We start from the raw sequence: 52382 nt of genomic DNA, 5'->3' as shown, positions 1-52382 counted from the left end.
TAATTATATGCTAATATTAACATAACATTTAATCTCAAGAAAGCTTACATCTTTGCAGTGCAAAATGATGACGAGTCATAAAAAAGCGTTGGTAAGTTAGTTAGATTTGAAAGTCGGTATTTTAGTTAGGTACCGACTTTTCATTTTTTAATTGTGAAGCGTTAGAAAGTACTTGTAAGCTTTCTGTAATCTACTTCCATACCAAGAAAACATTTCGCCATCTACTATTGCTGTTGTATTTTGAGGAAAATAAGATTTCAACTCTAAAACTTGTTTTTCCTTAAATGGATATGGCTCGCTAGATAAAAAAATGCAATCCGTTTCATCTAGCTTTAAATTTTCTAAATCAACTTCTGGATAACGCGTTTCAAACTCAAAAACATTTTTAAAACCTGCTTCTTTTAGCATAAAATCAATAAAAGTGTTTGAAGCTGCAACCATCCATGGATTCTTCCATATAAAATAAGCTACTTTTCTTTTTTCTTTAGCTTTAATTTTATGTTGAAATTGCTCTCGCTCTTTTTGAATGTTATCAATTATCTCTGAAGCTTTAGACATTACATTAAACAATTTACCATACATATTTATAAGCTGATAACAATCCTTAAGATTATTAATATCGCTAATATGTATTGGCGCAACAGGCTCTAATTCTTTTATAATGTCTTTGGTATTCTCTTCTTTATTACAAAGAATAATATCTGGTTGAAGATCTTTTATTTTTTGAAGCTGTATGTCTTTAGTACCTCCTACAATGGTTTTATCCTTTCGTATTTGTTTTGGGTGAACACAAAATTTAGTAACACCTACTACAGTACTTTCTAAACCTAAATCTATTAATAGCTCGGTTTGAGAAGGCACTAACGACACTATACGTTTTGGTGTAACTTTTAATTGCAGTTTACGATTGAGTTGGTCTAAATGTATCATTGCAAGAGGATGTATTTTCCGAGGTAACCTCAAATTTAAGAGATTTCCACGTCATTATCATTCCTCAGAATGACGATTTAATTCTTCTTGCATCTGCTTTTGTAATTCTTCAGCTTTTTTTGCAGCAGCTTGAGCAAAATCCTCTTCTTGTGAAGCATAAATAATTCCTCTAGATGAATTGATTAACAAACCAACCGTATCATTCATTCCATATTTACATACCTCTTGAAGATTACCTCCTTGCGCTCCTACTCCAGGCACCAACAAAAAACTATCTGGAATAATAGTTCTTATATCTGCTAAATATTCGGCTTTGGTAGCACCTACCACATACATTAGATTTTCAGAATTTTGCCAAGATTTTGAAGTTTTCAGTACCTCTTTATAAAGCTCAATTCCATCTACAGTTTTCGTCTGAAAATCGAAAGCTCCTTGATTAGAGGTTAACGCTAAAAGTATGGTATGCTTATCCTGAAAAGCTAAAAAAGGTTCTACGGAATCTTTTCCCATATAAGGTGCTACAGTAACACTATCAAAACCTAAATCCTCAAAAAAGGCTTTAGCATACATGGTACTTGTATTACCAATATCACCACGTTTAGCATCAGCAATAGTGTATATCTCCGGATAGTTTTCATTGAGATAATTTATTGTCTTTTCTAATGCTTGCCATCCTTTAATTCCATAGGCTTCGTAAAATGCTGTATTGGGTTTGTAAGCCACACAAAGATGATGTGTTGCATCTATAATAGCTTTATTAAAAGCAAAAATAGGATCCTCCTCTTTTAATAAATGCTTAGGAATTTTATTTAAATCTACATCCAATCCTATACAAAGAAAGGATTGTTTTTTTTGGATTTCAGAAACTAGTTGCGTTGTTGTCATATTTGTCATTCCTGCGAAGGCAGGAATCTCATATTTTAAACAAATTTTACTCTATTTTAGGTTCCTGCCTTCGCAGGAAATCTAAATCACATCATCGTTAGCTTTTAGCAATTCTGTATTTTCGGCTAACATTAATTCGTCAATTATTTTTTGAATATCGCCATTTATGATGTTCTGTAAATCATACAATGTTAATCCTATTCTATGATCTGTAACACGTCCTTGTGGATAGTTGTAAGTTCTAATCTTTGCACTTCTATCACCAGAACTCACCATACTTTTTCGCTTCTCAGAATCTGCAGCTTGCTTTTTAGCCAATTCTAATTCGTATAAACGTGAACGTAATACTTTAAGTGCTTTTTCTAAATTTTTGTGAGATGATTTTTGATCTTGGCAACTCACAATCATTCCAGTAGGCTCGTGGTGTAATTTAATTGCAGAATAGGTGGTATTTACAGATTGCCCACCAGGACCAGTTGACGTAGTACGTTCTATACGTACTTCTGTCATATCTAACTCTACATCAAACTCTTCCGCTTCTGGTAAAACGATAACAGTTGCTGCACTAGTATGTACACGTCCTTGGGTTTCGGTTTGTGGCACACGTTGTACACGATGTACGCCAGCTTCAAACTTCATTGTACCATAAACATCTTCACCAGAAACTTCAAAAATAACTTCTTTAAAACCACCTGAAGTTCCTTCATTCATACTCACAACACTTGTACTCCAACCTTTGTCACTACAATATTTAGAATACATTCTATACAAATCACCTGCAAAGATACTAGCTTCATCACCACCTGTTCCTGCACGTACCTCAACGACTACATTCTTAGCATCATCTGGATCTTTTGGAATAAGTAAGAATCTAATCTCTTCTTCAATACCAGGTAATTGTTCTTTAGCCTCATCGAGCTGCATTTTAGCCATCTCAACCATTTCGGCATCAGAACCGTCTGAAATTATTTCTTCAGCTTCAGAAATATTATCTAACAGCTCTTTGTAAACTTCTCCTTTGTCTACAATTTGTTTTAGATCTTTATATTCTTTATTAAGTTGTATGTAACGCTTTTGGTCTGATATAATATCTGGTTGAATAATAAGGTCATTTACCTCATCGAATCGTTGCTTTACAATCTGTATTTTCTCTAACATCGTTCTTCAAAAAATTGATTTTCAAAAATACGATAATTTATGAATTCTAAAGCGGGAGTTTATAGGACATATTAACAATTAGAATATATCCTATATAGTCTTTTAGAGTAATAATTGTTGAATATTATTTTTTTATAGTAAAGTAAAAGGTAGTTCCTATGCCTTCTTCACTTTCTAACCAAATTTCTCCTTCGTACAGTTTAACTATCTTTTTAACAATAGCCAATCCTACACCAGATGAAGCACTTGTACTCTCTAGTTTAGTAAATGTCTTAAATATTTTATCGAAGTAGGCAGAGTTAATTCCAATTCCGTTATCACTTACTGAGAACTGATAAAAATCGTCCTTTGTCTCACATTTAACCTTAATAATGCCTTTTTCTTTATCATTAAATTTAATGGCATTTTGGATTAAATTTTGGAATAACTGCTGAAATTTTAATTTATTACCTTTAAGATTTGGCAAGTTTTCTTGAACAATAACAGATACATTATTAGGTATTGCCATTATTCTTTTTAAATCTGCAAAAATCGCGTTTAAATCCACACAATTATCTAATGTATCTTCTTGTGATGCAACAGAATAATCAAGAACACCTTTTATTAATAAATCCATTTTTTCAGCATTAAACAAAACGCTCTTTAAAGGCTGCATTCTTTCTTCACTAATTACATCTTTATTATCCATGATAAACCACTCTACCAAATTATTCATATTGATTAATGGTGATTTTAAATCATGAGATACAATTTGAGCGTAATCGTTTAATTTTTCATTTTGAGAATAAAGACTCTTTAGCAACAATTCTCTCTTTTTTTCTTGTGCTTTTATGATATCATACTGTTCTTTTCTTTGCTGTAGGTTAGCCAACATATTTGCAAAAACAAACAAAATATCCTTTTCACTATCAGAATAATGATAAATGTCTCTCACAGAATCAAACCCTAAAAAACCAATTAACTCGTTGTTTCTAATTTGCGGGATTGCAATTAAACTTTTAATTCCTTGAGGCTCTAAAATATTCCTCAAGCAATATTCATTATCAGATATAGGCAGTAATGAAACGTCAGACACACAAAATGCTTCGCCTTTTTCGTGCGCATGTACCCAATCTTTTATAAAATCTATTGGTACATTCTGTAAATTACTTTTCTCTGGTTTAATACCAATATTACACCACTCATGTGTGTTTGATGTAACTCTATTAACGAAGTCATATGTAAAAACATAACTTCTATCAGCATTTACAAACTGACCTATTTGACGTAAAGAAGTCTCTATTAAATTATCTATATCTGATAAGTCGTGATTGATAAATTTTGTAGAAATATTAATTAATAAATCTTGAAATTGAATTCGGTTATCTACAAAATTTCCATCTATAATATCAATAACTTTTGCATTTTTCATGAGGTTAGGGGCTTAAAAGTTGAGGCTAATATATGTCATTTTATCGAAACTTACGTGCATTTCATCGAAAATAATGTTAAAAAAACACAAGAGACCTATAAAAAAGAAAGTAAAAAAAACTCATAGAAAAGAATATAACAATGACTCTAAAGCTTTAAAATTGAAAATAATTCAAGAAATAAAATCAATTAATAATGCGTTATAAATATATGATGCATAGATTCCTAGCTATACTTGCATTTTACAAACCGTTTGTAGTTTGGTCTACCATAGTAACCGCTTTTATCGGGTTTTTTAATCCGCATTTAGTTCCGGCTATAGTTACCAAATTATTTTTAACGGTTTTTGCATGGTATTATATTAGAGAAACACCTAACAAACGAAAATTAACTCTTTATAAAAATCTAGGCATTTCTCCATTAAAGCTTTTTTCTTCAATGTTTATTGTAGATTGCATTTTAACAATTAGCTTCCTTATTGTATTTAAGGAATTTACATAAATAATAATGATTTTTGAATTAGATAATGTAGAACTATACTTTAAAAACAAACGTATTTTACATGGCATTTACCTAAAAGGAGAAACTGGAAAAGTAACTTCTATATTAGGACATAATGGCTGTGGCAAAAGCAGTTTAATGAATATTGCCTTTGGCAATTTAAACCCTAAATACAAGCTAGTTAGAATTGATGGTAAGCCTATCTTAAAGCCTCTTTATAAAACCAGATTTGTTAAATTCTTACCTCAACACAACTTTATACCCAAAGACATGAAGTTGCTATATGCTTTTAAATTGTTTGAATTAGACTGGAACTACTTCATTAATGATTTTGAAGCGTTTGAAATCTACAAAAACTCTAGATTTAAAAATCTATCTGGTGGTGAAAGGCGTATTGTGGAAACCTATATTATTTTAAAATGTGAAAGTAAAATTGTATTTCTCGATGAACCTTTTTCTCATGTTTCTCCATTATATATTGAAAAAATAAAGACTTTAATAACTAAAGAAAAGAAGAATAAAGCAATAATTCTTTCTGATCACATGTATAGACACATCATTGATTGCTCTGACAACATTTACCTTTTAAAAAATGGTGCGACAAAAAAAATTGAAAAACTCAAAGAGCTTGAAGATTATAAATATTTAAATACAGGGCACCTCAATTAACATCAAGGTTGCGAGCTACTAACCAATACACTCTCTAAATCTACCACAACACCAACTCCAAGTATTTGTTTCCACTGTATTTTAGGACCTTCTATAACTATTTCTTCATTGGTAATTTCGTTTTTTTCTACTTCGGCTTTTATATCATCGTCATATCTTAAATGCGAGCCTAAGGTAGCTTGCACATATTTGTTAACCTTCATATTTACATGAACCTCCCAATCTACATCAACATTTCCAAAGTTTATTAAATAATCTGTATAAAGTCTTAAGCGAGAGTTTAATTTAATATTTTCAAAAACTTCATCTTCAAATTGACTCGTAAATAACATTCCAAATTCACGACGTGTCAACTCCCCTTTTCTTACAAGATTTCCTTCCGTATCATAAATAGCTGGTTTTACACCAAATGCACCTTGATTTGCTAATGCTTCATTTAAAACAAAAGTTGTTTTTAATGTTATAGGAGATGCGTATAAAGAAAATCTATCTATATGCCTACCATATTCCATACCAGCACCTAGAAACATATAGCCTGGTGCCATAAATTTTGAAATGGGATTATCGTCGTCTGGATTGCTATAACCGTTTGCAAATTGCGTATTAAAGCTAAATCTGGCTGAATAAAACCAATTACTTTCTGGACTTTTCTCTAAACCCAAATTTGACTCCAACTCTATAACATCGTCTGTTTTAAACAATGCTCTACCTTCTTGTTTATTTAATCCATAACGTAAGTTAAGCGAAGAATTCCAAAAGTATACTTGAGTTTTATATTTAGCAGAAGCTTTACCACTAAGAATTGCTGAAATAGAGTTTGTACCTCCGGAGTTCCAATTGGTGAATGACACCTGATTTAAAGTAAGACCAACTTCATTCTTAGTTTTCCAACCTAACTCTTTTTTTATAACTGGTTTTGCAAAAAACAAAGAATCTGGTTGCGATACAGCAACTATAGAAACAAATAAGCTGCAAGTAAAGAGTAAAGATTTAATGGGCAGCATATTTAATTAATAAGTAAATGTACCATATTCACTTTTAATAGTAAGCTTTTTTATTTGACTCTGATTTCCGTCAGAATTAAAAGCTTCTACTCTACCAATTATTTTAGCTTCTACATTAAAAGATTTAGAAATAGCAATAATATCCTCAGCGACTTCTGGTTTTACATACAATTCCATTCTATGACCACAATTAAAGACTTGATACATTTCTTTCCAGTCGGTTTTAGATTGTTCTTGTATTAGTTTAAATAATGGAGGAATCTCAAACATATTATCTTTTACAATATGTAAGTTATCTACAAAATGTAAAATTTTAGTTTGTGCTCCACCACTACAGTGTACCATACCATGAATAACATCGCTATTATACTTATTTAATATAGATTTTATTATTGGCGCATACGTTCTGGTTGGCGACAACACTAATTTACCAGCATCTATTGGTGCGTTTTCTACACTATCTGTTAGTTTAGTATTCCCAGAATAGACTAATTCTTCTGGTACAGCAGCATCAAAACTTTCAGGATATTTTTCTGCCAAATACTTATGAAACACATCGTGGCGCGCAGAAGTTAAACCATTACTTCCCATACCACCATTGTACTCAGTTTCATATGTCGCTTGTCCAAAAGACTCTAGACCAACAATAACATCACCTTCAGCAATGTTTGCATTATCAACAACATCTGAACGTTTCATACGTGCAGTTACCGTAGAATCTACAATGATCGTTCTTACTAAATCACCTACATCTGCTGTCTCACCACCAGTTGAATGAATGGTTACACCAAAGTTTTTCAAATCTTCTATTAACTCTTCGGTACCATTAATTATTGCTGAAATAACTTCTCCCGGAATTAAGCCTTTATTTCTCCCAATGGTAGAGGATAACATAATATTATCTGTAGCACCTACACATAGAAGATCGTCTATATTCATAATTAAAGCATCTTGTGCAATGCCTTTCCATACAGAAAGATCTCCTGTTTCTTTCCAATACATATATGCTAACGATGATTTTGTACCAGCTCCATCAGCATGCATAATAAGACAATATGCATCATCATTGGTTAAATAATCTGGAACTATTTTACAAAAAGCCTTAGGAAATAAGCCTTTATCTATATTCTTTATGGCGTTATGTACATCCTCTTTTGAAGCAGAAACACCTCTTTGCGCATATCTTTTGCTAACCGAATTACTCATTGAAACTAATTATGATATTGGTTTTGCAAAATTAAGAATAGAATTTGATTATTCGATTAAATTAGAATTTATTACAGTATCAATAGAATTTAAAATACTTTCTTTTCTTTTTTCACCACCAAAATAAATATTAACACCTAAGCCAACTCTTAATATTGATTCATCTTCTCCTGGAACAACAAGTCCTTCTAATTCATCCGAAAACACTTGATTGTACTCTCCATAAAGTTTCACTCCTAAACCATCAAAAACAATATATTCTACTCCTAAACCTGCTTGAACTTTTGTTTGTGAGTTTTCAAAATCATTAGAAGTATTATAACCAAAACCCCCGTATACAAAAGGCGAAAAATTATGATAAGGAATTACTAAATACTCTAGATTAAAATCAAACGACATATAACCCTCATTAAATGTTTCGCTAAGATTTAAATTATACTTATTATAAGACAAATTAACACCTATATTACTTGTTATATGATGTTTAAAACCTATTCTTAGTAAAAAATCATTTTTTGAATCTGGATAATCACCAAAAACAAAAGAAGTCCCTACTGCTAGATCAATTGCATTACTACCTCGTAAATCATAAAAATCTAATTGACGATATAAATCTTTATTATTCTTTTGGTTGTTTTTTTCTTGAGAATTTATAAAACTTAGATTAAAAATAATTAATGTAACTGTTAAGAACGGATATTTGGCAATGGCAATCATATAACTCTAATTAGGAAGTAAGTTTCTAACATTTAAGATTTTGGCGCATCACAATTATGAAAAATATTCTTCAAAGAATTATAAAAATCAGGACTAAATGCAATAAAAAAGGATAAAACCAACTCAATGGTATTATCCTTAATTTTTTAACGGCTTAAAGCCTTGTTTTTAATGTCTTGGTTTTAAGATTCTGCTTGTAGCTCTGTCTGAATATTTACAACTTCATCCTTAATGTTATCAGAATTGTCTTGAGAAAGAATTAAAGTCGCTCCCACTAGAATAGCTACACTTAATAGTAACTTCTTCATTTTACAAATTATTGATTAATAGCACTTCAAAAATACTAAATAAACCAATTGTAAAAACCGCTATTACTAGTTTTTTTACAACAAACAACAGGGTTTTCGACAATTCGACAATAGTCATCGACAAACGGCACAAAAAACAATTAAATAATTAATGCTTCTTGTATAATTACGCACACATATTTATTGAAATAACAATGTTTTCAGCATATACAACAGCTATTTTGTAAACAAAAGCTCTCTATATTTAGTAAGTGGCCAAAGCTCATCATCTATCATTAACTCCAACTTATCGCAATGATATCTTATATCTTCAAAAAATGGCTTCACTTTTTTACAGTAACCTTTTGCTTTCTTTTCTAAATCTATTTGTTTGTTTAATTTTTTACGCTCTTCAATCATTTTTGTAACTAAAGAATTAATGGCTTCAATATGCTGAGAAATCTGCTCAATCAATGTTAACTGCTCCTTAGCAAAGCCTTTAAAGTTATCTCCATATATAGTTTTTAAACCCGTTACATTATCTATAAGCATATTTTGATATCTTACAGCAGTTGGCACTACATGATTACGTGCAATATCACCCAAAACTCTACTCTCTATCTGTATATAAAGAATATACTCCTCCATTTCAATCTCATAACGTGCCTGGCACTCAATCTTGTTCATAACACCCATACTTTCAAAAAGCTCTATAGACGACTTGTCTACTTTTATTTTTAAAGCTTCTGGTGTTGTTTTGTTGTTACTAAGCCCTCGTTTTTTAGCTTCTTTTTCCCATTCTTCACTATAACCATTACCTTCAAAAAGAATGGTTTTTGAAGTTTTAATGTACTCTCGTAATACATTAAAAATAGCATCATCTTTTTTCATTGATTTTTCATCAATAAAAATATCAACTTCAGCTTTAAAGTCGATAAGCTGTTTAGCAACAATAGTATTTAAAACTGTCATAGGATTTGCACAATTTGCTTTAGAACCAACAGCTCTAAATTCAAATTTATTTCCTGTAAAAGCGAAAGGAGATGTTCTGTTTCTATCTGTATTGTCTAAAAGTATTTCTGGAATTTTACCAACCACATTTAGTTTAAGGTCTGTTTTTTCTTGTGGTGACAACTTTCCTTTTGTTACCGACTCTAACTCCTCTAATACTTTTGTTAACTGCGCGCCAATAAAAACAGAAATAATTGCTGGTGGCGCTTCATTAGCTCCTAAACGATGGTCGTTACTTGCTGAGGCTATTGCTGCTCTAAGCAATTCTTCATAAGTCTGCACAGCTTTTATAGTATTAATAAAAAAGGTAAGAAATTGCAGATTACTCATTGGTGTTTTACCTGGAGACAGCAAATTAATACCAGTATCTGTACTTAAACTCCAGTTATTATGCTTACCAGAACCATTAACACCTGTAAAAGGTTTTTCGTGCATTAACACTTTAAAATCGTGACGTGTAGCAACTTTTTGCATAACATCCATTAAGAGAGCGTTATGATCTACAGCTAAATTTGCTTCTTCATATATAGGAGCTAACTCAAACTGATTAGGTGCCACTTCATTATGCCTTGTCTTAACAGGAATACCCAACAACATGCATTCGTTCTCTAAATCTCTCATGTAAGACATGGCTCTAGATGGAATTGTACCAAAATAATGGTCGTCTAATTGCTGTCCTTTAGCTGGCGAATGACCAAGAAGCGTTCTTCCTGTAAGTACAATATCTGGCCTAGAAGTAGCCAACGCATTATCTATTAAGAAATACTCTTGCTCCCAACCCAAGGAGGCACTTACCTTCTTAACATTTTTATCAAAATATTTACAAACTGCCACAGCCGCTTTATCAACCGAATGCAATGCTCTTAGTAATGGTGTTTTATAATCTAAAGCCTCACCTGTATAAGATACAAATACAGTAGGTATACACAGTGTAGTACCATATATAAATGCTGGAGAAGTAGGATCCCAAGCTGTGTAACCTCTGGCTTCAAATGTATTTCTAATACCACCATGCGGAAAACTAGAAGCGTCTGGCTCTTGTTGAACAAGCTGACTTCCTTCAAATTTTTCAATGGCCATACCATCTCCAATAGTTTCAAAAAAAGCATCATGTTTTTCTGCTGTAGCACCAGTTAAAGGTTGAAACCAATGTGTATAATGTGTTGCTCCTTTAGATATTGCCCATTCTTTCATTGCAGTAGAAATATGATCTGCTAAGATTCTATCAATTTTTGAACCTTTATCAACAGCTTCCATAATACTTGCTAAAGCATCTTTAGTTAAGTATTGTCGCATTGCTGTCTCATTAAAGACATTTAAGCCAAAAACTTCAGAGCGCCTTTTAACCTCTTCAATTTTTATCGGTTTTCTTTTTAACGATTCTTTTACGGCATGGAATCTTAATGTTGACATACTATCCTTTTTTAGGTTACAAAACACAAATTTATTAAAATATTAATTTTCACCCCTAAAAAATTAGGGTTATCAACATATATTAACAACATTTCACCTAAAATACCCCATATTTTTTGACTAATTAAAAAAAATAACAATCTTTGCATGGTCGAATTGTAAATAATATAACGATGAGTAAATCTAAATTAGAGTACATATGGTTAGATGGACATCAACCAACTCAAAACATGAGAAGTAAGACAAAAGTTGAAGAAAATTTCAGCGGAAAACTTGAAGACTGTCCTATTTGGTCTTTTGATGGTAGCTCTACTGAGCAAGCCGAAGGAGGTGCTTCAGATTGTTTATTAAAACCAGTTGCTATCTACCCAGACCCAACAAGAAAGAATGGATTTTTGGTGATGAACGAAGTTTTAAATGCAGATGGCACACCTCATGAGTCTAACGCAAGAGCCACTATTGATGATAATGACAATGATTTTTGGTTTGGCTTTGAGCAAGAATACTTTTTAATGGATACAAAAACAGATTTACCACTTGGATTTCCTAGAGGAGGATTCCCTGGACCGCAAGGTAAATATTATTGTTCTGTAGGCGGACGCTACACTTGGGGAAGAGATTTTGTTGAAGAACATGCAGACTTATGTATTGATGCAGGCTTAAATTTTGAAGGCATTAACCAAGAAGTAGCACCTGGACAATGGGAATTTCAATTATTTGCAAAAGGCGCTAAAAAAGCTGGAGATGAAATTTGGGTTGCACGTTATTTATTAGACCGTTTAACAGAAAAATATGGCTACTATATTGAGTATCATCCAAAACCAGTAAAAGGGGATTGGAATGGCTCTGGTATGCACGCCAATTTCTCTAACACCACATTAAGAACTTGCGGAAGCAAAGAAACTTACGAGAAAATCTGTGAAGCATTTAGACCTGTAACCGAAGAACATATAGATGTTTATGGTGAATTTAATGACGAACGTTTAACTGGACTACACGAAACAGCTCACGTTTCTGATTTTTCATACGGTGTTTCAGATAGAGGAGCTTCAATTCGTATTCCAATTATTACTGTTGAAAAAGGTTGGAAAGGATGGTTAGAAGATCGTCGTCCGGCTTCTAATGCTGATCCTTATAAAGTTGCTGGTAGAATTATTAAAACCGTAAAAGGTGCTGAATAACAACACCAAAGCTTAAATTTTTAAAATACACTAAAGCTCTGATTATTTCAGAGCTTTTTTTATTTAAGTGCTAAAAATATAAATACAATATATGCACCAAATAGCAACATACCTTTAAGTCTTCCTATTTGAAATCTCTTTGGCAAAAGCATTAAAGGCACCAATACAGCAGCAAAAGCAATCATCCAAAAGATATTAGTAGATAAAATCTCTGGAGTTTCTGGATTAACACTTATTGGTTTTACAATTGCCGTTAATCCTAAAACCGATGAGATATTAAATATATTTGAACCTATAAGGTTACCCAACGAAATTGCCTTTTCTCGCTTTAAAGCCGCAATAACAGAAGCCGCTAATTCTGGCACACTAGTACCTATTGCAATAACTGTAACCGAAATTGCATAATCACTTACACCAACAGCTTTGGCCAATTGCTTTGCTCCATTCACTAACCATTCAGAACCAAAATACAAACCTGCAGCACCAATTAAAAGCCATGCAACTATTTTAAAATTAGAAACTTCGGCCAAAGCATCATCTACTTCCTCTAAATTTGCTTTTATAGATTTTCTAGAACTTCTTATTAAGATAAATAAAAACAAGAGCAAAGCAGCAAAAAGAATTAAACCTTCTAAAGCCGAAAGCACCTCATCATTCTTTAAAAAATAAAATAACGCAAAAGAAGCCAGCATCATCATTGGCCAATTAAGTCGGTAAAAATCTCTATCAACAGCTAGTGGAGAAATGAATGCCGTAATTCCTAAAACCAGACCAATATTTGCAATATTAGAACCTATAACATTACCAAGTGCTATATCTGTTATGCCATCAAAAGCAGCTTGCAAACTAACCAAAAGCTCTGGTGCAGAAGTTGCAAATGACACTACCGTCATACCAATAACCAGCTTAGATATTTTAAGTTTAAAAGACAATCCTACAGATGCTCTTACTAAAAAATCACCACCTACAACCAACAATGCTAAACCAGCAATAACAAGAAATACACTCATCTAAGATTCAAATATTTAATCTCTTTTTTGAATAAAGCGCGAAGATAACATTTCATTTTCAAAGCAACTAAAAACTAAAATTTTCGTTAAATAACTATTTTTACAGTTATATAACTATAAAAATAGTTATATTTGAGTTCAAAAAATAAATCTTAGTATATATCAATGCAAAAACTCACTAATAAAGAAGAAGAAATAATGCATATTTTATGGAAGTTAGAAAAGGCTTTTGTAAAAGATGTATTAGCTGAAATAAAAACAGACAAACCACATTATAATACTTTATCTACTATAATTAGAAATCTCGAAGAGAAAGGCTACGTAAGTTATAATGCGTATGGCAAAACACATCAGTACTTCCCTATTGTTTCTAAAGAAGATTACAAAAAACGTTTTATGACCACTGCTATAGAAAACTACTTTAACAGCTCGTATAAAAATGTAGTCTCCTTTTTTGCGAAAGAAGAAAAGATAAGTGTTGATGAACTAAAGGAAATTATTGAATTAATTGAAAACAAAAAGTAATCATGGAATATCTTTTAAAAGCATCAGCAGTAATTTGCATATTCTATTTATGTTTTCTTCTGCTATTAAAACGCGAAACCTTTTTTAATCACAATCGTTGGTTTTTAATTACAGGATTAGTTATTGCTTTGGTGTTTCCATTTATTGTTATACCAATATACGTACCTATAGAACCAATTAGCACATCTCAACTTGCCTTTACTGTAAATGAAGGTTCTATAAATAACATGACTACTGTCCAAACCCAACAAAATTTTGAATGGATATCCCTTTTACCAATTATATATGGCATAGGCTTTAGTTTGTTATTTATTCAATTTCTTTTTCAGTTTGGATCATTGATTTGGTTGTTACTGAAGAACCCTAAAAACAAACATGGTATTTACACTTATGTTATTGTTAAGAATAAAATTTCGCCATTTTCATTTTTTAAGTGGATTGTTTTTAACCCAGAGGAATACAACAATGATGAATTACAACTGATTTTAATGCACGAGAAAGTACATGTTAATCAATTACATTCTTTAGATATTTTATTCACACAATTGTCTTGTGTTATTTTTTGGTTTAATCCTTTAATGTGGCTTTACAAAAAGGAAGTGAGTCAAAATTTAGAATACATAGCAGATAGCAAAACACAATCTATTTCTAAAAATGAAAAGACATACCAACGCTTATTATTAAAAACTAGCGCAGCCAATCACAATATGGCTTTATCAAACAATTTATATAATTCACAAATCAAAAAACGAATAATTATGTTACACAAATCGAGATCTAACTCTAAAAAACAATGGAGATACTTATTAATACTACCACTTTTAGCAGGATTATTAATGAGCATGAATACTGAAACAATTTATGTAGATAACAGCACAAAAAACTTGTCATCTAAAGAAACCATTGAATTTATAGTGACTAAAAACACCACAGATATTGAGTTAAAAGAAATGTCCGAAGCTTTAAAAAATAAAGGCGGAGCATTAGTTTTTAAAGATATAAAGAGAAATAGTGCTGATGAAATCACAAACATATTCGTAAAACTCAATAATCATAGTTACGGAGGAGGTGATTCTAAATCTGGTATAGAAGAATTTATTATTTATAAAGAATTCTTTGGGGATAAAGGTGGTTACGTTGGCAGACCTCAAGCAGCAACTATGCATTTTGATAATAATAAAAAGCATGAAGAAAAGCTTTATAAAGAATTAGAAAAAAGAGCCACAGTAAAAATGCAACAGCTAGGACTAAAAAACATGAATAATGTTTATATTGTAGAGAAACCTAACAAAGAACATGTTAAAGTAAAACACACATCTACAAACAACCCTAACAAACCTAAAATCATTGGAGATATTTCAATGACAATTATTAATAAAAACACCTCTGACGCTGAATTAGATAAAATAAAAGAAACTTTAAAAAAAGAAGGTGTTACAGTGAAATTCAAAGGCATAAAGCGCAATAAAAAAGGTGAAATTAGAGCTATAAAAATCGAAGCAAAATCAAAAAAATCTAGCACTAGCTATCAAGTTAATTCAGATGACGAAACCATAGATCCCATTAAGATAGTATTTGATAAAGAAAATAATACTATTCTTATTAGAAACAGCCACACCACAAATGACAATAACGCTTACATTTTTGAAACTCATAACGGAGGAAAACACAAAATACACAAATCTGGAAAAGGCAATAATGTATTTGTAATATCAGAAGAGCATGAATATGATGAAGAACACGAGCATGATGGTGAACATGAGCACGAATCCCATATAATCATCAAAGAAAAAGGAGCTAAAGGCAAATTAAAAACTATTAAAAAAACTAAGAATATTGAAGTAATCTCTGAAGGAGATGAAGTTATAGAAGTTATTGTTGAAAGTGATGGCAACAATGAAGACGAAGTGATTATTGTTAATGGTAAAAATCTAAAAACCATAGACAAAGATGTAGAGGTTATTATTGAAGAAAAAAACAATAAAAAAGTTTGGGTTAACAAAGAAGGTAACAATGAGGATATAATTGCCATACAAAACGACAATAACAATAATAACATCTATATCTCAACTGATAGCGAAAAAGATCCTTTATTTATAGTAGACGGCAAAGAAATTTCAAAAGAAAAATTTAAAGATCTAAACGTAAAAAATATTGAATCTGTAAATGTACTTAAAGACAAAAGTGCTATTGAAAAATATGGTGATAAAGGAAAAAACGGAGTTATTATAATAACAACAAAAAAGAACTAAACAAAAAATTTCATCAATCAATTAAAACAAAAAAGCCAAACTCAACTAAGGAGTTTGGCTTTTTTATTAGAGATGTAACGCTATTTTAGGACGTCACAAGATTATCTTTTATTCTATAATTATTTTTCTAACAACAGCACCATTACTGTTTTTCAATCTTACTAAATAAAGCCCAGAGACTAAATCAATATCAATATAACGCTCAACATTTTTATATTGTCTAAGCAACTTACCTTCTATGGAATAAATTTCAACATCATTGATTTCACTTCCAGTTATATTTAATCTTCCGTTGGTAGGATTAGGATATACAGAAATCTTATCTAAGTCTAAATGCTCTATACCTAAGGTTTCATCCCAAACATCACCTACATTATTTCCCCAAATATATTCTACCAAATCTGGCTGATCTATAAATGGATTTCTATTAAACTGCCAGTTATAAACCACGTTATTTCTATTCATTTCAAAGTCATCTGGCGGATCATTTCTATGCCAATCTAATAATGTAGCCAAATCCCCTAATTGACCTGTAGTACTTGGAAAGCCATTTACTACTTCAAGTCCATTATATCTTATCTCCATATAAAGCACACTTCTTGCCACATCACCTCTAAAACTTCCTAAGGTGCCACTTGGACCAACATATTGACCGTAATGTTGATTTCCTCTCGAGCTATTTTCTGAAGCATCAGCAGCTCGTAAAGCATGTGCATCTGAATTTCCATGACGTAAAGAATCTGCTTTAGTAGTCCAGAATACATCAATACCATCAGCAATTTCATCTTCTTCAATATCATTAAATCCACCTCTAGATCTAGGATATGTATGCTCTCTATTCCATTTACCTGCATTACTACTACCAGATTGCAAATCGAGCTTTGAACGTCCTTGTTCGGTATACACCAACCATACTTGATTACTGTTTTCAGGATTTTGATCTGCTTCTTTTAAAATATCTATAACATCTGCATAAGTTTGTGCTCTTACTACATTTGGATCTGCAATAATATCTTGCAACGCTTGCCTTAATGCAGTATCTGCCAAACCATTTAAACTATCGTAATATCCATCGGGTTGTGTACTCTGCACAACTCCTGTAGTAGGATTTATTGGTGTTCCCCAAGCTGCTACTGTAAAATCATTATCCACTACTCTAACTTGCACATAATTATTAGCCGCTACAATAGGCTCAACCAAATCTAAAAACTTAATTTCTATTACTTCATCACCTTCATCAGCTGTATCATCTACTAAACTAATAGTCGTTGTTGCTGAATTAGTTCCACTTAAAATAGTTAGGTTAGTATTTCCAGAATAGTCAGAAGTATTAAACCCATAATTGTTTAAACCTATTGTGAAATTTAAATCTGAAGTTACGTTAGTTTCTGTAGTAAATGTAATATCAAATGTAGATCCTTCATCATATTGACTTTGCGTAACAGAAATTGAAATAGGATTTATAGCATTACCAGAACCATCATTCTCGCTTCTTGGTGTTGGTGTAGCTGTACTGTAAGATTCATTATCCATGGCATCAACAAAACGTTGAATTGACCTAGGATTTGCATTAGTACCATTATCATTATATTGAATTGTTTCACCAAGCAATCCTAACAGTGCCGTATCATCTGTATCGTTTGTTCCATAAACCATAGCATCGATAAGATTAATTTGTGTAGCTAAAGTACCTTCAGGAAAATCATTTACAGATGTTTGATAAATTCCAACAGCATCTGCTCCATTTTGTATTACATTTTGAGATATTAGAAATTGAGGAAATGGTGACACTCCCTCACTACCAATCACTAATAATCCGTTATTGTCTGTTTGGCGGCCATTTAAATCTATAACCATATAACTAGAATCCGCTCCATTTGTTGAGCCATTAAAAAACACTAGTATATACCCATTTGTAGAAAAATTTGGAGTCTGAGATTTTAATTCAATAAACTCTGCTGTATCTGTACTTGGTGAATCTGGATCAAATTCATTAATCACTAAAACTTGAGACCATGAAAAACTTGACACTAGAAATAATAGGCCGAACAACAATTTATTCATCTTTTATTTTTTCATCAAAGATAATAGTAAAAATGACTATTAATGTTAACTAAAAATTATATACTAAAAGTATCTAAAACAAACAATGATATTTATCAGTAAAATAAAAAACTAAAAGATGAAAAGGGCAAAAATTGATCTTTTAAAGACAAAACACCTCTACGTTTTAAAAAAAATCTCAAAAAAACCCCTAGAAACATATCAAATTAAAACTATATAACATATTTAACACTTCATTTTAAAACTAATTTCAAGGAAAGTCACAAATTATAGTAATTATTATTGCTTTTTTACTTATAAATATAAATGCAAATTTGTCGATTTTTACAAAAACGTTTGGAAGAATATTTGTTGTCGATATATATTGAAAACTCAATCAAGAAAAAACAAATTATTAACCTCTAAACCAAAAAAAATTATGATGACATTAGCAAAACTGATTATCGACATCGTGTTTTCGATATTCTAAACCAATCAATCAAAAAAAGTAAAACTTAGTCTAGAATAAGTTTTACTATTTTTGTTACCAATTAATAACCACCAAAAGACATTACCCTCTTTTGCTACCTCAAAAAATGAAGAAAACCATCTTTAAGATTATTGCAAAAATCAATAAAGTAATTCTTCCTAGTTATTCTAAAAGGCAATTAGATTTAAGCAAAGCTAGCAAGTTACAACTTGCTATTATTGGCTGGCGTGCCTATGTTACTAAAAATGCCCTTAATTAAAAAAAAGACTGCCAAAAGGCAGCCTTTAAAAAACTCAATTTAATCTATCGCTAGAAGCGGCAAATTCTCTTTTTCAATTTAGTTTCTCGTTACAGATCCCATTATGGTTTCTACTGGACCATCTCCCATGTCTATTACTGTATGATCCATAGCATTTGTTGGCACCATATGTGCTAATGGTTTTAATGTAAATGGCGCAGAGCTATTATCTGGAAATGGTTCTACAGAAATCACCACTGTTCTTCCTTTTAAATCTGTAGGAAACGTTAAACCAGTAGGTGCATTCTGTAAGTAATCCTCACCTGGATAACCTGGTCCATTACCTGCATCTCCCTTAAATATTGATGTTGCTGCATTATCATCTGCGCCAGCTGCACTTGTAAAAGTACCTGTACTAATAGGTGTGCCATCAAACACCACCCAACCTTCATACTTCCATCCTTCAGATAAAGTAGGCAAACTTAATCCAGCCACTAAATTTGGTGCATTTGTATTATCTAAAAACCAAACACCACTAGATTCGTTGGTATTATCCATATCTGTTGGTGTTGCTAAAATATATTTCCCTGTTGCATCAGCTAAAGAACTTACAGAACTACCAGAGGCTACAACAATATTGTTAGAATTTACATTAGCCATACTACCTGTAAAATCTCCAGCCAAAATTTTTGTAGCTGCTGGAGCAGGATCTGGATCTACAGCTGGCTCTATTGACAACACAAATGTGGTTGCATTGGCTAGTTGAGTAGCATCTACAGAAAAGGTCTGTGGAAAAGTTACACTACTAAATGCACCTGTACTAACTGGTTGTCCATTTACAATAATCCAACCTTCGTAAACGTAATCATTTCCTAAAGCCTCTAGGCCTTGAAGATTTAAAGTTAAATCTGATGTCGTTGACGTATTATTATCGTCATCACTACTACAGGATACAGCAAAAAAACTTAATGCCAGTAATCCTAAAAATGTTTTTTTAATCATCGCTCGTTATTTAATTAATTATTATGTGGTAAAATTAAACTGAGACCATGAGTTAAAATGTTAGGTAACTAACAAATAGGCAATTTTCTCAATTAAGCTGATTTATATCATTAAAAAATAACACTTGAGTTAGTATTTTAACGCAATAAAATATTTTATTTATGATTAAAAGTATAGATTACAAAACATGCTCTGAGATATTTAACAATAATTATGTAGGCTACCTATCCTACATAAGCAACAATAAACCTTACGTTATTCCTATTACTTATTTCTATAACGAAAAGGATAAATATATAGTCTGTTATTCTGGTAATGGTCATAAAATTAATGCTATGCGCAAACACAATTCTGTTTCACTTAACGTTTCAGACATTTACAACAACAATAAATGGCAATCTGCGTCAGCTCATGGGCAATACAAAGAGATAGACAAAAGTAACGCTAAACTTTATCTGCATGAATTCTCGCTTGGTATTAAAAACATAGTTCTTAGAAAAGAACGTAAGGATTTAGACTTTATAAGTGAGTTTTCTAGTAAGATTTTCGATATGGAAATTCCTGTAGTCTTTCTCATTAAAATCGATAACATGACCGGAAAAATGAAGTCTTAAATAAAATATGTTTAAAACGAGATATCTCTAACAGAATTTCAAAAGCAAATTTTGCTCTCTTTTTTTAAAATATTTTAAACAAAAAAACGCTCAAATTACTTGAGCGTTTTTCTTTTCTAAACATTTATTTTGTGACCACGGCAGGATTCAAACCTGCAACCTCTTGAGCCGTAATCAAGTGCGCTATTCAGTTGCGCCACGTGGCCGTTTTTAAGTGGGTGCAAATATATAACATTTATTAAAAAACAACCAAACTATTTAATTCAAAATTCTAATTGATTATTTTTGAATCATGATTTCAAAAGAGATATTAGAACCATTTTCATATTTATTTGACGAAATAGTACTCAACAACATATCTAAAGTTGCTGATATTAAATCGTTTAAAAAAAATGATATCATTATTGATATTGGTCAAGAGCTTAAATATGTACCTTTATTAATACAAGGCAACATAAAAGTATTAAGAGAAGATAACGAAGGTAGCGAGCTATTACTTTATGTTTTAGAGTCTGGCGATACCTGCGCAATGTCATTAACATGCTGTATGGCAAAATCTGTAAGCAAAATTAGAGCTATAGCAGATGAAAACACTACCGTTGTTATGATACCAATTGACCATATGAGAAATTGGTTTGACACCAATGACAGCTGGAGAAACTTTATTCTTCAGAGCTATCAAGTAAGATTTGACGAAATGCTAGAAACTATAGATACATTGGCATTTATGAAAATGGACGAACGCTTATTTAAATATTTAACAGACAAAGTAAAACTCTCAGCATCTACTAACTTAGAAATAACCCATCAAGAAATAGCAGAAGATTTACACACCTCTAGAGTAGTCGTTTCAAGATTATTAAAACAGCTCGAAAAAGAAGGACGAATTACCTTAGGAAGAAATAAAATTCATGTTATAGACTTTTAATTAAGTTTTACACTAATCTAACTTAGACTCAATTTTTAAAATTAAATGGAATTTATTAAAGAACCTTGGCCTTGGTATGTATCTGGCCCTTGCATTGCAATAGTTATGTTTCTACTACTGTACTTTGGTAGAACTTTTGGCATGTCCTCTAACCTTAGAACATTATGCGCCATAGGTGGAGCTGGCAAACATACTGAGTTCTTTAAATTTGACTGGAAAAGTCAACGTTGGAATTTAGTTGTAGTACTCGGCGCATTTATTGGAGGATTTATTGCTCACCATTTCCTTTCTAATCCTGTAGATATTAATTTAAGTGAAAGTACCATTAAAGATTTAAACGAACTAGGATTTAAAAATGCAGGACAAAGCCTTTTACCGCCAGAATTATTTGATTGGAACAATATACTTAGCCTTAAAGGTTTATCTATACTTATAGTCGGTGGTTTTTTTGTAGGATTCGGAACGCGTTATGCAGGTGGTTGCACTTCTGGCCACGCTATTACCGGACTTAGCAGTTTACAATTACCATCATTAATTGCTGTAATTGGCTTTTTTATGGGAGGACTATTAATGATTCATTTAATTTATCCAATTATTTTTTAAAATGGGAAAATATATAAAATTCTTACTGGTTGGAATGTTCTTTGGAATTGTGTTGGTTAAGTCTGAAGCCGTCTCTTGGTATCGCATTTTTGAAATGTTTAAGTTTCAATCCTTTCATATGTATGGTATTATTGGTACAGCTATAACTACTGGAGTTATCCTTTTATTCATCTCAAAAAAAATGCATTTAAAAAACACACAAGGCTCATATTTAAGAGTACCTTTAAAAGAAAAAGGTCTTGTAAGGTATCTTGTTGGAGGAAGTATTTTTGGTTTAGGATGGGCACTTTGTGGTGCTTGTCCAGGACCTATGTATATATTAGTAGGTACAGGAGTACTTTCAATGCTTATTGTCATAATCGCAGCCATTGCTGGCACATATTTTTATGGCATCATTAAAAGTAAGCTACCACACTAATTTTACGACCAATGTAACAAATAATACATTGATGTTTTTTTTGCTTTTATAATTTAGCTTAAATTTAAAATTATGATCATAGAACAATTATATACAGGATGTTTAGCTCAAGGCGCTTATTATATAGAATCTAATGGCGAAGTAGCAATTATTGATCCTTTACGCGAAACACAGCAGTATGTAAATAAAGCCAATAAGAGTAATGCTAAAATAAAATACATTTTAGAAACTCATTTTCATGCAGATTTTGTGTCTGGTCATGTTGACTTAGCTGAGAAAACAGGTGCCAAAATTGTATACGGACCTGGTGCTAATACTAATTATGATATACATTGTGCAACAGATGGAGAAGAACTAAAACTTGGAGAAATAACTATTAAGGTTTTGCATACACCTGGACACACTTTAGAATCTGTCACATACTTATTGAAAGATGAAAACGGAAAAGATCATGCAATTTTTTCGGGAGATACACTATTCCTCGGAGATGTAGGGCGTCCAGATCTTGCCATAAAATCTGATCTTACTAAAGAAGATTTAGCAGAAATGCTTTACGATTCTTTACGAGAAAAAATAATGCCATTATCAGATGATGTTATTGTTTATCCCGCACACGGAGCTGGTTCTGCTTGTGGCAAAAATCTAAGCAAAGAAACTGTAGGTGTTTTAGGCGAACAAAAACAAACTAATTATGCGCTACGTGCAGATATGACTAAAGAAGAATTTGTAAAAGAAGTTCTTGATGGTATAGCACCTCCTCCACAATATTTTGCCAAAAATGCAATCATGAATAAAATGGGCTATAATGCTTTTGATGAAATACTCAAAACCGGAAACACCTCTTTAAGTCCTGAAGAATTTGAAGCTATAGCAAATAGTGAATCTGCATTAGTTTTAGATGTAAGACCTCAAGCTGAATTTATTAAAGGTCATATCCCTAATTCTATTTTTATTGGATTAAATGGACAGTTTGCACCTTGGGTTGGTGCTTTAATTACAGATATTAAACAACCTATTTTGCTGGTTGTTCCTGAAGGGAAATCTGAAGAAGCCGTAACAAGATTATCGCGTGTTGGATACGATAACACACTAGGATACCTTAAAGGAGGAATTGATGCTTGGGTAGCTTCCAAAAAAGACATTGACACTTTAGAATCTATATCTGCTGAAGAATTTTCCGATATAGCTAAGAAAGCTAACATTAACATTCTAGATGTACGTAAAGACGGTGAATACAAAAGTATGCATATAGAAAACGCTCAGCACTTTGCTTTAGATTATATTAACGAGCAAATAAACGAAGTAGATAGTAAGAGAACTTATTATGTTCATTGTGCTGGTGGTTACCGTTCTGTTATAGCTATATCTATACTAAAATCTAGAGGATTTCATAACCTTGTTGATATTGCTGGAGGCTTTGGTGCAATTAAGAAAACAGATTTAAAAACTACGGACTATGTTTGTCCGTCAACTTTATAAAAAGACCTATTATGAAAGCAACAATACAAATACAAAACCTAAAGTGTGGTGGTTGCGCTAATACTATTGTTACACAATTATCAAAATTAGACGGAATTACAACTGTTACAGTAAATAACAACACTGATGAAGTAAGCTTTAATTACAATACTGAAACGGAATTAGAGGCAGCACAAACAAAACTTTCAGATTTAGGATACCCAATGGTTGGAGAAAACAACTCTTTACCCAAAAAAGCAAAATCTTTTGTCAGTTGTGCTGTTGGCCGAATGACGAAATAAAAAAATCCCTCAAAGTTGAGGGATTTTTATTTTTATACTATTTCTGCACTAAGACCAGCTTCTAGTAATTTAGAACATCTAGGTTTTAAGTCGTCGTACGAGCCAGTTTTTACTGTGCACTTACCTTTATAATGTACAATTATTGAACACTGTTCAGCCTGTTCTGGTGTATGATCACAAGCATAAATAAGTGTATCTATAACATGGTCAAAGGTATTAACATCATCATTAAACAAAACTATTTCATTCTGCTTTAAAACTTCTTCTTCAAGAAGTAATTCTTCTAATAATTTTTCTTTAGTCATAATTTAATTCTATCGAATTTGAGGAATTATCACTGTTTTAACACATCGTTTCCCTAATACTAATTTAGGAATTTTAACGACACCCACTTACCTCTTTGTATAATTTCATCTAATTTTAACATGTATTTGTTACATTCTGCTTCAATTAAAGGAATGTCTTCTTCATAAAAACCACTTAAAAACAAAGATCCACCTTCATTTAAGCATTCGGTATATTTTGAAATATCTGCTAATAGTATGTTTCTGTTAATGTTAGCTATAATTGTATCATAATGTTTTCCTTCTAAAAGCTTTACATCTCCTTCATACACTGAAATGTGCTTACAATTATTACGCTCAACATTTTCTAAGCTATTTAAATAGCACCAGTTATCTATATCTATAGCTTCGAGTTGCGTTGCCCCTACTTTTTCTGCAAGAATAGCTAAAACGCCAGTTCCGCAACCCATATCTAAAACCGATTTACTCTTGAAATCATTTTTTAAAATATGCTGAATCATCATGTGGGTAGTTTCATGATGTCCTGTACCAAAACTCATTTTTGGTTCTATAATTAAATCGTATTTCGTATCTGGTTCATCATGAAATGGCGCACGAACCGTTACCAAACCATCAACTACAATAGGCTTAAAGTTCTTTTCCCATTCCGCATTCCAATTGGTTTGTTCAATTTCATTAAAATCGTAAGTGATTTTAAATTCATCTGAATTAAGAATATGAATATCTTCTAAAATAAAAGCATTCCAATCCTCCTTTTGAATGTAAGCGGTTACTCCTTCAGCACTTTCTACAAAACTTTCAAAGCCAGCATAACCTAACTCTGCAATTAATATTTCTGTTGCTGGTTGCAAAGGTTCAACCTTAAAATCGTAACCTATATAAACTGTATTAGACATAATCTTAATTTAAAATGCAAAGTTACATCAATAATACTTGGATAATAAAAAAAGCATTCATCAATTATAACTGACAAATGCTCTACTCTAGATCCCTACATCTAAAGATTTAATATTTTTAAAGCAACTGTTTTTCTAGGGCTATTTTAATAATGCCAACACTATTTTTTGCACCTAGTTTGCTCATTATATTCATGCGATGTGTTTCAACTGTTTTTGGGCTAATAAATAATTTCTCTGATATTTCTTGTGTTGTTAATTCTTCAGAAATACCAACTAACACATCATGTTCTCTTCTTGTCAACTTTATATTTAAACCATTATTTATTGGCTTAGAAGACATTTGATTTAGCAGTTTATCATTAATGCTTTTTTGAACATATAAATTACCTGACAATACTGTTTTTAAAGCTTCAATCAATTCAATTTTGTCCGTATTCTTCAACAAGTAACCATGTACTCCATTTTTAAGCATACGTTTTACAAAAGAGATGTCTTCAAAATTAGTAAGCGCAATTATCTTTAAATCTGGATGCTGTTTAAGCAATTGTTTGCTTAAATCAATTCCGTTAAGATCTGGCAAATTGATATCTAACAAAAGAACATCTGAATTAACTTTTTTTAGTCCATCAAGAGTTTCTTGAGCATTACAATAGGTTGCAACAACATCTATCTCTTTAGTGTTTGCTAGTAAAGATTCTATGCCTTTAAGCACCATAACATGGTCATCTGTTATCGCTATTTTAGTTATCATTTAATGTATTTAAATCTATATCAATTGCACAAGATGTGCCTTTATCATTAGACAACATATCTATTTCTGCGTTTAAATATTCTACTCTAGACTGTATATTGCTTAAACCTATACCTTTACTTTCTATGGTATTTTTATCAAACCCTTTCCCATTGTCTTCTACAGTAATTTGAAGTAGTTGATCTCTATTACTTATCTGCACATTAATTTCGTTAGCTTCAGCATGCTTTAATGCATTAGTCACTAATTCTTGAATAATTCTAAAAACATTCACCTCAGCTTTTTTAGACATTTGCACTGCTTCTCCTATATATTGAAAAGTAATAGACTCCTTATTTACAGCATTTAAATTATCACAATAATTTTCAGTGGCTTCAACTAAGTTAAAATTTTCTAATGAAGGTGGTACTAAATTGTGCGAAATAGCTCTTACTTGCTCACAAGAATCATCTATCATGGTTATTGCTTCATTAATGACTTTGTTATTCATCTCTAATAAAGACGACAACTTATGCTTTATGGCAGACAAATCACCATTAACACCATCGTGCAATTCTTTTGCTATTCTAAAGCGTTCTTTTTCTTCGCCTTCAATTAAAGATTCTAAGGCCTTTATTTGATATTCACGCTTTAGCGTTAATATTTCTTGGTTTTTGCGTTTTTGTTTTTGCTGAAACACCAAATACACTAAAATTGTTGCTACAAGAAGAAAAATTGCAATTCCTGTCATGTAAATTATTTGAGAGCTTTTCTTTAGAATTTCACCTTCTTTTTTGTTTAATTCTAATTGTTGCTCTGCAATTTCTTTGTTTTTCTTTGTGGTTTCGTACTTTAATTGAAGGTCATTTATATTTTTAATACGATCTTCTTCAAATACACTATCCTTATAAATCGTATAATCTTCGTAATGATTTAATGCCAATCCATATCTCCCCATCTTCTTATATAGTTTAGATAAGTTAGAATGGATCTCCATGGTAACTTTTTTAGAATCTGTTTTATTTTCTAATGCCGATTGTAAATACGATTTACTTTTATTTAAATCACCTAATAAAAAATATGCGTTTCCTAAATTGGCATATACTCTTGAAAGGTCTGCTGTTAGTTTATTCTTTTCAAAAATGCTTCGTGCTTGCTCAAAAAAACTAATTGCTTCGCCATACTTGCCTTGCTCTTGCAGTACCAAACCTATATTTTCACTATTTATGGCTAGTCCCCAATTATTGTTTGTAGCTATATCTATATCGCGCGCTTTACTATAATACTCTAATGCTAAATCGTGTTTTTTTTGATTAGAGTATGTAAGCGCTAAATTGCCATAAACATTAGGTAGATTAACAGAGTCATTACTTGCTTCATGAATTTCTATAGCTTTCTTATAATTGCGTATCGCATCCTCATGCTTACCCAAATCACCATAAGTTATACCAATACTATTTAAGGTTAAGCCAATACCCTTCTTAAAGTCCATTGCTTCATAAACCGACAATATCTTCATATACACTTCTAGCCCCTTATCGTAATCACCTTTAAGAGAATATATAACTGCTTTTTGAAAAAGATTATTAGCTATACTTAGCGAGTCATTAGAGTGTTGTGCAAATTTTAAAGATTCTTCAATATGCGTAAGTCCTTTATCATATGCTCCTTGAAGTCTATATAAAACCGCAAAACGATAATTAGACCTGGCAATTCCTTTTTCATTTTGAATCTGAGAGTATAAGGCTAATGAAGTATCTAGATGTTTTTCAGCTAACTGTAAATCACTCATTAAGTTTAACCATGCATATTTTCCATGAGCGCTAGCTTTGTCTTCTACATTCGTTGTTGTTTTAATGACATTCAACAAACTATCTTGTTGTACAGTATTCTGCGAAAAAGAAATAAGTACACATAGAAAACTGAGATATAAAATAAATTGCTTTTTCAAAATAAAATGATTTGCCTCTAAGTTAATAATCTTATTGTTTCTTTAAAAGTGCTTTGATGTCTTCTATTTCTTTTCTCAAAGCAATAAGTTCTTCTTGTTGTGCTTCAATAATAGTTTGTTGCTCTTGCATTGCTTTTACTATAGGCACTACAAACTCTGCATATCTTAAGGCATACGTTCCATTAGCATCATAAGGTTTTACAATACCGTGAAAATCAAAACCAACTTCTATAGCAGCAGCTTCTACTTCTTGTGCTATGAATCCTGTTTGTATTTCTTGTGCTTTTAAACGTTCTGCATCTCTAAGTCGTAAACTATCTGGTGTTTTTTCAAAACGTGCAATAGCATCCATATCGTAATTATAACTTACAGGTCGTAACTTTTTGATAAACTCTAAACCAACAACATTTTCTTGGATATTTGTTTTTAATCGTCTATCTGAAAAATTTGACCAATTAGAATAACCTCCAATAACCGAAACACTTGCATTTCCTAAGCGCACTTGATTAGGTGAATTTGGTGCTGCTCCATTTCCTAAGGCAGTAGTATTATAAAAAGTTGCTCCTGCAGCACCAGCTCCTGAACCTATAGCTGTATTAGAATAACCTGTTGTTATACTGCTTAATGTATTATATCCAATAGCAACATTATTATTTGCTGTAGTGTTGTTCTGTAAAGCATGATATCCTACAGCAACATTATGGTCTCCAGACGTATTATCTAACATTGAACGATATCCTATTGAGGTATTTGAATCTCCTGTATTAGTAGTAGACATGGCCTGATTTCCAATAGCTGTATTACCATACCCAGAAGTATTACTATCTAATGCTATATAACCAACAGCAGTGTTATAATTTCCTGTATTAATTTCTAATGCCTCAAACCCTACAGCAGTATTTTGATTACCAACAGTTGAAACACGTAAACTTCTATTACCAATGGCTACATTATAATCTCCAGAGGTATTACTTGACAAACTTAAATGACCTAAAGCCGAATTATTATCTCCAGTAGTATTATCGTTCATTGCATAATACCCTATTGCCACATTTCTATTATCTGTGCTATTATCATTTGCACCTGCGTTAACTCCTAAAAAAATAGAGGACCCATTATTACTTCCGTCGTTATCCGATTTACCATCAATCAAATCATCTATACGCTCAACACCACTTATTTTCTGCCATAAAGTTGCTGAATTATTCCAATAATAGAATGAATTATCTAAGGTTAAAAAGACCAACATTCCATTTTGGTTAACTCCAGGATTTGTAGTTGGAAATGTATCTATTCGTGGAATTAAAATACCATCTGTATTATTTGGTGTGGCTTGGTTTATAGCTTCAATATCTAATCTTGCATCTGGTGAGGTATCATTCATACCAACTTTACCGTCTTTAAGCCATGTCATTCTTTGTCCTTCATTGCCAGCAAAGGTTCTAGACCATAAATTCAACCTATCATCAAAACCTGTATATAGAAATTCAAATCCATAATCTGCACCTTCAAGTAATGATAAAGAAGACGAATTACCATCATTAGTTTTTACTTTTAATGTTGAATTTGTAGTTTTTACTACCTCTAAATCTCCATTAGTTCTTACTAAATCATTATCAAATTCTCCATAAATTAATGGACTAGAACTAGAAGAATTTTCAATATACAATCGGTTACTATTGCTTTCGACATATCCAGCAGCATTACCAATAAACACACTTCCACTTTTAGTATCACTACCACTTGCTCCTGTATTATTACCTATAAATACATTACTATTTCCATTTGTATTTCTTCCTGCATAGTAACCTATAGCTACATTATTATTACCAGTAACATTATTCATTAAAGCATTATTACCTAGTACAGAATTTTGAGCTCCAGTTTCATTAAAATACAAACCATATAAACCAAAAGCACTGTTAAAATTTCCCGTAGTATTTTGTCTTAACGCCTGAAGACCAAAAGCTGAATTGTAGGATCCTGAACTATTTAAATGCAATGCACTAGAACCAAAAGCACTATTTGAAACACCTGTAGTATTAAGAGCTAAAGAAAAGTGTCCAACTGCTGAATTGCCAGATCCGGTGGAATTATGATACATTGATTGATAGCCAATTGAAGTATTTCTAAAGCCAGTTGTAGTTGATATTAAAGTTTCAAAGCCAATGCCTATGCTTTGGTTATCTGTACCATCATCATTAGCACCAGCATTAATTCCTAAAAAAATAGAAGACCCATCATTTGTACCATCGTTATCAGATTTACCGTCTACTAAGTCATCAATTCTTTCAATTGATGCACCTGTAAAAGGCACCCATGAGGTTGTGGTATTATTCCAATAATAAAACCCTTTTGTAACGCTTCCATTTCCTGTGGCATAAACTAGCATTCCATCTTGTGCTGCTGTTGGATTGGTTGCTGGATATTCGTCAATTTTTGGAATTAATATTCCATCGATATTGGAAGGTGTTGCTTGATTGGAAGAACGAATATCTAATGACGCTTCAGGATCAGTAGTATTAATCCCAACTTGAGAAAAACAAAATAGAGGCAAACAAAAAACTATTAGAAAAACTCGCATCACTTCTTAATTAATTTACCTGATTTTAATATTTCAGTATCATTGCTAATAGTATATAAATACATACCTTTAGATAACGAAGAAACATCTATGTTAGTTACTGTATTCAAATTTACATCACTAAAAGCTACTCTACCTGTTACATCCATAATAGACAATTTTAAATCTCGATGATTATTTATTAATTGCTCATCAAATTCAAATGTTACAATATCTATTACTGGGTTTGGGAATATCGAAACATTTAATTTTTCTTTATAACTATCATTAGATAATGTTACATCCATAGCTATATCAACTCCTGAAAAACCAGCAGTTGCGGAACTAATCAGGTTGTTTTGATTGGTTCCATTAGTGTTAGCTACTGATATTCCACTTGCACCAGATGAATTATTAAAAGTCCAATATATTTTACCATTAATAACATCTAAGCTAATAGCTCCAATAGTTCCAGAAGCATTGACTATTACTGTTCTATTTCCTCCATCTAAATCAACTCGTTCAACAGTGTCTCCTGTTCTATTACTAAAATATAAGAACTCATTTGTAGCATCAACTACGACATCAAATAACGCATCAGTAGTAGTTAACAATGTTTCGATATTTGTACCATCTAAATTTGCTCTTTTTAAAAGTCCTGTATCAAATTCTGTCCAGTATAACTTATTCAACGTATTATTAATAGTTATTCCTTGAATATAGCCAACACCAGAAACCACAGTTTGTGGATTTAAACCATTTAAGTCGCATTTTTTTATGATTCCATCACTACCTTCAACGAAATAAATAGCATTATTAATCTTATCGATAGAAACTACATTAATACCAGATGTTGTAGTTATTACATCTTCAACATTTGATCCATTAAGGTTGGATTTTTTAATCTTTGATTCAGAAGGTAATGCCCAATAGACTTTGTTTTCTGTTTCGTTAACCCTTACTCGCCTTATTAAAGTCTGTTGATTAATTACCTCGGTTTCATTTGAACCATCTAAATTAGAATAGTTTAAAGATTGTGTTGTTTGATTTCCCCAAAACAAATATCCCAAAGCATTTGTATCATCAACACATTTTCCTTCTGAGCCTGCATTATAGATGCTTTGGATTTCACTTTCTGTCAGCGCTCTATTATAGATTGAAACCTCATCCATTTCGCCACCAAAAAAGTTAACATAATTACTATTTTGGCTATTATATTGTGCTCCCATTGTTAAAGGTAGTCCAGAACTACTTGCCGGTAGATTGGTAAACGATTCTATACCAAAGCCAAAACCGTCTGCATAAATTTGATGTTGATTACCTTGACGAACATATGCATAATGATGCCATTGAAAATCTTCAAATGCTGGACCTCCCAAAATTATGTCTGTTCCTAAATTGTCTTTAAAAACACATTCAAATATCTGCCCTGAAAAGCGTATAGAATATGCATTATTTCCATCTTCGGCACCTTTGCATAACACCATATTTTCTGGATTAAAAACAGTTTGTTTCACCCAAAGCCCTATAGTTATATCTCCTGTAAGGTCTAAATTATTGCTATGTGGTACTTCAATAAAGTCATTGACTCCATCAAACGAAAAGGCTTCGTCTACTATTCCTGTTGTATAACCAAGACCATTTTGAGGTGTACCATCGTTGGTTCCAATAATATCTAGCGTATTATTATCTCCTGTCCACCAACTTACCATATCTGCTGGTGGAATAACGCACTGTCCAAAAACATTAATATTTAAACCTATAAGTACTATTATAAATAAGTATTGTTGTAACGTTTTCATCTTTTATATTCTTAAATGAGATATTATTTTCCAAAACGATAAACAACACCTAATTGAATATTGTTTATTTTTATATAGTTATCACTATCACCATCTTCTAAAAGATTAGTAAGTCCCCAATCGTATCTCGCATCTAATGCGATTTTATCAGAAACATCATAGGAAAGTCCAAAATCTAAAGCAAAATTGAATGATTTTACTCCATCACCTGTATCTAATAAGAATGCTAAATTTGGTCCTGCTAAGGCATGAAATTCTTCAGTAATATTATAACTTAACAACACTGGCACTTGTATTTGATTAAAATCCTTGACAGCTACAAATCTTACTTCTGGTTGTAATTCAAAATTATTAAACAATGAAATGTCGCTTAGCGCTAATCCTAAATAAAACCCAGTTTCGTTAGTTGTACCATTTTTTGAGACAAACGATGCTTGATTGTTAGAAGTTTTCCCATTAATAATAGATGCTCTAGCTGGTAAATCTGCGGGGTCATCATTTGGATCGTCATTAGGATCACCATCGTTTGATGATTCTAATGCTGTATCTATACTCATTAAATTAACACCTCCTGTAACTTTTAATGTCTGGCTATTTGCTATATCTGTGACTAAACATAATATTAAAATAACGCTTAAAATTTGGCTTAAATTTTTCATGATTGTAGAATTTAAATTAACTGATTAATAACTAATTGCAAGTTAAACCCACATGTTAGAAAAAAATTAAGGGTATTCTCTGAATATTAAAATTCAGGAAATACCCTTATAAAGTTGAATTCGAAACCGAAGTCGAAATCTGAATTCTATAATGAGATGCTAAAACAATCCCGATAATTATCGGGACAGCATGAAAAATTATTATTAATATCTAAAAAGCATTAACTATAGCAAAGAAATCTTCTGCTTTTAATGAAGCTCCACCAATTAGTCCGCCATCCACATCTGGTTTAGAGAAAATTTCTTTGGCATTATTTGGTTTTACGCTACCTCCATAAAGAATAGAAACTGATTCAGCTACATCATTACCATACTTTTCTGCAAGAGTTTTTCTAATAAAAGCATGCATATCTTGTGCTTGGTCTGGTGTTGCAGTTTCTCCGGTACCTATTGCCCAAACTGGTTCGTATGCTAAAACAATGTGTTTAAAAGCTTCAGCCTCTAAGTGAAATAAAGCATTTTTTATTTGACTCTCAACTACAGATTCTTCATTTCCTGCTTTACGATCAGATAATTCTTCACCAAAACAAAAAATCACTCGCATATCATTTGCTAAAGCCGCATCTACTTTTTTAGCTAACGCTTCGTCTGTTTCATTAAAATATGCTCTACGCTCGCTATGTCCAAGAATTACAGTTTTAACACCAATACTTTTTAACATATCTGCATTAACTTCTCCTGTATAAGCACCATTTTCTGCAAAGTGCATATTCTGCGCTACAACCTCAATATCATATTGTCTAGTAGATTGAAAGGCATGCCATAAGTTTGTAAAGGTTGGTGCAATCATTACCTCTGCATCTGAAGTTTTTTCTTGTTTTTTTAATTCTGCAATTAGAGTTTCGGTTTGAATTAAACCATTATTCATTTTCCAATTGCCAGCGACAATATGTTTTCTCATAAGCCCATCCTAACCTTCCTAAAGGGAAGGAATTTTATTAGTTAGATTATTAAATTTGAATTACAAAAATAAGGTTTTAAGGAAGAATTGTAATTGATATTTATCAGTAAATTATTAAGACAACTTTACCCTAGGATCTAGCCAAGCATAGATAACATCAACCATAATATTGATTGTAATAAACACTATGGCTATCACCAAAACCGATCCCATAATGACTGGTAAATCTAACGTATTGAGTGCATTTACGATTTCTTTACCTAAACCATTCCAGCCAAAAATATACTCTACAAAAACAGCTCCAGCCAGCATAGACGCAAACCATCCTGAAATAGCTGTAACCACAGGATTTAACGCATTTTTTACCGCATGGTTTTTTATAACTTGAAATTCACTAAGTCCTTTTGCTCTTGCCGTTCTTATATAATCCTGACCCATAACTTCTAATAATGAATTACGCATCAATTGAATTACAACAGCCAAAGGGCGAATTCCTAAAACAATTGCTGGCAGAATTAAATTCTTCCATTTAATGGTCATTTTTTCACCAAAATCATCTAATTCATATAAGCTACCTGTCATTTCTAAACTGGTGTATTTATGAAGTACAAACCCAAACAACCAAGCAAATAAGATGGCGCTAAAAAATGATGGCACACTCATACCAAAAGTACTTAACACCTGAATCGTTTTATCAATCCAAGTATCTTTATATAGCGCTGAAATGATTCCGAAAACAACACCTAGAGCTATTGCAATTATTATAGCCGAAACTGCTAAAACAAAAGTATTTGGAATGGTTTCACCAATAACTTGAGTTACTTTTTTACCTTGTTTTGTGAAAGATTCTCTTAGATATGGAGTTTTAACAGCTGTAGTTGTATTGCCTATTGAAAACAATTCTACGGCATTGTATTTATTAGGACTCAGATACGTATAATCTTCAATTGTATTAGAATGAAAAGATATAGGTGACAAATCATTAAGGTAATACAAATACTGAGTACTTAGTGGTTTATCAAAACCGTATTTCTTCTTTACGGTTTCAACTTGTTCAGCAGTTTGATTTTGACCTAACATCATTTTTGCAGGATCACCAGGAAGAATAGTAAATAAAAAGAAAATGACAGTTACTACACCTAGTAAGGTGATGAATGCGTAGAGGATTTTATTTAGAAAATAATTTATAATATTATAATGAATTTAATCCTTAATAGGAGGCATTTTCATTCGTACATCTTCTAAATCTATATCTTCAATATCATTCCAGTGCGCTTTATTCTTAACAGTTCCTTTTTCTATAAGCACAACTCCTGGATTAGAACGCACTATGGTTTTTACAACTTTTTCATCACATAAATAAAAATCAAAATTCAAATTATAATCTTGCTTTACTTTTTGTTTTTCATCAGCACCAGACGATGTTAAACCAATAACTGTATAACCCTTCTTCATAGCTTCATCTGTAAAAGATTTAAGTTTAGCAACTCCGTCTGTTTCTGATTTTGTAATGTTATACATAGCAACAATCAATAGTTTTTCTTTTTCTAAAAAATAAGTTGTTAAATCTTCATCATCAGATTCTATTGAAAAATCTTGGATTGGTGGCACATAACCTTCATCTATAGTCTTAGTTTCTACACCTACATATTCGCCTTCAACAGAAGGATAGCTGCCATCGGTTACAAATTCTTGGTTTTCACCATTTACTTTAAATGTCCATGTGTACTCTAAAACAGGCTTAGCTGCATCTTCTGGTATAACCATTTGCTCTTGTAGATTCTTCCCAATAGCGTACGCTCTAAAATCAATTGCTGGCAAATGCATCAATACATGATAACCAAACCATAACGACACTATAAAACTTAGAAGTGCAATGACAGTTGTTGGTAACTTTGTGAAGATTGGTTTAATATGCTTTAGTCCGGCTAATAAAATGAGAATAAACACCAGTAGTACAACATCTTTAGTAAAACTTTCCCAAGGCGTTAACTTTAATGCATCACCAAAACAACCACAATCTTTCACCTTATCGAAATATGCTGAATAAAAGGTTAGAAACGTGAAGAAGACAATCATTAAAAGAAGGCTCCAAATCGTAAATTTAGGCTTATAGCCTATGAGCAAAAAGACTCCTAAAACCACCTCAAAAACCACCACAAAAACCGATAGCAATAACGCATAAGGAATTAAAAATTCCATATTCAATACATCAGTGCCAAAATATTCTTGGAGTTTATACGAAAACCCTAATGGATCATTCAACTTTATAAATCCTGAGATTATAAATAAAACTCCGACAAAAATTCTGCTTATGTGTGTAATATATTTCATATTTCTATACCACTCCTGCGAAGACAGGAATCTATTTATTTGTTTCAATTTTATTTGGATTCCTGCCTTTACAGGAATAACAACTAATCAGCTTCGTTTAAGTGAATCATCGCAAAAACAGCATAATTAATCATGTCTTGATAATTAGCATCTATACCTTCACTAACAATGGTTTTTCCTGCGTTATCTTCAATTTGCTTTACGCGTAATAGTTTTTGCAAAATTAAATCGGTTAACGAACTTACACGCATATCTCGCCAAGCCTCACCATAATCGTGGTTTTTATCCATCATTAATTGTTTGGTTAAAGCTATTTTTTCATCATAAAGTTCTGTAGCTTCTTCGGTATTTAAATCTGGTTGTTCTACAACACCTTTTTCTAACTGAATTAAAGCCATTAAACAATAATTAATAATACCAATAAATTCGCTCACTTCTCCTTCATCTACTTTTCTTACAGCATTTTGTTGTAAGCTTCTAATACGCTGTGCTTTTATAAAAATCTGATCTGTTAATGATGGTAACCTTAGAATTCTCCATGCACTTCCATAATCGCTCATTTTATTTATAAAAAGTGTTCTGCATTTAGTAACTACAGCATCGTATTGTTTTGAAGTATCTTGCATTTAAAACTATTATTTGAACTCGTTTGCACTTATTCTATTTGTTAAAAAATAATTCTTTTTCGCTCTGATTTTGTCTTTTCTTCTTTTCGTAGCTCTGCTATGAAACTCTAAAAAGCCTTCATCAGAACAAAAAAACCTATAATTTTCACTTAAACATTATAAGCACAAACGGGTTCATTATTTTGTGTAAATTTCGCTTAAATAGTTTAAAGTTCAAAGTTCAGCGTTCAATGTTTTAAAAAGCATTAAAAAGTTTATGAATATGTTAACTTTGAAGCTTAAATCTAATAGTCTTAAACCACACCATGACCATAAATTGTAAAGGGCAATTGATAGATTTGTCTACACCAAAAGTGATGGGAATTCTTAACGTTACACCAGATTCTTTCTATGATGGTGGACAATACAAAGAAGAACCCTCTATTTTAAATCAAGTAAAAACCATGATTAATGAAGGTGCTACTTTTATTGATATTGGTGGTTATAGCTCGCGTCCTGGTGCAGATTTTGTTTCTGAAGAAGATGAATTAAATCGTGTAATTCCTGTTATTGAATTAATTCTGAAACATTTTCCTGAAATATTAATTTCTATCGACACTTTTAGAAGTAAGGTCGCCCAAAAAGGTATCGCAACTGGTGCTGCCATTATTAACGATATTTCTGCAGGTCAACTAGATGATAGTATGATGACTACTGTTGGGCAATTAGGCGTACCATATATTATGATGCATATGAAAGGTAACCCAAAAACTATGCAACAGCAAACCGACTATGATGATGTAACTAAAGACATTAATAGTTATTTTGCAGAACGTATTGCAAAAGCACATGCTGCAAAAATAAACGACATCATCATAGATCCTGGTTTTGGTTTTGCAAAAACTGTAGAACAAAACTTTGAGCTACTTAATAAATTAGAATTGCTACAAATTATAGATAAGCCTATTTTAGCTGGAGTTTCAAGAAAATCTATGATATACAAAACACTAAACACAACAGCTAACGATGCTTTAAACGGAACCACTGCTCTACACATGGTTGCTTTGCAAAAAGGAGCAAAAATCTTGAGAGTGCACGATGTTAAGGAAGCTATGCAATGTGTTACTTTATATAATCAGTTAACTACCAATTAAATGAAAAAAATAATTTATATATTTATTATTAGTCTGTTTTTAAGCTGCAATAACGAACGTGTGTTGCAATTACCAGAAATTAAAAGTACTGAAACTACTGAGGTTTTAGATGTTTCACCTATATATATATTTTATGATGAAACACAATCAGACTCTACGCTATTCAACAGAAATAATTTAATTGGCTCAACCAATTGGCTGGTTAATGTAGATAAACGTTTAAGCTTAAAACAAATCTTTCCTCACATTGAGTATTTGCAGAAAAAACGCAAAAAAGCGTCTATGCATAACAATGAAAATGCAAAAAACTACTTTACTTGTAATGATACTAGTATAAATAATATAGGATTTGTTGAGTTTACGGATTTAAACTATACTAATAATTCTATTGCAGATTTTATAACCGAACTTTATGTAAACCCATCAAAAACACACAAAGAATACTATGTAAACTTCTTAACATCAGACTCTTTAGTAATAGGAAATCAAACCTATATAGAAGGACTAAATAAAATGTATTTAATAGAAACTCTAAGAGACAAAATAAAAAACGATACTTTAAAACCTAAAATACATTTAACCTTTAAACAAAACTTAAGTTTTCAGGATTATATCTCATTTAAAAGTGAAATATTCAAATTAAATAAAGAACCTGTTGAAGTTTCTAAAAACGAGTTCATTTATTAACATAAATTATTAAATTAGCAAAAAGCACTAACCTTGGAAAATTTACAACTTTGGGAATTTAGATTTATAGATTTTGTTGATGTTTTCCTTGTAGCTATACTTCTCTATTACATCTACAAACTTGTTAAGGGAACTGTTGCCATTAATATCTTTATTGGTATTCTTATCGTTTATTTTGCTTGGCGTTTAACCGACTATCTTAAAATGCAAATGCTTTATAGCATTTTTGATGGTTTTATGAAGGTTGGTATTATTGCCCTTATTGTAGTATTTCAACCAGAAATTAGAAAATTTTTGCTACTTGTAGGCTCTACTAATATTGGTGGTAAAAAAGGGATTTTTAAAAATTTTAAATTCCTAAAAAACGACGACCAAACTTCTACAGACGTTGATGCTATTATTAATGCCTGTACTAAAATGGGAACCACAAATACAGGAGCATTAATCGTTATAGAACGTAATAATAATCTAGATTTCCTTACCAATACTGGAGATGAGATGAATATTTTAGTCTCCCAACCGATAATAGAAAGTATCTTTTTTAAAAATAGTCCATTGCATGATGGCGCTATTATTATAGATAAAAATGTAGTAAAAGCTACACGTGTAATTTTACCTGTAAATAATGAAAAAAATATACCAGAGCGTTTTGGTCTAAGACACAGAGCAGCTGTAGGAATTACAGAAAAAACTGATGCACTTGCTATTGCTGTAAGTGAAGAAACAGGACAAATATCTTATATTCAAAATGGTGAATTTGTAATGTTTAAAGATACTGATGATCTCATTAAAAAGATTAAAGAAGATTTATCCTAATGAATTGCAAAAACTGTAATAACACCTTATCTGAATTACAAAAATTTTGTGATCAATGTGGTGCCAAAATTATCTATAATAGATTAACTCCAAAAGTACTTGCAACTCAAGTAAATGAGCAGTTTTTATCTATAGACAATAAATTTCTAAGAACATTTGTTGCCTTGTTTATAAACCCTAAAGATGTTATTGATGGTTATATAAATGGTATGCGAAAAAAGTATGTTAATGTTATTACTTACTATGCCATTTCTCTAACGATTTTAGGGTTTCAAATGTTTCTTCTCAAAAACTTTTTTCCTGAATTTATTGATGCTCAAAACAGTTTTTTTACTGATAGTTTTCAGATGGGAAGTCAAAGTACTGAAAAACCTCCTTTTGATTTCCCTGCATTTTTCAATAATTATCAAGGTGTATTTTTCTCAATATTAATGCCATTTATAGCTATAGGTACTTGGTTAGTATATCTAACCAAAAGAAAATACAACTACACAGAGCATCTTGTCATTAATTTGTATCTAACAGCGCAGACAATTTATGTTAGCTTTTTTATATACCTACTATTTGCTGCATTTAATATTCAAAATTTCCTTATTGCATCAATAATTGTTACTCCTCCTTTAATGCTATATGGAGCTTACGTATTTAAAAAACTCTATAAATCTTCATTTATTAAATCTTTAATTAAATACATCGCTGCTTATATTATATATACGATTGTTTTCTCTCTTATGATGCTGATTGTCTTGGTGATATTTTTCTTGTATTTATATAGTACTGGAAAATTAAATCTATAATTAAACGAAAAAACAGGTATTTAGAAAGTCAATAGTATTCAAAGTTTTTCATCAATAAAAAAACTAAATAATAGTTGATGATTATGCCACTTCTTCTTTCATAAACTGAACCTCATAAAGGTTTTTATAATAACCATCTTTCTTTTTTAATAAAGATTTATGCGTTCCTATTTCAACAATTTGTCCAGCATCCATAACAATAATTTTATCGGCTTGCTGAATGGTAGCTAAACGATGCGCTATAACAATTGAAGTTCTACCTTTTGTAATGGTATCTGTTGCATCTTGTATTAATTGCTCAGAATAAGAGTCTACCGATGATGTAGCTTCGTCTAAAATTAAAATACTAGGATTAGTAACGTAAGCTCTTAAAAATGAGATGAGTTGTCGTTGACCAGAAGATAACATTACTCCACGCTCTTTTACATTGTAATGATAACCATTAGGTAAGCTGGTAATAAACTCATGTATACCAATAGCTTTGGCAGCAGTAACCACATCGTCTTCTGTGATATATTCGTTACCAAGTGTAATATTATTCAATATACTATCTGCAAATAAAAATACATCCTGAAGCACTACAGCTATTTGACTTCGCAATGAAACTAAGGTCATATCCTTAATATCTGTGCCATCTATTAATATATGCCCAGAATCTATTTCATAAAAACGATTTAATAAATTAATAATCGTAGATTTTCCTGCGCCAGTAGCACCAACAATTGCAACAGTTTCACCTGCTTTAACATCAAAAGAAATACCTTTTAAAACTTCTTCATCTTCAACATAAGAGAACCTCACATTATTAAACTCTATATTTCCATTAAAATGATTAGCTTTAATTGTACCAACATCATCAATATTAGAGTTGGTATCTAACACCTTAAATACACGATCTGCTGCTACCATTCCCATTTGCAGTGTGTTAAATTTATTTGCTATTTGATATAATGGTCTAAATAGCATAGGTATAAACATGGTAAATGAAATAAGATGACCTAAAGTAGTCCCTAGATTTTCTGAAACAGCATTAAAACCTCCAGCTAAAATAACCATAGCCAATGTTAATGACGAAACAAATTCTGCGATTGGAAAAAATATAGAGTTATACCAAACCGTCTTTAACCAACCTTTTTTATGGCGCTCGTTAATAGCTTTAAAATTCTTATATTCTGTAGCTTCACGTGTAAATAATTGCAAAATTTTCATTCCTGTAACGCGTTCTTGCACAAAAGAATTGAGATTAGAAACTTCGTTACGCACATCTTCAAAAGCACGTTTCATATACTTCTGAAATATTTTAGTTGCAAACAATATTATTGGCATTGTTGCAAAAACAATTAAGCTCAATTTTAAATTGATAAATGCCATAAATATGGCAACAACAAGCATCTTTAAAACATCACTAAATATCATAAAAAGCCCTTGACCAAATATATCTGCAATTCGCTCCATATCTGTAACAGCTCTGGTGATTAAAACACCAACAGATGACTTATCGAAATACGTCATCTTAAACTTAAGAATATGTCTAAAAAGCTTTACTCTTATATCTTTAACTACAGATTGCCCTAACCAACTTGCGTAATAAATAAAAAGTAATTGTGTAATAACTTCAAAAAGAAGTAAAACCAGCATAATGGTCATATAAAACACAAAACCATTATATTCTTTGTTTGCAATTTTTACATCTATAGCTTCTTTTAGAACATAAGGTCTTAAAGCTCCAAATACAGCTAAGCTTATTACACAAACCAAAGAAATGATAAAAATAGTCTTATACGGTTTTATGTAATGTAATAATCGCTTAAAGAGCGTTACATCAAATATTTTCTTTTTGTTTTCTTCTGCCATATTTTGCCGAACTTGTTTCGGTATCTCTTCCGTTTAAGCGGAAATGTATTTAATTTTTAATTGTGTTAGGGTATATAATCTCTACCAAATATAAGCCATGGGCAGGAACTGAAAAACCAGCCTTTCCTCTATCCTTAGATGCGATTATTTGATGTAAGTCTTCTGGCTTTAACTTTCCTAATCCTATGTTTACCATTGTACCAACTACAGCACGTACCATATTTCGTAAGAAGCGATTTGCTGTAATTACAAAAATTAATCCTTCAGAATCTTGGCGCCAAAACGCTTCTTTAATATCACAATGATACGTTTTTACATCTGTATTGCTCTTAGAAAAGCATTGAAAATCTTTATACTCAAATAAGATTTTACATGCCTCATTCATCTTTTCAACATCTAACGGTAATTTAACCTGATATGCAAAATCATAATTAAATACATTTTTTGAGATTGAAACTTTATAATGATATGTTCTACTTAAAGCATCAAATCTGGCATGAGCCTCAGGATTTACTTCAAAAATATTATGAATGGCAATATCTTTTGGTAAATAAGAATTTAACTTGTAAACTAAATTTTTACTATTAATAGCGCTATCAAAATCAAAATGAGCAAACATTTGTGCAGCATGTACACCAGCATCAGTTCTACCAGCTCCAACAATAGCAATATTACTTTTTAAAATAGTACTTAATCCTTTTTCAAGTACTTCTTGTACAGAAATAGCATTAGGCTGGTTTTGCCAACCATGATATGCTTTACCGTTATATGATAGTTCAATAAAAAAACGCAATAGAAACCTTACTTTTGTAAAACCACAAAGATACGTATTCCTTCGAAGGCAAAAATTGCATTAAAAAACATTTAACGTATATACAAAATTTAGAGTTTTGTAAGCTCATAACAAAGATTACCAAACGGAATAATTAAATAACTGAACCAGATGCTCTTGAAAAATTTAAATAGATGAAAAAAATATTACTCTTATCTGACACTCACAGCTATATTGACGATGCCATAATTAAATATGTAAAACAAGCCGATGAAGTTTGGCACGCTGGTGATATTGGTAATTTAGATGTTACAGATAGCATTAAAAAGCATAAGCCATTACGTGCTGTTTATGGCAATATTGATGACACCAAAGCTAGAAGCGAGTTTCCACTTCATGATAGATTTGTGTGCGAAGAAGTAGATGTTTGGATAACTCATATAGGTGGTTATCCACCAAAATACAACAATAGTGTAAGAGAGCAGCTTAATAGTAATCCACCAGATCTATTTATAACAGGTCACTCTCATATTTTAAAAGTAATGCCAGATAAAAAACTAAATCTATTACATATGAATCCTGGTGCTGTTGGCAAGCATGGATTTCATAAAAAAAGAACCATGCTAAGATTTAAGATAGATGGCAAAAACATTAAAGACTTAGAAGTAATAGAGTTTGACAGGTAAGATTCACCCTAAATTTCCCTTTAGAAAGGATTTAGGATGGGCCTCAATAAAAAACCCAGACGGCAGAGTCTGGGTTTTTCACACTAATATACTAAGATTTTAGGTTCATCGTAATCGATCTACAGATTTTACGAGATCTTCATCCTTCTTAATAGCCTTGTTAGCCAAGACTAAACACACAATAGAAAAAATAGGAAGAAGCATCCCAATACCTTTCTCAGAAACGTTAGTTTCTCCAGATACATTTAGAGATTGATAAACAAAGATTCCTAGTAAAATAAAGTTTAATATTATATTGAATCGTCCCATTACAAATTGAGACTTTCTATTTTTAAAACTAAAAATTGAAATTAAAGACAAAATTGCTGATCCTAAAAATAATCCAAGATGCAAGTAACTGTCTGTAGCAAACACCTTAACACCTCCTTCATTGACCCACAAGTGAAACACAAATATTAAGCCAGCAGCAAAAATTGTGGCTAAAAATAAATAGAGTGTTTGTATACGTTGAATCATATCTTTAATTAAAAATGCTCGGCAAAATTAATAGTTTATTTTTTAAAAAGATAGAAATTGTTTTAAAATAAAATTGTATTATTGCAGTAGAAAGGGCTAAAACAAAGAGTTTCACCTTTCTGTCTTCCAAATTAATTTCACTTTTTTTCTTTTTATTTCATTTAGAAAATATTGAATTAATAATATCAAATTGTAATACATTATACACATACGAATGTTTGAAATTTCACAGTTAAAAGCTAAGAAGCTTCCTGAGTTGCAGGAAATCGCTAAACAATTAAGCGTACCAAAATACCGTAGTTTAAAAAAACTAGACTTGGTGTATCAAATCTTAGATTACCAAGCAGCAAATCCTGAAGCTGTTAAAGCTAAAGTTGAAACAGAAACTAAACCAAAAGCAGAAGCTACCCCAAAAAAGCCTCAACAAAAACGTGCTAGAGTACAAAGAGAACCTAAAGAAAATAAGAATCAAAAGTCTTTAGAATTTTCTGAGAAAAAGGAAGAACCTAAACCTCAAGAACGTAAGCCTAACAATGACAGGCAAAATCATAAACGTCAGGACAATAAAAAGTCTAACGATACTAAAGTTAATGACAATAAGTCTAAAGACAGTAATGACGATAACAGACGTTCTAACAACAACCAAAAAGAGAATAGACAAAATCGTAATAAAGACAACAACAGAAATAACAACAACCAAAAAAACAATGGCAATAAAGATAACAGAAACCGTTACCGTGAGCCAGATTTTGAGTTTGATGCTATTATTGAGAGCGAAGGTGTTTTAGACATTATGCAAGATGGTTATGGTTTTTTAAGATCATCTGATTACAACTACCTAACGTCACCAGACGATATTTATGTATCACAATCTCAAATAAGACTTTTTGGGCTTAAAAAAGGTGATACTGTACTTGGCCATGTAAGACCTCCTAAAGAAGGTGAAAAATACTTTCCTTTAATTAAGGTTAGTAAAATTAACGGTCAAGATCCTAACGTTGTTAGAGATCGTGTAGCCTTTGAACATTTAACCCCGCTTTTCCCTAAAGAAAAATTTAATATTGCTGAAAGACAAAGCACCATTTCTACTCGAATTATGGATTTGTTTTCTCCTATAGGAAAAGGACAACGTGGTATGATAGTTTCGCAACCAAAAACTGGTAAAACCATGTTACTAAAAGATGTAGCTAATGCTATTGCTGCCAATCATCCTGAAGTATATCAAATGATTTTACTTATTGATGAAAGACCAGAAGAAGTTACAGATATGCAACGTAATGTACATGGAGAAGTTATTGCTTCAACTTTTGATAAAGAAGCTCACGAACATGTAAAGATTGCAGATATTGTATTAGAAAAAGCAAAACGCTTGGTAGAATGTGGTCATGATGTTGTAATTCTTTTAGATTCTATTACACGTTTAGCAAGAGCATACAATACTGTACAACCTGCATCTGGTAAAATTCTTTCTGGTGGTGTAGATGCTAATGCACTTCACAGACCTAAGCGTTTCTTTGGTGCTGCTCGTAATATTGAAAATGGTGGGTCATTAACCATTATTGCTACTGCATTAACCGAAACTGGTTCTAAAATGGATGAAGTTATTTTTGAAGAGTTTAAAGGAACTGGTAATATGGAGTTACAGTTAGATCGTAAGATTTCTAACCGTCGTATTTTCCCTGCCATTGATTTAACATCATCTAGTACAAGACGTGATGATTTATTATTAGATGACAATACAATTCAAAGAATGTGGGTAATGCGTAAATACTTAGCTGACATGAATCCTGTAGAAGCTATGGAATTTATAAATGATAGATTTAAACAAACTAGAAACAATGAAGAGTTCTTAATCTCTATGAATGGATAATTAATTAAGTTCTCAAATAATAAATAATGATAAAACCTTGGACTTTATAGTTCAAGGTTTTTTTAACCCCGAATATTAGACATACATACTAAATACACATTGTTTCTGATTTAAATTTTCTTCTATATTTATACCTAAGTAACATTAATACATAATGAAGAAAAAGAGAAGGATCCCTATACCACAAAAAGCAAAGGTTAGAGCCGAACTACAAAAAGAAATTTCCTCCATCTGCCCTTTTTGTTCAAATAACGATGTTGGACATTTTCAAATTCACCATATCGATGAAGATCCATCAAATAATAAAATGGATAATTTACTTTTATTATGCCCTACTTGTCATTCAAAAATTGAAAAAAATGACATTGCTAAACAAACAGTTATCAATACTAAAAGACATATCAAAAACAAAAACTCAACTATTGAATTCATTTCAGTTTCTGTAGATTCAAATAATTGCGGTTGGATACCATTTGAAAACACACCTTATGCTTTTAAGGCAAAATACTTAAAATCATTATTTCCTATTTTTAATTTCAGTTTTATTAACCAATCACAAAAGACAATACTTTTAACTAGCATCTCTCTAAAGGCTAAACAACTTCCAATCGGATTAGCAGGTCCTAATTATCCGCTTCCAAACATCCTTAGACCTCTAATTAAATATAGAATCCAAATGCCCAATAACAATAAAACAGTTAAAACTCTGTTATCTGAAGAAATTGAAGTCCCAAAAGGTAGAGCTTTTAAATTCCAAGTAGAATTGTATGCTAAAAAAATGGATATATTTAAGCCACCTTTTGGAAAATATGCTCTATTTTTTGAGTTTGAATTTACCAACAATACGTCTTATAAAACACCAATGATTTTACTTAATAGTGATTCTTATTATGAAGAGCTAACGCATATTGGGATAAATTAAAGCATAAAAAAAGCCTTCCGTATGGAAGGCTTTTAAATATCTTAACTGTCACTACAATTATAATGCAGCTACATGTTTAGTTAACTGAGATTTTAAGTTACCAGCTTTATTAGAATGAATTACATTCTTTTTAGCTAACTTATCTATCATACTGATAACTGAAGGCAACATTTTTTTAGCTTCACCTGCATCTGTCATTTCACGTAATTTCTTTATTGCATTACGTGTAGTTTTGTGCTGATATCTATTAAGCACTCTTCTTTTTTCGTTACTTCTAATTCTTTTTAAAGCTGACTTATGATTTGCCATTTTATCTTTTTCTTATTAAAAAATTGTAGCCCGTAGGGGAATCGAACCCCTCTTACCAGGATGAAAACCTGGCGTCCTAGCCGATAGACGAACGGGCCATTTGGTTATTTACTTATTTAAATGAACCTGCAATGTTGTCATTGCGGATGCAAAAATACAACTATTTTTAAAAGTTGCAACAACTATCTAATTTTTTTTTGTTTTTTTTTTAATATGCCTTCGCAAAAAGCACACGTTGACTAGATATATTGCCTGTTAACACACATTTACCTTCTTCTCTTTTATTATCTAAAGGAATACATCTAATAGTTGCTTTTGTTAATTCTTTAATCTTTTGCTCGGTTTCTGCTGTCCCATCCCAATGCGCAGAAATAAAACCTGCTTTGGTTTCTAAAACCTTTTTGAACTCTTCAAAATTATTAACCTCAGTAATATGATTATCTCTATAACTTAAAGCTTTATTAAATAAACTCTCTTGTATTTCTTTTAGTAAATCTTCAACAACAACATTAATTTTATCTAAAAGTACCGTTTCTTTAGTAAAAGTATCTCTACGTGCTAATTCTACTGTTCCATTTTCAAGATCCTTAGGACCAATTGCAATTCTTAGTGGAACACCTTGTAGTTCGTGTTGTGCAAATTTTGCGCCAGGTCTTAAAGTATCTCTACCATCAAACTTCACACTAATATTTAACTTTCTTAAATCGTTAGTTATTTGGTCTACTACCGTTTTAATAGCTTCAAACTGTTCATCATTCTTATATATAGGTACAATAACAACCTGATACGGAGCTAAGTTTGGCGGTAACACTAGTCCTTTATCATCACTATGTGTCATAATTAATGCACCCATCAATCTTGTAGAAACTCCCCAAGATGTTGCCCATACATAGTCTTGCTTTCCTTCTTTATTGGTAAACTTTACATCAAAAGCCTCAGCAAAGTTTTGTCCTAAGAAATGAGATGTTCCTGCTTGTAGCGCTTTTCCATCTTGCATTAGTGCTTCTATACAATATGTTTCTTCTGCACCAGCAAAACGCTCGCTCTCTGTTTTAACACCTTGTATTACAGGAATTGCCATGAAATCCTCTACAAACTCAGCATATACATTATTCATTTGTACGGTTTCTGCAAGCGCTTCATCTTTTGTAGCATGAGCTGTATGACCTTCTTGCCATAAAAATTCTGCTGTACGAAGAAACAATCTAGTACGCATTTCCCAACGCACAACATTAGCCCATTGATTAACTAAGATTGGTAAGTCTCTATAACTTTGAATCCAACCCTTATATGTATTCCAAATGATTGCCTCACTTGTTGGTCTTACTACTAGTTCTTCTTCTAATTTAGCTTTAGGATCTACTCTTAGCTTACCTTCATTATCAGGATCATTTTGTAACCTATAATGTGTTACAACAGCACATTCCTTTGCAAAACCTTCAGCATTTTTCTCTTCTGCTTCAAATAAGCTTTTAGGTACAAACAAAGGGAAATATGCATTTTGATGTCCTGTTTCCTTAAACATTCTATCTAATTCAGCTTGCATTTTTTCCCAAATTGCATAACCATAAGGCTTTATAACCATGCATCCTCTAACAGCAGAATTTTCTGCTAAATCAGCTTTTACAACCAGTTCATTATACCATTTTGAATAATCTTCTGCTCTACTCGTAAGATTTTTACTCATCTTCAATGTTTTGGCACAAATATTGTGACTATGTTAAATAAAAAAATAGTTCAGCAAAACTAACTATTTTTGCTATGTTCAACAATAAAATATAAGAGATATGCAATTTAAAACCATTACAAAACAGAAATTGCCATTTTTTGTTGCACTCGGTTTACTTGCCGTGTTAACTTCATGTGGTTCCTTCCAATATGCAGGTTATGATAATGATGGCATCTATTCAACTGATGAAAACAATAATAATGATGTTGAACAACAAGAAGTAACAACTTCCACTAGTGACTCTGATTATTACAAGAATTATTTCGCCGAGAATTCTGCCCAGCTTGATGCTGCTACAGAAGAAAGCGAAATTTTTACTGATATAGATTCTTATGAAGGTAATTATTTAGAAAGAGCTCAAGATACTTTAGAACAAAGACCTGTATATGGTGGTTGGGGACAAGCAAATGATAACATAACCATAAATATTATAGATAATGGCTGGTATGGTTGGAATGATCCTTGGTTATGGAATGCTGGCTGGGGCTATGGATGGAATACTTGGGGTTGGGGACGACCTTGGGGATGGAATAGATGGAACTGGGGCTTTGGCTGGAATAACTGGGGCTGGAACTATGGTTGGAACGCTGGCTGGGGCTGGAATGCTTGGTGTCCACCTGGATATAATAATTGGGGTTGGAATAGATATTACAGAAATAACAGTATCGCCTACATGGGAGGAAGACGAGGCTCTTTACTCAGTAACAATACTTTAAATCGAAGAAACCGAAGTACATCTGCATTGTCTAGAAGAAATTATTCTACAAGCAGATTGTCTAGAGCTGCAACAAGCACAAGAACTATTCGATCTAATTCTACAACTAGGTCTACACGTAGCATAAGAAGTAATTCTTCTTCTACAAGATCTAATGGCAGTATGACAAGACCTACCAGAAGTACTCGATCATCTGGTTCAATTAGATCTACTCGCAGCACTAGATCATCTGGATCTGTAAGATCTACAAGAAGTAGCACTAGACCATCCAGATCTGTAAGATCAACTGGCAGTTCTTCATCAAGATCTTCTGGTAGCATGCGTTCATCTGGAAGCTCTAGATCATCTAGCGGTTCTAGATCTGGTGGTGGAAGACGTGGTAGAGGATAATTTTTTAACCCTTTAACTTTATTAAAAATTTACATATGAAAAAATTACTTATGCTTTGCATAGGCTTAGCAAGCTCATGTTATATTTTAGCTCAAGACCTATCAGATGCTTTACGTTATTCTATGGATGAAATTCAAGGCACAGCTCGCTTTAGAGCTATGAGTGGTGCATTTGGAGCTCTGGGAGGTGACATGTCTGGTATTAATATTAATCCAGCAGGTTCGGCAATATTTAATAATAGTTATGGTTCAGTTACAATTGGTTTTTCTACTAGGAATAATGATATTGACTATTTTAATGGGTTAACATCTTCTTCTGATTCTAATTTTGATTTAAACCAATTGGGTGCAACATTTGTTTTTGTAAACAGAGATGAAAATTCCCCATGGAAAAAATTCACATTAAGTGCTGCCTATGATAAATCAGCTGACTTTGATGATGATTGGGTTGCAAGAGGAGTAAATCCTAATAATACTATTGCAAATTATTTTCTTCTAAATGCTGAAGGAAAAAGACTCGATGAAATTTCTGCATTGTCTGGAGAAACATTATCTCAAGCCTATTCTGAAATTGGTTCTTTGTATGGCTATGGTCACCAACAAGCCTTTCTTGGTTATGAAGGATTTATCATTGACCCTGTTGACAACACAGATGAGAATACAGGATATACTTCAAATATTGATTTGAATGGAACAGATTTTGACCAAGAATATGTTTATTCTAGCAGTGGTTATAATGGAAAATTAGCTTTCAATTTTGCAACTAGCTATAACAATAAGCTCTATTTAGGCTTAAATCTAAACACACATTTCATTAATTATGATAGAACAACTATTTTTAATGAGTCAAATTCTAATACCAATTCTACTGTAACTAATGTAGGTTTCGATAATGATCTTAAAACTACAGGTAGTGGGTTTTCGTTTCAGCTTGGTGGCATAGCAAAAATTACAGAAGAGTTTAGAGTTGGTCTATCTTACAACTCCCCTACTTGGTACAGAATTTCTGAAGAAACAACACAGCTTTTAGCCACAACACGTATTGAAAACGGTTCAAATGTTAATCAAATTATTAACCCTAATGTTATAAATATTTTCCCAGAATATAAACTTAGAACACCTAGTAAGCTTACTGGAAGTTTAGCATATGTTTTTGGAAAACAAGGTTTATTAAGTTTTGATTACTCTATTAAAGATTACAGCAATGCTAAATTTAGACCTACTTCTGATTCATATTTCGCTTCTTTAAATAGAGAAGTAAGTAATACGTTAGATACTTCAAATTCTTACAGAATTGGAGGTGAGTACAGATACAAACAACTTAGTTTTAGAGGAGGTTATCGTTTTGAAGAAAGTCCATATAAAGATGATAATTTCTATGGTGATTTAACAGGATACTCATTAGGTCTTGGTTATAACTTTGGAAACTTAAATCTTGATATTGCTTTTAGCCAAGCTGAAAGAGATATAAATCATCAATTATATACTACTGGATTAACAGACTCTGCTTCTATACAATCAAAATTTACAGATGTAATTCTAACTCTAGGGTTTAGAATTTAATCCCATACAAGATTAACTTAATTATTATTAAGTTATTTACTATAACCATCAAGGTTTTTGAAACTTTGATGGTTTTTTTATTATATGACCTGTCGATTATTTTTAAATACAAAAAGAAAGATTCACTATTAAACAATGAACTTAATATAAAACTGTATTCAAGCTACTTATTGCTTCTACATAACGAGACCATTAATCCACAATAAAATGGTTACATTGAATTATCAGGAATAAAAAATTGATATTAATATTCACCTAATCTACTTTAATCTTTTACGAAAAAATTTAAGCAGTTCAATATCTATAATGAAGCATGAATTAAACCTCGGTTTCTAACAACAAAAAAAGCCTAAACTAAATATTATTAGTTTAGACTTTTTTTATCTAATTGTTTTCCCTTTTATCGTTTCAAGGTAAAATGGGCTTTAAACTCTTTTCTTTGGTCGGTGAGCGGTTCGATATATTCTAATAAGAACCAGTAATCACTAGTTGGCATTAAACTGCCATTATACGTTCCGTCCCATCCTTGACCTGTTGGG

50 protein-coding genes and 2 tRNA genes are annotated in these 52382 nt (G+C 31.7%); 21 read left to right on the top strand and 31 right to left on the bottom strand.

Annotation, left to right across the window (positions count from 1 at the left end):
• Positions 1 to 147 precede the first annotated feature (147 nt).
• The 4 genes from N4A42_RS11155 to N4A42_RS11140 form a co-directional block, all read right to left on the bottom strand.
• Positions 148 to 930 carry an ABC transporter substrate-binding protein gene (locus tag N4A42_RS11155; RefSeq protein ID WP_294073962.1) on the bottom strand — a complete coding sequence of 261 codons (783 nt, stop codon included), beginning with the start codon at positions 928 to 930 and terminating at the stop codon, positions 148 to 150.
• A 57-nt stretch (positions 931 to 987) separates the two neighbouring features.
• Positions 988 to 1815: an orotidine-5'-phosphate decarboxylase gene (gene pyrF, locus N4A42_RS11150; protein WP_294073960.1), complete on the bottom strand. Its 828-nt coding sequence runs from the start codon at positions 1813 to 1815 to the stop codon at positions 988 to 990.
• An 81-nt stretch (positions 1816 to 1896) separates the two neighbouring features.
• Complete coding sequence (prfA, locus tag N4A42_RS11145) at positions 1897 to 2973, bottom strand: peptide chain release factor 1 (RefSeq protein WP_294073958.1); 1077 nt, start codon at positions 2971 to 2973, stop codon at positions 1897 to 1899.
• A 124-nt stretch (positions 2974 to 3097) separates the two neighbouring features.
• Positions 3098 to 4384 carry an ATP-binding protein gene (locus N4A42_RS11140; protein ID WP_294073956.1) on the bottom strand — a complete coding sequence of 429 codons (1287 nt, stop codon included), beginning with the start codon at positions 4382 to 4384 and terminating at the stop codon, positions 3098 to 3100.
• Between the two features lie 194 nt (positions 4385 to 4578).
• Between N4A42_RS11140 and N4A42_RS11135 the strand changes: the two genes are divergently transcribed.
• Both N4A42_RS11135 and N4A42_RS11130 read left to right on the top strand, forming a co-directional pair.
• Entirely contained in the window at positions 4579 to 4884 is a 306-nt protein-coding gene (locus N4A42_RS11135) for a hypothetical protein (RefSeq protein ID WP_294073954.1), read from the top strand.
• A gap of 6 nt (positions 4885 to 4890) precedes the next feature.
• The gene (locus tag N4A42_RS11130; RefSeq protein WP_294073952.1) at positions 4891 to 5553 is read left to right on the top strand and encodes an ATP-binding cassette domain-containing protein; all 663 of its coding nucleotides are present in this window, start codon (positions 4891 to 4893) and stop codon (positions 5551 to 5553) included.
• A 2-nt stretch (positions 5554 to 5555) separates the two neighbouring features.
• Here N4A42_RS11130 and N4A42_RS11125 read toward each other — a convergent pair whose 3' ends face one another.
• The 5 genes from N4A42_RS11125 to N4A42_RS11105 all read right to left on the bottom strand — a co-directional run bounded on the left by N4A42_RS11125 (position 5556) and on the right by N4A42_RS11105 (position 11191).
• On the bottom strand, positions 5556 to 6557 hold the full coding sequence (locus N4A42_RS11125) for a DUF3078 domain-containing protein (protein WP_294073950.1): 1002 nt from the start codon (positions 6555 to 6557) through the stop codon (positions 5556 to 5558).
• Between the two features lie 6 nt (positions 6558 to 6563).
• Positions 6564 to 7763, bottom strand: coding sequence for an AIR synthase related protein (locus tag N4A42_RS11120; protein ID WP_294073948.1), 1200 nt, complete (start codon positions 7761 to 7763; stop codon positions 6564 to 6566).
• A gap of 48 nt (positions 7764 to 7811) precedes the next feature.
• Positions 7812 to 8480, bottom strand: a complete 669-nt coding sequence (locus N4A42_RS11115) for an outer membrane beta-barrel protein (RefSeq protein WP_294073946.1) — start codon at positions 8478 to 8480, stop codon at positions 7812 to 7814.
• Between the two features lie 182 nt (positions 8481 to 8662).
• Entirely contained in the window at positions 8663 to 8788 is a 126-nt protein-coding gene (locus tag N4A42_RS11110) for a hypothetical protein (protein WP_294073944.1), read from the bottom strand.
• A 216-nt stretch (positions 8789 to 9004) separates the two neighbouring features.
• On the bottom strand, positions 9005 to 11191 hold the full coding sequence (locus N4A42_RS11105; protein ID WP_294073942.1) for a glutamine synthetase III: 2187 nt from the start codon (positions 11189 to 11191) through the stop codon (positions 9005 to 9007).
• A gap of 173 nt (positions 11192 to 11364) precedes the next feature.
• Between N4A42_RS11105 and N4A42_RS11100 the strand changes: the two genes are divergently transcribed.
• On the top strand, positions 11365 to 12372 hold the full coding sequence (locus N4A42_RS11100; protein ID WP_294073940.1) for a glutamine synthetase beta-grasp domain-containing protein: 1008 nt from the start codon (positions 11365 to 11367) through the stop codon (positions 12370 to 12372).
• 59 nt (positions 12373 to 12431) lie between these two features.
• On the opposite strand, the gene N4A42_RS11095 is transcribed toward N4A42_RS11100, so the two are convergent.
• Complete coding sequence (locus N4A42_RS11095) at positions 12432 to 13382, bottom strand: calcium/sodium antiporter (RefSeq protein WP_294073938.1); 951 nt, start codon at positions 13380 to 13382, stop codon at positions 12432 to 12434.
• 165 nt (positions 13383 to 13547) lie between these two features.
• Between N4A42_RS11095 and N4A42_RS11090 the strand changes: the two genes are divergently transcribed.
• Complete coding sequence (locus N4A42_RS11090; protein WP_294073936.1) at positions 13548 to 13907, top strand: BlaI/MecI/CopY family transcriptional regulator; 360 nt, start codon at positions 13548 to 13550, stop codon at positions 13905 to 13907.
• A 2-nt stretch (positions 13908 to 13909) separates the two neighbouring features.
• Entirely contained in the window at positions 13910 to 16159 is a 2250-nt protein-coding gene (locus N4A42_RS11085) for a M56 family metallopeptidase (RefSeq protein WP_294073934.1), read from the top strand.
• A gap of 108 nt (positions 16160 to 16267) precedes the next feature.
• On the opposite strand, the gene N4A42_RS11080 is transcribed toward N4A42_RS11085, so the two are convergent.
• The gene (locus N4A42_RS11080) at positions 16268 to 18190 is read right to left on the bottom strand and encodes an endonuclease (RefSeq protein ID WP_367172507.1); all 1923 of its coding nucleotides are present in this window, start codon (positions 18188 to 18190) and stop codon (positions 16268 to 16270) included.
• A gap of 608 nt (positions 18191 to 18798) precedes the next feature.
• Between N4A42_RS11080 and N4A42_RS11075 the strand changes: the two genes are divergently transcribed.
• Positions 18799 to 18951, top strand: coding sequence for an SsrA-binding protein (locus tag N4A42_RS11075; protein ID WP_294073930.1), 153 nt, complete (start codon positions 18799 to 18801; stop codon positions 18949 to 18951).
• A gap of 78 nt (positions 18952 to 19029) precedes the next feature.
• Here the strand turns inward: N4A42_RS11075 and N4A42_RS11070 are convergent, their stop codons facing one another.
• Positions 19030 to 19932 (bottom strand): anti-sigma factor, encoded by a 903-nt coding sequence (locus tag N4A42_RS11070; RefSeq protein ID WP_294073927.1) that lies wholly within the window; start codon positions 19930 to 19932, stop codon positions 19030 to 19032.
• A gap of 161 nt (positions 19933 to 20093) precedes the next feature.
• Here N4A42_RS11070 and N4A42_RS11065 point away from each other — a divergent pair, with 161 nt between their 5' ends.
• Positions 20094 to 20546, top strand: a complete 453-nt coding sequence (locus tag N4A42_RS11065) for a pyridoxamine 5'-phosphate oxidase family protein (protein ID WP_294073925.1) — start codon at positions 20094 to 20096, stop codon at positions 20544 to 20546.
• A 132-nt stretch (positions 20547 to 20678) separates the two neighbouring features.
• On the opposite strand, the gene N4A42_RS11060 is transcribed toward N4A42_RS11065, so the two are convergent.
• A tRNA-Arg gene (locus tag N4A42_RS11060) sits at positions 20679 to 20752 on the bottom strand.
• Between the two features lie 86 nt (positions 20753 to 20838).
• Between N4A42_RS11060 and N4A42_RS11055 the strand changes: the two genes are divergently transcribed.
• From N4A42_RS11055 to N4A42_RS11035, 5 genes are all read left to right on the top strand, one after another.
• Positions 20839 to 21474 carry a Crp/Fnr family transcriptional regulator gene (locus tag N4A42_RS11055; RefSeq protein WP_294073923.1) on the top strand — a complete coding sequence of 212 codons (636 nt, stop codon included), beginning with the start codon at positions 20839 to 20841 and terminating at the stop codon, positions 21472 to 21474.
• A gap of 45 nt (positions 21475 to 21519) precedes the next feature.
• The gene (locus tag N4A42_RS11050; RefSeq protein ID WP_294073921.1) at positions 21520 to 22077 is read left to right on the top strand and encodes a YeeE/YedE thiosulfate transporter family protein; all 558 of its coding nucleotides are present in this window, start codon (positions 21520 to 21522) and stop codon (positions 22075 to 22077) included.
• Position 22078: 1 nt separating this feature from the next.
• On the top strand, positions 22079 to 22495 hold the full coding sequence (locus tag N4A42_RS11045) for a DUF6691 family protein (protein ID WP_294073919.1): 417 nt from the start codon (positions 22079 to 22081) through the stop codon (positions 22493 to 22495).
• A gap of 72 nt (positions 22496 to 22567) precedes the next feature.
• Positions 22568 to 23974 (top strand): MBL fold metallo-hydrolase, encoded by a 1407-nt coding sequence (locus N4A42_RS11040; RefSeq protein WP_294073917.1) that lies wholly within the window; start codon positions 22568 to 22570, stop codon positions 23972 to 23974.
• A gap of 11 nt (positions 23975 to 23985) precedes the next feature.
• Entirely contained in the window at positions 23986 to 24255 is a 270-nt protein-coding gene (locus N4A42_RS11035) for a heavy metal-associated domain-containing protein (RefSeq protein WP_294073915.1), read from the top strand.
• Positions 24256 to 24287: 32 nt separating this feature from the next.
• On the opposite strand, the gene N4A42_RS11030 is transcribed toward N4A42_RS11035, so the two are convergent.
• The 11 genes from N4A42_RS11030 to N4A42_RS10980 all read right to left on the bottom strand — a co-directional run bounded on the left by N4A42_RS11030 (position 24288) and on the right by N4A42_RS10980 (position 37085).
• Complete coding sequence (locus N4A42_RS11030) at positions 24288 to 24563, bottom strand: ATP-dependent Clp protease adaptor ClpS (RefSeq protein ID WP_294073966.1); 276 nt, start codon at positions 24561 to 24563, stop codon at positions 24288 to 24290.
• 56 nt (positions 24564 to 24619) lie between these two features.
• A complete protein-coding gene (gene prmA / locus N4A42_RS11025) occupies positions 24620 to 25456 on the bottom strand; it encodes a 50S ribosomal protein L11 methyltransferase (RefSeq protein ID WP_294073912.1) in 837 nt (278 codons plus the stop codon).
• 118 nt (positions 25457 to 25574) lie between these two features.
• Entirely contained in the window at positions 25575 to 26210 is a 636-nt protein-coding gene (locus N4A42_RS11020; protein WP_294073910.1) for a response regulator transcription factor, read from the bottom strand.
• Positions 26200 to 28140 (bottom strand): tetratricopeptide repeat protein, encoded by a 1941-nt coding sequence (locus N4A42_RS11015; protein ID WP_294073908.1) that lies wholly within the window; start codon positions 28138 to 28140, stop codon positions 26200 to 26202. The genes N4A42_RS11020 and N4A42_RS11015 overlap by 11 nt, the downstream gene beginning before the upstream one ends.
• Before the next feature lie 31 nt (positions 28141 to 28171).
• Complete coding sequence (locus N4A42_RS11010) at positions 28172 to 30697, bottom strand: tail fiber domain-containing protein (protein ID WP_294073906.1); 2526 nt, start codon at positions 30695 to 30697, stop codon at positions 28172 to 28174.
• 26 nt (positions 30698 to 30723) lie between these two features.
• A complete protein-coding gene (locus N4A42_RS11005) occupies positions 30724 to 32505 on the bottom strand; it encodes a LamG-like jellyroll fold domain-containing protein (RefSeq protein WP_294073904.1) in 1782 nt (593 codons plus the stop codon).
• 23 nt (positions 32506 to 32528) lie between these two features.
• Entirely contained in the window at positions 32529 to 33164 is a 636-nt protein-coding gene (locus N4A42_RS11000; protein ID WP_294073902.1) for an outer membrane beta-barrel protein, read from the bottom strand.
• A gap of 211 nt (positions 33165 to 33375) precedes the next feature.
• Positions 33376 to 34125 (bottom strand): triose-phosphate isomerase, encoded by a 750-nt coding sequence (tpiA, locus tag N4A42_RS10995; protein WP_294073899.1) that lies wholly within the window; start codon positions 34123 to 34125, stop codon positions 33376 to 33378.
• Positions 34126 to 34239: 114 nt separating this feature from the next.
• Positions 34240 to 35316, bottom strand: a complete 1077-nt coding sequence (locus tag N4A42_RS10990; RefSeq protein ID WP_294073964.1) for an ABC transporter permease — start codon at positions 35314 to 35316, stop codon at positions 34240 to 34242.
• Positions 35317 to 35328: 12 nt separating this feature from the next.
• Positions 35329 to 36459: a BT_3928 family protein gene (locus tag N4A42_RS10985; protein WP_294073897.1), complete on the bottom strand. Its 1131-nt coding sequence runs from the start codon at positions 36457 to 36459 to the stop codon at positions 35329 to 35331.
• Positions 36460 to 36542: 83 nt separating this feature from the next.
• Entirely contained in the window at positions 36543 to 37085 is a 543-nt protein-coding gene (locus N4A42_RS10980) for a DUF1599 domain-containing protein (protein ID WP_294073895.1), read from the bottom strand.
• Positions 37086 to 37390: 305 nt separating this feature from the next.
• On the opposite strand from N4A42_RS10980, the gene folP reads away from it, so the two are divergent.
• Genes folP through N4A42_RS10960 form a run of 4 tightly spaced genes read left to right on the top strand, consistent with a single transcriptional unit; the run spans position 37391 to position 40518 of the window.
• The gene (gene folP / locus N4A42_RS10975) at positions 37391 to 38218 is read left to right on the top strand and encodes a dihydropteroate synthase (RefSeq protein WP_294073893.1); all 828 of its coding nucleotides are present in this window, start codon (positions 37391 to 37393) and stop codon (positions 38216 to 38218) included.
• Complete coding sequence (locus tag N4A42_RS10970; RefSeq protein WP_294073891.1) at positions 38219 to 38905, top strand: hypothetical protein; 687 nt, start codon at positions 38219 to 38221, stop codon at positions 38903 to 38905. It abuts the gene before it with no gap.
• Between the two features lie 33 nt (positions 38906 to 38938).
• The gene (gene cdaA / locus N4A42_RS10965) at positions 38939 to 39721 is read left to right on the top strand and encodes a diadenylate cyclase CdaA (RefSeq protein WP_294073889.1); all 783 of its coding nucleotides are present in this window, start codon (positions 38939 to 38941) and stop codon (positions 39719 to 39721) included.
• Positions 39721 to 40518 carry a DUF3667 domain-containing protein gene (locus tag N4A42_RS10960; RefSeq protein WP_294073887.1) on the top strand — a complete coding sequence of 266 codons (798 nt, stop codon included), beginning with the start codon at positions 39721 to 39723 and terminating at the stop codon, positions 40516 to 40518. The genes cdaA and N4A42_RS10960 overlap by 1 nt, the downstream gene beginning before the upstream one ends.
• 81 nt (positions 40519 to 40599) lie before the next feature.
• Here N4A42_RS10960 and N4A42_RS10955 read toward each other — a convergent pair whose 3' ends face one another.
• Together N4A42_RS10955 and truA are read right to left on the bottom strand one after the other, a co-directional pair.
• Complete coding sequence (locus N4A42_RS10955; protein ID WP_294073885.1) at positions 40600 to 42372, bottom strand: ABC transporter ATP-binding protein; 1773 nt, start codon at positions 42370 to 42372, stop codon at positions 40600 to 40602.
• A gap of 49 nt (positions 42373 to 42421) precedes the next feature.
• On the bottom strand, positions 42422 to 43165 hold the full coding sequence (gene truA, locus N4A42_RS10950) for a tRNA pseudouridine(38-40) synthase TruA (RefSeq protein ID WP_294073883.1): 744 nt from the start codon (positions 43163 to 43165) through the stop codon (positions 42422 to 42424).
• Positions 43166 to 43338: 173 nt separating this feature from the next.
• On the opposite strand from truA, the gene N4A42_RS10945 reads away from it, so the two are divergent.
• Entirely contained in the window at positions 43339 to 43830 is a 492-nt protein-coding gene (locus tag N4A42_RS10945; RefSeq protein WP_294073881.1) for a metallophosphoesterase family protein, read from the top strand.
• A gap of 105 nt (positions 43831 to 43935) precedes the next feature.
• Here the strand turns inward: N4A42_RS10945 and N4A42_RS10940 are convergent, their stop codons facing one another.
• Entirely contained in the window at positions 43936 to 44346 is a 411-nt protein-coding gene (locus tag N4A42_RS10940) for a DUF4293 domain-containing protein (protein ID WP_294073879.1), read from the bottom strand.
• Positions 44347 to 44560: 214 nt separating this feature from the next.
• Here N4A42_RS10940 and rho point away from each other — a divergent pair, with 214 nt between their 5' ends.
• The gene (gene rho / locus N4A42_RS10935; RefSeq protein ID WP_294073877.1) at positions 44561 to 46216 is read left to right on the top strand and encodes a transcription termination factor Rho; all 1656 of its coding nucleotides are present in this window, start codon (positions 44561 to 44563) and stop codon (positions 46214 to 46216) included.
• Positions 46217 to 46370: 154 nt separating this feature from the next.
• Positions 46371 to 47138: an HNH endonuclease gene (locus tag N4A42_RS10930; RefSeq protein WP_294073875.1), complete on the top strand. Its 768-nt coding sequence runs from the start codon at positions 46371 to 46373 to the stop codon at positions 47136 to 47138.
• A 57-nt stretch (positions 47139 to 47195) separates the two neighbouring features.
• Here N4A42_RS10930 and rpsT read toward each other — a convergent pair whose 3' ends face one another.
• The 3 genes from rpsT to proS form a co-directional block, all read right to left on the bottom strand.
• Entirely contained in the window at positions 47196 to 47447 is a 252-nt protein-coding gene (rpsT, locus tag N4A42_RS10925; protein WP_294073872.1) for a 30S ribosomal protein S20, read from the bottom strand.
• A gap of 26 nt (positions 47448 to 47473) precedes the next feature.
• Positions 47474 to 47545, bottom strand: a tRNA-Glu gene (locus N4A42_RS10920).
• Positions 47546 to 47655: 110 nt separating this feature from the next.
• A complete protein-coding gene (proS, locus tag N4A42_RS10915; RefSeq protein ID WP_294073870.1) occupies positions 47656 to 49134 on the bottom strand; it encodes a proline--tRNA ligase in 1479 nt (492 codons plus the stop codon).
• A gap of 100 nt (positions 49135 to 49234) precedes the next feature.
• Between proS and N4A42_RS10910 the strand changes: the two genes are divergently transcribed.
• Both N4A42_RS10910 and N4A42_RS10905 read left to right on the top strand, forming a co-directional pair.
• A complete protein-coding gene (locus tag N4A42_RS10910) occupies positions 49235 to 50281 on the top strand; it encodes a hypothetical protein (protein WP_294073868.1) in 1047 nt (348 codons plus the stop codon).
• Between the two features lie 35 nt (positions 50282 to 50316).
• Entirely contained in the window at positions 50317 to 51843 is a 1527-nt protein-coding gene (locus N4A42_RS10905; protein ID WP_294073866.1) for an OmpP1/FadL family transporter, read from the top strand.
• A 400-nt stretch (positions 51844 to 52243) separates the two neighbouring features.
• Here N4A42_RS10905 and N4A42_RS10900 read toward each other — a convergent pair.
• Positions 52244 to 52382, bottom strand: a 139-nt coding sequence (locus tag N4A42_RS10900; protein WP_294069756.1) for a T9SS type B sorting domain-containing protein, incomplete at its 5' end; no start/stop codon positions are given.

The organism is Winogradskyella sp. (assembly GCF_025210595.1).
Taxonomy (GTDB): Bacteria; Bacteroidota; Bacteroidia; order Flavobacteriales; family Flavobacteriaceae; genus Winogradskyella.
This window is presented reverse-complemented; position numbering and strand designations above follow the sequence as displayed.

What these genes read in the sequence shown, in the direction of transcription:
- N4A42_RS10955 (WP_294073885.1), bottom strand. Translation starts at nt 42,372, where the DNA reads ATGGCAGAAGAAAACAAAAAGAAAATATTTGATGTAACGCTCTTTAAG.
- N4A42_RS11045 (WP_294073919.1), top strand. Translation starts at nt 22,079, where the DNA reads ATGGGAAAATATATAAAATTCTTACTGGTTGGAATGTTCTTTGGAATT.
- N4A42_RS10970 (WP_294073891.1), top strand. Translation starts at nt 38,219, where the DNA reads ATGAAAAAAATAATTTATATATTTATTATTAGTCTGTTTTTAAGCTGC.
- N4A42_RS11040 (WP_294073917.1), top strand. Translation starts at nt 22,568, where the DNA reads ATGATCATAGAACAATTATATACAGGATGTTTAGCTCAAGGCGCTTAT.
- tpiA (WP_294073899.1), bottom strand. Translation starts at nt 34,125, where the DNA reads ATGAGAAAACATATTGTCGCTGGCAATTGGAAAATGAATAATGGTTTA.
- rho (WP_294073877.1), top strand. Translation starts at nt 44,561, where the DNA reads ATGTTTGAAATTTCACAGTTAAAAGCTAAGAAGCTTCCTGAGTTGCAG.
- folP (WP_294073893.1), top strand. Translation starts at nt 37,391, where the DNA reads ATGACCATAAATTGTAAAGGGCAATTGATAGATTTGTCTACACCAAAA.
- N4A42_RS11105 (WP_294073942.1), bottom strand. Translation starts at nt 11,191, where the DNA reads ATGTCAACATTAAGATTCCATGCCGTAAAAGAATCGTTAAAAAGAAAA.
- N4A42_RS11000 (WP_294073902.1), bottom strand. Translation starts at nt 33,164, where the DNA reads ATGAAAAATTTAAGCCAAATTTTAAGCGTTATTTTAATATTATGTTTA.
- N4A42_RS11085 (WP_294073934.1), top strand. Translation starts at nt 13,910, where the DNA reads ATGGAATATCTTTTAAAAGCATCAGCAGTAATTTGCATATTCTATTTA.
- N4A42_RS11065 (WP_294073925.1), top strand. Translation starts at nt 20,094, where the DNA reads ATGATTAAAAGTATAGATTACAAAACATGCTCTGAGATATTTAACAAT.
- N4A42_RS11090 (WP_294073936.1), top strand. Translation starts at nt 13,548, where the DNA reads ATGCAAAAACTCACTAATAAAGAAGAAGAAATAATGCATATTTTATGG.
- N4A42_RS10905 (WP_294073866.1), top strand. Translation starts at nt 50,317, where the DNA reads ATGAAAAAATTACTTATGCTTTGCATAGGCTTAGCAAGCTCATGTTAT.
- N4A42_RS11155 (WP_294073962.1), bottom strand. Translation starts at nt 930, where the DNA reads ATGATACATTTAGACCAACTCAATCGTAAACTGCAATTAAAAGTTACA.
- N4A42_RS11140 (WP_294073956.1), bottom strand. Translation starts at nt 4,384, where the DNA reads ATGAAAAATGCAAAAGTTATTGATATTATAGATGGAAATTTTGTAGAT.
- N4A42_RS11135 (WP_294073954.1), top strand. Translation starts at nt 4,579, where the DNA reads ATGCGTTATAAATATATGATGCATAGATTCCTAGCTATACTTGCATTT.
- N4A42_RS11130 (WP_294073952.1), top strand. Translation starts at nt 4,891, where the DNA reads ATGATTTTTGAATTAGATAATGTAGAACTATACTTTAAAAACAAACGT.
- N4A42_RS10910 (WP_294073868.1), top strand. Translation starts at nt 49,235, where the DNA reads ATGCAATTTAAAACCATTACAAAACAGAAATTGCCATTTTTTGTTGCA.
- N4A42_RS10940 (WP_294073879.1), bottom strand. Translation starts at nt 44,346, where the DNA reads ATGATTCAACGTATACAAACACTCTATTTATTTTTAGCCACAATTTTT.
- N4A42_RS11115 (WP_294073946.1), bottom strand. Translation starts at nt 8,480, where the DNA reads ATGATTGCCATTGCCAAATATCCGTTCTTAACAGTTACATTAATTATT.
- N4A42_RS11070 (WP_294073927.1), bottom strand. Translation starts at nt 19,932, where the DNA reads ATGATTAAAAAAACATTTTTAGGATTACTGGCATTAAGTTTTTTTGCT.
- N4A42_RS10960 (WP_294073887.1), top strand. Translation starts at nt 39,721, where the DNA reads ATGAATTGCAAAAACTGTAATAACACCTTATCTGAATTACAAAAATTT.
- proS (WP_294073870.1), bottom strand. Translation starts at nt 49,134, where the DNA reads ATGAGTAAAAATCTTACGAGTAGAGCAGAAGATTATTCAAAATGGTAT.
- N4A42_RS11110 (WP_294073944.1), bottom strand. Translation starts at nt 8,788, where the DNA reads ATGAAGAAGTTACTATTAAGTGTAGCTATTCTAGTGGGAGCGACTTTA.
- prmA (WP_294073912.1), bottom strand. Translation starts at nt 25,456, where the DNA reads ATGTCTAATACAGTTTATATAGGTTACGATTTTAAGGTTGAACCTTTG.
- rpsT (WP_294073872.1), bottom strand. Translation starts at nt 47,447, where the DNA reads ATGGCAAATCATAAGTCAGCTTTAAAAAGAATTAGAAGTAACGAAAAA.
- N4A42_RS10945 (WP_294073881.1), top strand. Translation starts at nt 43,339, where the DNA reads ATGAAAAAAATATTACTCTTATCTGACACTCACAGCTATATTGACGAT.
- N4A42_RS11055 (WP_294073923.1), top strand. Translation starts at nt 20,839, where the DNA reads ATGATTTCAAAAGAGATATTAGAACCATTTTCATATTTATTTGACGAA.
- pyrF (WP_294073960.1), bottom strand. Translation starts at nt 1,815, where the DNA reads ATGACAACAACGCAACTAGTTTCTGAAATCCAAAAAAAACAATCCTTT.
- N4A42_RS10980 (WP_294073895.1), bottom strand. Translation starts at nt 37,085, where the DNA reads ATGCAAGATACTTCAAAACAATACGATGCTGTAGTTACTAAATGCAGA.
- N4A42_RS11120 (WP_294073948.1), bottom strand. Translation starts at nt 7,763, where the DNA reads ATGAGTAATTCGGTTAGCAAAAGATATGCGCAAAGAGGTGTTTCTGCT.
- N4A42_RS11035 (WP_294073915.1), top strand. Translation starts at nt 23,986, where the DNA reads ATGAAAGCAACAATACAAATACAAAACCTAAAGTGTGGTGGTTGCGCT.
- N4A42_RS11005 (WP_294073904.1), bottom strand. Translation starts at nt 32,505, where the DNA reads ATGAAAACGTTACAACAATACTTATTTATAATAGTACTTATAGGTTTA.
- prfA (WP_294073958.1), bottom strand. Translation starts at nt 2,973, where the DNA reads ATGTTAGAGAAAATACAGATTGTAAAGCAACGATTCGATGAGGTAAAT.
- N4A42_RS10930 (WP_294073875.1), top strand. Translation starts at nt 46,371, where the DNA reads ATGAAGAAAAAGAGAAGGATCCCTATACCACAAAAAGCAAAGGTTAGA.
- N4A42_RS11020 (WP_294073910.1), bottom strand. Translation starts at nt 26,210, where the DNA reads ATGATAACTAAAATAGCGATAACAGATGACCATGTTATGGTGCTTAAA.
- N4A42_RS11100 (WP_294073940.1), top strand. Translation starts at nt 11,365, where the DNA reads ATGAGTAAATCTAAATTAGAGTACATATGGTTAGATGGACATCAACCA.
- N4A42_RS11095 (WP_294073938.1), bottom strand. Translation starts at nt 13,382, where the DNA reads ATGAGTGTATTTCTTGTTATTGCTGGTTTAGCATTGTTGGTTGTAGGT.
- N4A42_RS11125 (WP_294073950.1), bottom strand. Translation starts at nt 6,557, where the DNA reads ATGCTGCCCATTAAATCTTTACTCTTTACTTGCAGCTTATTTGTTTCT.
- N4A42_RS10985 (WP_294073897.1), bottom strand. Translation starts at nt 36,459, where the DNA reads ATGAAATATATTACACACATAAGCAGAATTTTTGTCGGAGTTTTATTT.
- N4A42_RS11075 (WP_294073930.1), top strand. Translation starts at nt 18,799, where the DNA reads ATGAAGAAAACCATCTTTAAGATTATTGCAAAAATCAATAAAGTAATT.
- N4A42_RS11050 (WP_294073921.1), top strand. Translation starts at nt 21,520, where the DNA reads ATGGAATTTATTAAAGAACCTTGGCCTTGGTATGTATCTGGCCCTTGC.